Source organism: Youngimonas ophiurae (nom. illeg.) (assembly GCF_049803795.1).
Classification (GTDB): Bacteria; Pseudomonadota; Alphaproteobacteria; order Rhodobacterales; family Rhodobacteraceae; genus Thalassobius.
In genome coordinates, this window is record NZ_JBNAGJ010000001.1 from 331683 (window position 1) to 386049 (window position 54367).

Below are 54367 nucleotides of genomic sequence, written 5' to 3' on the forward strand. Positions count from 1 at the left end.
TTGAAACCGAGAACCACATCGCCCGTGTCACGCTGACGCGTGGTGATAAGATGAACGCTCTGGACACTGACATGATGGAGGCCATCGTCGCCGCTGGCGAAAGCCTGCGAGGCAGCTCGGATGTGCGCGCGGTGGTCTTGTCCGGCGAGGGGCCGGGGTTCTGCGCGGGGCTGGATACGTCAAACTTTACAAAATTTGCCGGGGCCGACCCGGTCGAACTGCTGATGCCGCGCACCCATGGCGATTGTAACCTGTTCCAACAGGTCAGCATGGTCTGGCGGCAGGTGCCCGTGCCGGTGATTGCCGCGCTGCATGGGGTGGCCTATGGGGGCGGTCTGCAACTGGCCTTGGGCGCCGATATCCGCATCGCGCATCCCGAAACGCGCCTGTCGGTGATGGAGATGAAATGGGGTATCGTGCCGGATATGGGCGGCATGGTTCTGCTGCCGCGCCTGCTGCGCTCGGATGTGATGCGCAAACTGATCTACACGGCGGATCAGATCGGTGCCAAAGAGGCCGCGCAAATGGGGCTGGTCACCGAATTGGCCGACGATCCGCTGGCCTCCGCGATGGCTCTGGCCGATCGGATGACGCGCCAGAGCCCGTCAGGGCTGCGCGCCGCCAAGCGCCTGATCGCCTTTGCCGAAAGCGGTGCGGATGACGTTGCTGTTCTGGCCGAAGAAAGCCGCGCCCAGGCCGATTTGATCGGCAAGCCCGATCAGGTCGAGGTCATCATGGCCAACATGCAAAACCGCGCGCCCAAATTCCGCTGAGCGAAACTGAACGACCTCCTCGCGTCATGTGATGCCGGGCCGGCCGCAGGCCGGCCCCCCCCGCCCGCCGCAGGCGAGGCTGATCTATGATCAGCCCAGCTCTTCCAGACGGGCCAGGGCCAGTTTCAGCTTCTCTTCCTCGGCCTCTTTCAGCGCCAGGTTGCCGCGGGTTTCAGCCACGACCTCCTCCGGGGCGCTTTCGACAAATTTGGGGTTTTTCAGACGTCCACGCAGGCCGCCCAGCTCCTTACCCAGTTTTGTCAACCCCTTGGTCAGGCGCGCTTTTTCCTCGTCCACGTCGATGATATCGGCCAGCGGCATCCCGAAAGTGCCGCCCTCGACGGGGATCGTTGCGGTGCCCTTGGGGAAATCGGCCGCCTCGGTCAGGCTGTCGATCCGGGCCAGGCGCTTGATCAGCACTTCGTTATTGGCCCAGGCGGCTTTGCCGGCCTCGTTCAGCCCGCTCACCAGCATCGGCACATACAGCCCCGCCGGCACATGCATCTGCGCGCGGGCCGAGCGGACTTCTTCGATCAGCGTGATCACCCAGTTCATTTCGCTGTCCGCGCCCGTGTCGATCAGATCGGCGCCGGTGTATTCGGGCCAATCGGCATGGACCAGCATTTTCGCGCGCTCGCCGGTATTGCCCCACAGCTCTTCGGTGATAAACGGCATGATCGGGTGCAGCAGGATCAGGCATTGATCCAGAACCCAGCCCATCACGGCGCCGGTTTCGGCTTTTTCCGCGTCCGAGCCATCCAGCAGCAGTGGTTTGGAAAATTCCACGTACCAGTCGCAGACCTTGCCCCAGACGAAGGCATACAGCGCGTTGGCCGCGTCATTGAAACGGTAGGCAGCCAGCGCCTCGTCCACCACTTCGCGGGTGCGGGCGACCTCGCCGATGATCCATTTGTTCACCGTGGCAGTGGCCGCTGGGATGTCCGAGGACGGCGCGCCATTGGCATAGACGCCATTCATTTCCGCAAAGCGCGTGGCGTTCCAGATCTTGGTGCCGAAGTTGCGATAGCCCTTGATCCGGTCCTCGGACAGTTTCAGCACGCCGCCAATTGCCGCCATCGAGGCATTGGTGAACCGCAGCGCATCCGCGCCGTATTCGTCGATGATCTCCAGCGGGTCGATGACGTTGCCGGTGGTTTTCGACATCTTCTTGCCCTTCTCGTCGCGCACCAGCTGGTGCAGGTAGACGGTATGGAAGGGAATTTCATCGACCACGGCCAGCTGCATCATCATCATCCGGGCGACCCAGAAGAACAGGATGTCAAAGCCGGTGATCAGAACGTCGGTGGGGAAGTATTTCTCCAGCTCGTCCGTCTGTTCGGGCCAGCCCAGCGTGCCGATGGGCCACAGACCCGAGGAGAACCAGGTGTCCAGCACATCGGGGTCGCGCACGCAAAAAGCTGTGAAACGACCTTGAGCGTCAAATAATCCGCTCGAGCCCCCCTGATGGTCCCCCATGTATGGACGCATCATAGTACCAGATTGATTCTGAATAGAAATATCCACGTAGTCAGGAAGGCGGCTTCGAAATTGCTCTAGGGCTTTTTCTTCCGTCGGTGCGCATTCCGATATTTGCACAAGTTCAAAGATGCAATCTTCAGGCTGTTCGACTTCTTGAGGCTCATCTGTAGCGTTTTCAAGTACAGTTCTAACCCACTCGGAATGACGCTTCGCCGCTTCCCAGTCGGAGGGTATCCACGTGTACCAAACCGGGATCTGATGCCCCCACCACAGCTGGCGCGAGATGCACCAGGGCTCGATGTTTTCCAGCCAGTGGTAATAGGTCTTCTCGCCCGATTCAGGGATGATCTTGGTCTTGCCGGTGCGCACGGCCTCCAGCGCGGGCTCCACGATTTTCGAGGTTTCCACGAACCACTGGTCGGTCAGCATCGGCTCGATCACCACTTTGGAGCGGTCGCCGAAGGGCTGCATGATCGGCTTGTTTTCCACATAGGGAACAACGACTTCGACCTCGTTGCCCTCGTCATCCTTGCGGGTCTCGGTCGTCATGACGGCCAGACCTTCGTCGGTGATCTGGCTGACCACCAGCTTGCGGGCCTCGAAGCGGTCCAGCCCGCGGAATTCCTCGGGCACCAGGTTCAGCGCGTCCACTTCCATTTCAGCGAAATCCGCGCCATCCGCGATTTGCTGCGCGCGGGTGGCGCAGGTGGCGTAATCGCTGCCGTCCGCGCGCATGTGGCCGCGCGTGTCCATCAGGCGGTACATCGGAATGCCGCCGCGCTTGGCCACCTGGTAGTCGTTGAAATCATGCGCGCCGGTGATTTTCACCGCGCCCGAGCCGAAATCGGGATCGGGGTATTCATCGGTGATGATCGGGATCAGGCGGCGGTGTTCCTTGGGGCCGACGGGGATTTCACACAGCTTGCCCACGATGGGCGCATAGCGTTCGTCCGAGGGGTGCACGGCCACGGCGCCATCGCCCAGCATGGTTTCCGGGCGCGTGGTGGCGATCGAGATATAATCGCGGGTTTCGCGCAGGGTGACGTTGCCGTCTTCGTCCTTCTCGATGTATTCATAGGTCTGCCCGTCCGCCAGCGGGTATTTGAAATGCCACATGTGGCCGGGGGTCTCGATGTTTTCGACCTCCAGATCGGAAATGGCGGTTTCGAAATGCGGATCCCAGTTGACCAGACGCTTGCCGCGATAGATCAGGCCCTTGTTGTACATCTCCACGAAGACCTTGATCACGGCATCGTGGAAATTGCCGTTCTGATCGGACTCGGGCGCACCGGGGGCGCCGGACATGGTAAAGGCGTTGCGCGACCAGTCGCAGCTGCTGCCCAGACGCTTGAGCTGATTGATGATCGTGTCGCCGTACTGGCCCTTCCATTCCCAGACCTTTTCCAGGAATTTTTCGCGGCCCAGTTCGCGGCGGCCGGCGTTGCCCTGGGCGGCCAGCATCTTTTCGACCTGCAACTGGGTGGCGATGCCCGCGTGGTCCTGACCGGGCTGCCAGAGCGTATCGAACCCGCGCATCCGGTGCCAGCGCACCAGAATGTCCTGTAGCGTGTTGTTAAAGGCGTGGCCCACGTGCAAAGCGCCCGTCACGTTGGGCGGCGGGATCATGATGCAGAAAGTTTCCGCGCGCTTTGCATTCGCGCCCGCAGTGAAGCAGCCAGCCTTTTCCCATGCCTCGTACAGGCGGTTTTCAGCTTCGGCCGCGTTGAAGGTCTTTTCCATCGCCATGATCCAGATCTCGCGTCATATCATCAGTTGCGCACCCGTCTAGCGAATTGCCGGGCGAAGGGAAAGCGGCTTGATCCGATTGAGCGCGCTGGTGCGCGCGCAGGATGTCTCGTCCTTGGCCTGCGGCCGCGTCCTCGGGTTTGGCGCGCTTGTCATCGGTTTGTCTGTGCGGGACCGGGGCGCTGTGAGTATTTGCATCAGAAAGAAACGCGCAGTTTGTGATTTTCGGATGCGCGGGGTGGGAAGATGACGGAATGCGGCTTCTTTCTGATAAAAATACTCAATTGCGGGGGCATGAGTTAGAGGCGACGGTCGAGTTTGGTGGTCAGGTGGATCAGGCTTTCAGAGCTGCGCACGCCCGAGGTTTCGCAGATGCGATCCAGAACGGTGTCCAGTTCCTCGGTGGTGTCGGCGCTGAGGGTGACGACCAGATCGAAGCGGCCCGAGGCAGTGTGCACGGTGTCCACCTGGGGCTGGGATCTGAGCCGGGCGAGGATTTTCGGGCTGGCGGCGGCCTCGATGCTGAGCAGGACGGTGGCGCGCAGGCTGGGGCGGTGGGCGGCACCCAGTTTCAGCGTGTAGCCGGCGATGGTGCCGTTGGTTTCCAGCTTGTCCAGGCGGGCCTGCACCGTGGTACGCGCCAGGCCCAGGCGGCGCGCCAAGGTGGCGACGGGCATTCGGGCGTTTTCAGCCAGAAGGGTCAGAAGGGCGCGGTCTGTTTCGTCGATTGGCATGGTTTTCCCTGCAATGTGACGGAATTTTTCGTCAGTATAGGCGGTGTGCCGCTTCGGATCGACTGAAAACTGGGTCAGGCTGGGGGAAACAGCATGTGGAGGCTACATTTATGCGCGCGGAACCCTATTGGTTGGATCCTTTGACTCATTTGCGGCGGCAAAGGCCGGATCATGCGGTGATGTATTTCAGTCCGATGGTGTTGCAGCGTCAGGCCGCGCGGTTTTTGCAGGGTTTTCCGGGGATGGTGACCTATGCGGTTAAGGCCAACGCCCGCCCCGAGGTGCTGGTCAATCTGGCCGCAGCGGGGATCGAGGGGTTCGATGTGGCCTCGCCCGCAGAAATGGAGGCGGCGCGGCAGGCCAACCCGCAGGCGGCTTTGCATTACAACAATCCGGTGCGCACCCCTGACGAGGTGGCGCAGGCGGTGCGGTTTGGGGTGTGCTCGGCCTCGGTGGACAGCCTGAGCGAGCTGGAGAAGCTGGCCCCGCTGGGGCCGATCGAAGTGTCGGTGCGGCTGGCGCTTCCGGTGGCGGGGGCTGTTTACGATTTCGGCGAAAAATTCGGCGTCGGGCCCGAGGCGGCGGTGGATCTGCTGCGCGAGGTGGCCGCGCGTGGGCACAGCCCGGCGATGACCTTCCATCCGGGGACGCAATGCTCGGACCCTGAGGCCTGGGTCAGCTATATCCGCGTGGCGGCAGATGTGGCCGCGCGCGCCGGGGTGGCGTTGAAGCGGCTGAACGTGGGGGGCGGGTTTGCCGCGCACCGATTGGGCGAGGCCCCGGATTTGGAACGTGTCTTTGACCGGATCGGGCAGGTGACGCGGGCGTCTTTTTCCACGATGCCGGAACTGGTATGCGAGCCCGGCCGCGCCATGGTGGCCGAGGCCTTTACGCTGGCCACGCGGATCAAGGCTCTGCGGCCCAACGGGGCGGTGTTTCTGAATGACGGGATTTACGGCGCATTGTCGGAAATGCGCGACATCAGCGCCAGTGACCGGGTGCATGTGTTCGACCCGCAGGGCCAGCCGCGCGGGGGCGCGATGATCAGACGCGTGGTGTTCGGCCCGACCTGTGACAGCCTGGACCGGCTGCCCGATCCGGTGGCCTTCCCGGCCGAGGTGCAAGAGGGCGATTATGTGCTGTTCTCGGGGATGGGGGCCTATTCGCTGTCTATCTCGACCCGGTTCAATGGCTATGGTGTGGGGGATCCCGTCACCGTTGCGTCATTATAGCGGGGGGCTCTGGACAGGGCGCATTGTCCCGCTAAGCTCGACCTTAGGGAAACAGAGGGGCGAGCGGATGGAGAAGTTCGGGAAAAGTCAGCCGGTCACACGGGTCGAGGATCTGCGGTTTCTGACCGGGCAGGGGCGCTATGTGGATGATGTAGCGCCCGAGGATGCGCTTTATGCCTATGTCTTTCGCTCGCCCGTGGCACATGGGGTGATCACAACGCTGGACGTGACCGAAGCCGCCCAGGCCGAGGGCGTGCATCTGGTGCTGACCGCCGAGGACTTGCAGGCCGCAGGCATCACACGCAGCCTGTTTGGCGTCACCGTGAAGAACCGGGACGGCTCAAAAGGGGCCAGCCCCTACCGGCCCATCCTGGCGCAGGGCAAGCTGCGCTATGTCGGCGAGCCGGTGGCGATGATCCTGGCCGACACCCTGGCGCAGGCCAAGGATGCCGCCGAACTGATCGAGCTGGACTATGACGAACTCCCTGCCAAGATGGATCGCGCGCCGGGCGGCCCGGCCGTGCATGACGATGTGCCCGACAATATCGCCTATGACTGGGCCCTGGGGGACGAGGCCGCCTGCCAGGCCGCCTTTGATCGCGCAGCGCATGTGGTGCGGATGCAGGTGGATGACAACCGGGTCATCGTGAACGCGCTGGAGCCGCGGGGCTGCTATGCCGAATGGGACGGGGCGCGGCTGCATATGTGCTATAACGGGCAGGGTGTCTGGGCCCCCAAGGCGCAGATGGCCAAGGTGCTGAATCTGGATCCTGAAAATGTGCGCGTGACGATGCCCGATGTGGGCGGCGGGTTTGGTATGAAGGCGCCGCCCTATCCGGAATATTATGCCGTGGCCCATGCCGCGATGACACTGGGCCGCCCCGTGCGCTGGATGTCCGACCGGACCGAGGCGATGCTGTCCGATCACCACGGGCGCGATCTGATCAGCACCGCCGCGCTGGCCTTTGACGCCGATTACCGCATCATCGGTTACCGCGTGGACACGGTGAACAATATCGGGGCCTATAACTCGAATTTCGGGCAGATCATTCAGACTCAGCTGTTTTCACGCGTGTTGATGGGGGTTTACGACGTGCAGGACACCTATATTCGCGCGCAGGGTATTTATACGAATACCGTCTACACCGATGCCTATCGCGGTGCCGGCCGCCCCGAGGCGAACTATCTGCTGGAGCGCATGATGGACCGCGCCGCGCGCGAGCTGGGGGTGGATACCTGGGATCTGCACCGCATCAACTTTATCGCGCCGCATCAGTTCCCCTACAAATCCGCCACGGGCGAAACCTATGATGTGGGCGCCTTTGCCCGCGTGCTGGATCATGCCAGCGAATTTGCCGATCAGCCGGGCTTTGCCGCCCGCAAACGCGAAAGTGAAGCGCGCGGAAAACTGCGTGGGCTGGGCCTGTGTTACTATATCGAAAGTATTTTGGGCGATCCTTCGGAAACGGCGAAGGTTGAATTCAATGAGGACGGCACCGTGACCATCTATGTCGGAACGCAATCGAACGGGCAGGGCCATGAAACGGTCTATGCCAAGTTCCTGTCCGACCAGACCGGCATTCCCTTTGATGCGATCAGGGTGGTGCAGGGCGATAGCGATCGGATCCGGACGGGCGGCGGCACCGGGGGGTCTCGGTCTGTGACGGTGCAGGCCAATGCCACGCTGGCGACGGTGGCCGCGATGGTGCAGGCGCTGACACCCTATGTGGCCGAAAAAATGGGCGTCGCGGCGGGGGATGTCCGCTTTGACGATGAAACCTTCCGCGCGCCCGGATCGAACCTGACCCCCACAATTTTGGAGGTGGCCCGGATGGCCCGCCAGGATGGGCGGGCCGATCTGCTGACGCATGAACAATCCGCCACCTTGCCCGCGCGCTCTTTCCCCAATGGCGCTCATGTGGCCGAGGTCGAGGTAGACCCGGACACCGGACAGGTCGCTCTGCTGCGCTACTCGGTCGTGGATGATTTTGGCAATCTGATCAATCCCTTGCTGGCCGAGGGGCAGGTTCATGGCGGCGTCGCTCAGGGTATCGGTCAGGCCTTGATGGAGCACACGGTCTATGACGAAGACGGCCAGCTTCTGACCGCGACCTTCATGGATTACGCCATGCCGCGCGCCGCCGATCTGCCGTTCATCCGGTTCGAAACGGAACCCGTGCCCTCGACCGCAAACCCGATGGGCATGAAGGGCTGTGGCGAGGCAGGCACCGTCGGCGCCATGGCCGCCGCCACCAATGCGGTGCAGGATGCGCTGTGGGATCGCGGCGTGCGGCAGGTGGATATGCCGCTGACTCCGATGCGCGTTTGGGAATACCTGCAAGATGCTGAAACGACTGGGTAAACGCATATTCGCCAGGCTCTGGCCGGGGCTGAGGGCCAGGCACTCGGCCCCTCAGCCCACCACGCGCGGGCCCCTGACCCATGTGATCATTCTGGACGGCACCATGTCCACGCTGGAACCGGGCCGCGAGACTAACGCCGGGCTGACCTATCGGTTGCTGTCGGAAATGGGCGCGCAGGTCTCTGTTTATTACGAGGCCGGCTTGCAGTTTCACGACTGGCGGCGCGGCTATGACGTGATGATCGGGCGCGGAATCAACCGGCAAATCCGCCGCGCCTATGGCTATCTGGCCAGCCGCTATCGCCCCGGAGACCGGATTTTCCTGATGGGCTATTCACGCGGGGCCTATGCGGTGCGCTCTTTGGCGGGGGTGATCGATCAGGTCGGCCTGCTGCGCCCCGAACACGCGACCGAGCGGCAGATAACCCTGGCTTACCGGCACTATCAGACCATCTCGGGCAGCCCCTCGGTGCGGGTGTTCACGCGCGAATATTGTCACGATAAGGTCGAAATCCAGATGATCGGGGTCTGGGATACGGTCAAATCTCTGGGCCTGCGCCTGCCGGTCCTGTGGAAATGGTCCGAGCCCCAGCACGCGTTCCACAGCCATGCGCTGGGGCCCTCGGTCAGACACGGGTTCCATGCCCTCGCGCTGGACGAAACCCGACAAGTATTCGAGCCGGTGATGTGGGATTGTCCCGACCCGGCAACCAAACAGGTCGAGCAAGTCTGGTTCCCCGGCGCCCATGGCGATATCGGCGGGCAGTTGGGCGGCTTCCATGCCGCCCGCCCGCTGTCGAACATTCCGCTGGTCTGGATGCTGGAACGCGCTGAAACCTGCGGCCTGCCTTTGCCCAAAGACTGGCACGCGCGCTTTCCCTGCGATCCCCAGGCCCCCTCGGTCGGAACATGGCGGGACTGGGGCAAAATGTTCCTGCTACGCCGCCGCCGCGTGGTCGGGCGCACCCCCTGCGAAAGACTGCACGAAACCGCCGTGCACCGCGAAACCGGCCTGGCCCTGTGGCGCCCCGTTTAGCCTCCCCGTTCAGAACAGCCGACAGACGGATCGGGCTTCTTTTTGACAGAAATACTCCGGGGGGAAGGCCGCAGGCCGGGGGGCAGCGCCCCCTACCGCAGCTTCATCACAATACAGGTGGTAGAGCCGGTGGCATAGAGCTTGCCATCGCTTACCCCGCGAATGTCCCCATGCGCGATGCCGGTTGACCGGCCAACATGCTGCACGATCCCCACCGCTTCGATTTCGGTGCCCAAAGGAATGGGGCGCAGGATATTTATCTTGTATTCCAACGTGGTATAAACGCTGCCCCTGGGGACTTTGGTCATCACCGCGCAGGCCATGCAACTGTCCAGAAGCGTCCCGTACCAGCCTCCGTGCACGGTGCCCATCGGGTTCGTAAACCCGAATTCGGGGGTGCCGGTGAACACGGCGCGGCCTTCGCTTACCTCGGACAGGTGATAGCCCAGCAAATGTGCGATGGGCGGGCCCGCGATGTCCCCGCGTGCCATTTTCTGCATGGCCTCCAGCCCCGACATGGACAGCATCTCATCCTGTGTCGGCAAATCCAGAGGTGATTGCGCCACCTTGCGAACGGTCATTCCGCGCCTCCCTTTATCATTCGTATGCGAATGGTGGCGCGGTCCGGCCCGACAGGCAAGAGCCCGTTACGCGACGTTTTCCAGGGTCGTTTTGGGGGTGACCCCCAGCGCGTGGCACACATCGCGCGTCAGTTCGGGCCGGTTCAGCGTATAGAAATGCAGGCTGTCCACGCCGCCGTCGATCAGCTCGCTGCACAGTTCGGTGGCCAGGGCGGTGGCCAGCAGATCCTCGCGCCCGTCGCGCGCGGCCTTGTCAAAGGCCTCGTCCATCCAGGCGGGCACGGTGGCACCGCAGCGGCGGGCAAAGTTGCGCGCCCCTTTCCAATTGGCGATCGGCATGATGCCGGGGATGATCGGCTTGTCGATCCCGGCCTTTTCACAGGCATCGCGGAACCGGAAAAACGTCTCGGCTTCAAAGAAGAACTGGGTCAGGGCCTCATCCGCGCCGGCGTCGAATTTGCGTTTCAGATAGTTCACATCGGCGGCGCTGCTTGCGGCCTCGGGGTGCTTTTCAGGGTAGGCGCCTACGCGGATGTTGAATTTGCCGGTTTCGGCCAGCGACTCGATCAGCGCGACCGAGCTGGCGAACCCATCGGCATGGGGCTGGAACGCGCCGGTGCCCTTGGGCGGATCGCCCCGCAGGGCCACGATGTCGGTCACGCCGGCCTCGGCGAATTGATCGGCAATCGCCAGAGTTTCGGCGCGCGTGGCGTTCACGCAGGTCAGATGCGCGGCCACGTTCAGGCCCGAGTGTTTGTGGATCGTGGCCACGGCATCGCGGGTCAGATCACGGGTGGTGCCGCCCGCACCGTAAGTCACGGACACGAAACGCGGGGCCATCGGCGCCAGAACCTGCACAGTATCCCACAGGCGGAACGACGCCTCCAAGTTCTGAGGCGGGAAGAATTCGAAAGAAATCGCAGGCACGGTCATCGGTCTATCCATATTTAGGTTGGTTCCTCTTGTCGCAGATTTCGCTTTGTGAGACAACTTCATAAAACTAAACACCAACATGAGGCGCGCTCACATATGCACATCGAATTCCGCCATTTGCGGACGATCAAGGCAATCCACGAGGCCGGGGGCATGGCGCGCGCTGCGGATGTGTTGAACATCACGCAATCGGCTTTGTCGCATCAGATCAAACACTTGGAGGATCAGACCGGGGTTGAGCTGTTCATCCGGCGCTCGAAACCGTTGAAACTGTCGGCGGCGGGGATGCGGCTGCTGCGCGCGGCGGATAAAATCCTGCCCGAGATCGCCGCGCTGGAGGAAGAATTCAAGGGAATCGTCACCGGCAAGGCCGGGCGGCTGCATATCGCCATCGAATGCCACGCCTGTTTCGAATGGCTGTTCCCGGTGCTGGAACAATTCCGCAAGGCCTGGCCCGACGTGGATGTGGACATCCGCCCGAACCTGGCCTTTGACGCGCTGCCCGCCCTGGCCAAGGAGGAGGTGGACCTGGTGATTTCCTCGGACCCCGAGGATATTCCGGGCGTCGAATTCCTGCCCCTGTTCGATTATTCGCCCGTTTTTGTGGCCTCGTCCCAGCATCCGCTGGCGCAGAAGGACTATATAGAGGCCGAGGATTTCCGCGGTGAGACGCTGTTTGCCTATCCGGTGGATCGCTCGCGGCTGGATGTGTTCAAAATGCTGCTGAAACCGGCCGGGGTCGAGCCCGCCAATATCCGCCGGGTTGAGCTGACGGCGATGATCCTGCTGCTGGTGGCCTCGAACCGGGGGGTGGCGGTGATGCCCGATTGGGTGGTGCGCGAGGTCAAGTATAACTCGGATTACGTCACCCGCCCGCTGACCAAGGGCGGGCTGACGCGCAGGCTCTATGCGGCGGTGCGACAGGACGATGCCACGCGGCCTTATTTCGCCCATTTCACCCGGCTGGCCCGGACCGAGGCGGTAAAGCTGCAACGCCAGTAAGATTTACCGAAAATCGGCCGGAATTTCGGGGGGCAGGGGGTGCATCCCCGTGCTTGACGGTTGGCAAAGCGGTTTTGCCGTCTTATCCCTTGGCAAACAGGGCCGTGGGCGCTATAGGCGCGGCTTGGACAATCAGGAGCCGACCGATGCAAGGCAGTGCAAATCTCAACATCATGATCAAGGCCGCGCGCAAGGCGGGCCGTTCGCTGGTCAAGGATTTCCGCGAAGTTGAGAATTTGCAGGTCTCGATGAAGGGCGCGGGGGATTTCGTTTCAAAGGCCGACATCGCCGCGGAAAACATCCTCAAAGAGGAGCTGCTGGGCGCGCGTCCCACCTATGGCTGGCTGGGCGAAGAGGGCGGCGAGATCGCGGGCCAGGATCCCACCCGCCGCTGGATCGTGGACCCGCTGGACGGCACCACCAATTTCCTGCACGGGCTGCCGCATTGGGCGATCTCGATCGCGCTGGAACATAAGGGCCAGATCGTTTCCGCCGTGATCTATGACGCGGCCAAGGATGAAATGTTCTATGCCGAAAAGGGCATGGGCGCCTGGCTGAACGATTCCAACCGTCTGCGTGTGTCGGGTCGCAACCGGATGATCGAGGCGATCTTTGCCACCGGCATTCCCTTTGCCGCCAAACGCACCCTTCCGGCCACCTTGCAGGATCTGGCGCGCATCATGCCCGAATGCGCGGGCGTGCGCCGGTTTGGCTCGGCCGCGCTGGATTTGGCCTATGTCGCCGCGGGGCGCTATGATGGCTATTGGGAACGCGAGCTGAACATCTGGGACATCGCCGCCGGCACGCTGATCGTAACCGAGGCAGGCGGCATGCTGGGCCCCATCCGCGAGGGCCATGACCCGCTGGAGCACGGCGACATCATCGTCGCCAATGGGGACATCTTTGACCGTTTCGCCAAGGTGATCCGCAGCCGCGACTGACGGCCCGGCGGGATCCGGCGCATCGCAACCTCGCGTTGCGTTCGGGGGCGAATAAATGGCTTGGCCTCAGGATCAGCGCGGACTATAGAAAGGCTTCGTGCGGGCGTGGCGGAATGGTAGACGCATCGGACTTATAGATTGAGTGCGCCGGTTGGAAACTCTGGTGTAGAACTGCTCAAATTCGGGGAAACCTGTGAAATGGCAATCCCGAGCCAAGCCCCGAAAGGGGAAGGTGTAGAGACTAGACGGGCAGCGCCTAAGGCTTCGGCTAGGGTGAAGGGATAGTCCAGACCACAAACGCCCATCCGGGCGGCGGTGAAAACCGTAGATGGTATGAAAATCCGTGGGGCATATGCCCGTGGGGGTTCAAGTCCCCCCGCCCGTACCAACGATCCTACCGGCCTTGTGTGAATTCAGCCTTATCTAAACCCAGCTTGGCCTAAATTCAGCCTGTCACGCGTCCGGGCCATCCAGAAACCGGCGCGCCAGGGCGTTCACGGCTGCGTGCAGGGCCACTGTCATCACCGCCAGCACCAGCAAGGCCGCAAACATCAGGTCGATTTTCGCGCGTCCGTTGGCCAGCAGCATCAGATAGCCCAGGCCTTTGCTGGCGCCCACCCATTCGCCGATGATCGCGCCGATGGGGGCATAGACCGCCGCCAGCCGCAACCCCGAGGCCAGCCCCGGCAGGGCCGCCGGAATCCGGATATGCCACAGCAGCCGCGCCGGGGTGCCGCCCATGACCTGCCCCAGACCCAGCCAGCCGGGATGAGGCCGCATCAACGCATCGAAAAACGATGAGGTAACCGGGAAATAGATGATGATCAGCGCCATCAGCACCTTGGACCACAGCCCATAGCCAAACCACAGTGTCAGCAACGGGGCCAGCGCGAACACCGGCACCGCCTGGCTGAACACCAGCATCGGGCGGATCAGGGCCCGCGCCACCGGTGAAACCGCCAGACCGATCGCCGTTATCCCGCCCAGGATGGCGCCCAGGGTCAGGCCCAGCAGAACCTCGGACAGGGTGATGGCTGCGTGCTGGGCGATCAGCGCGCGGCTGGTCCACAGGGTCTCGGCCACCAGGGCCGGGCCGGGCAGGATAAAACGAGGCATATCCCCCAGCCAGACCACCAGTTGCCAGATCAGCAACGCCAGCCCGGCCGAGGCCAGCCCAGCCTGCCAGGCCTTTAGCTGGGTGATTTTCATGTGGCCACCGCGAAGCCGGCCCAGGCGGCATCAAAGAACGCGCGCTCGGCCGCGACGGTCTGCGCAAACAGCCGTTGCACGTCGTCTTGCGCGGAGGGGGCTAGGTGCGGCCAGATCTGATCCAACTGTCCGCGCAAATAGGCAACCACCCCTTCGAAACCGGGGCCGGAATGCAGGGTGATCCACTCGCCCAGCCAAAACGGCAGATCCGCGGCGCGTTGTTCCATCGGGGCGGCCCAGTCCAGATACACCCATTCGGCAACCACCAGCACAGCCAGCATCAGCTCGTACCGGCCCGAGTGGCGGGCCATTGTCATAAGCTCTTGGAATGCAAGGGTTTGCGGGGCCGGCTCTGCCTGTGCAGGGTATCCCAGCGCGTCAAGGCTGCGCAGGAAATAGGTGTTTTCGTCGCTTGTCACCAGGCCCAGAAACTGCGCGGCGGGCACGCCATCGGCCAGGGTGGGCGCATGGGCAATAGCCGAGGCCAGCAGCCGCACAAACCCATCCACAAACAGGTAATCCTGTTGCAGATAGCCGGCCATTTTTTCCGGCGGCAAGGTGCCCGCGCCCAAAGCATCGGTAAATTCATGCGTGGTGGCGGCGGTCCAGTCGGCTTGGGATTGTTGCCTTAGTAGGTCGGTTGGTCGCATGAGCTGTCCTCTCGTAACAGGGTAAGAAGCGTGGCCTGAACGCGCAGCACATCGGGCGCGTCAAAGGGCCGGGGGACGGGGCCGGCGGGCGGAGCGACGGTGCTGAGCCCGCCAGCGGTCATCAGGGTGATGACATGACCCAGGCGCGCGGCCTCGGCCGGGTCGTGAGTGACCAGCAAGACGGTGCGTCCGTGCAGCAATTCGGCGGCCAAATCCTGCATCTGTGCGCGGGTGCGCGCGTCCAGCGCCGAGAAAGGCTCGTCCAGCAGCACGATGGGGCGGTCCTCGATCAAGGTGCGGGCCAGGGCGACGCGCTGGCGCTGCCCGCCCGACAGCTGTGCGGGCTTGGCCGTGGCCTTGTCTGCCAGCCCGACCCGCTCCAGCACCCGCAGGATGCGCGCGTGATCGGGCGCGTGCCCACGCAGGGACGCGCCCAGCCCGACATTCGCGGCCACATCGCGCCAGGGCAGCAGCAGATCGTCCTGCGCCATCAGCGCCACCCGCCCCGCCAGCGGGCCATCGCTGGCCGCGCAGGTTCCGCGAAACGTGACCCCGCTGGCCAGCCCGGCAAACAGGTTCAACACCGTGGATTTCCCCACGCCCGAGCCGCCCAGCAAGCAGGTCCATTGCCCGGCGGGCACGTGTAGATCGGCGTTCTGAAACACCGGGCTACTGCCGTAAAAGGCATCGCCGCGCAGGGTCAGATCGGGCGCAGATGTCACGGGCACAGATGTCACGGGCGCAGCCCCATATCCCAGAACCCGACCTCAAGCCGGGTGGCCATGGTGAAACGGTCGCACAGGGCCTGCCACCGGGGCGATTGCGCCGGGGTTTCCCCGATCCGAAGCGCCACAGCCCCGTCGATCAGCGCGCCCACATCGGCACAGACCGATTGGTACTCGGGGCCGCCATAGGTCTGGATCCACTCGGCATAGAGGTCCGAGCTGCGATCGGCCAGAAGCCGCGCGCCGATCTCGCCATAGCCCATCACGCAAGGGGCCAGCGCGGCCATCAGATCCAGGAAATCCCCGCTGTGGCCGGCGTCCAGAACATAGCGGGTATAGGCCAGGTTCTCGGTCCGCTCGGTGGCGGCAAACAGCTGGGTCTCGGAAATTCCGGCTTTGGCGCACAGCTGCACATGCAGGGACATTTCATCGTCGATCAGCGCATTCACCGTGCCCGCGCACAGGCGCATTTCCTCGATGGTTTCGGCCTTGGTGACAGCCAGTGCCCAGGCGCGGGAAAAGTGGATCAGGAACACGTAATCCTGCACCAGATAGTGCAAAAACGCTGCGCGGGGCAGGCTGCCATCGGCCAGCCCCTTTACGAACGCATGTTCGGTATAGGCGGGCCATTCCAGGCCCGCCGCCGCGCGCCAGAGCGCGAATGTTTTGCCATAGCTCATTGGGTGTTCAGCTCGATCGCCAGATCCGAGACAGGGCGGGTGCCCTCGATCAGCCCGGCCTTGGCCAGAAAGCTTTCAAAGCGGGCATAGCGGGCCGAATCCAGCGCCGCGGGACGCAGCGCAAAACGCGGCAGCGTGTCGGCCCAGGCCATTTCATTCAACTGGTCCTGCAATTCGGCCGAGGTGCCCGAGAAGATCTGCCAGCTTTCTTGCGGATGGTTGACGATATACTGCGTCGCCAGTTCCGTCGCGCGCAGGAAACGGGTCAGTTTGTCGGCGTCCATCTGATCGGTGTTGGCGACGTAGATCAGCTCGTCATAGGTGGGCACGCCTTCCTCTTCGACGTAGAAACACTTGCCCTCAACGCCTTCGATTTCCATCTGGTTCAGTTCGAAATTGCGGTAGGCGCCCAGCACGGCATCCACCTGGCCCGACATCAGCGAGGGCGACAGAGACCAGTTCACATTGACCAGTTCGATATCGTCCACGCTTAGCCCGTGTTTGCCCAGAATGGCGGTCAGCAGGGCCTCTTCGACACCGGCAACGGAATAGCCGATCTTACCGCCCTTCAGGTCTGCGATGTCCTTGATCGGGCCGTCCTTCAGCACCAGCAGGCAGTTCAGCGGTGTGGCCACCAGGGTGCCGACGCGGGTCAGCGGCAGGCCCTGGGCGACTTGCAGATGCAGCTGCGGCTGGTAGGAGATCGCCAGCTCGGCCTTGCCCGCCGCCACCAGTTTGGGCGGGTCCGAGGGATCGGCCGGCGCGATGATCTCCACCTCAAGCCCTTGGTCCGCAAAGAACCCTTTTTCCTGGGCAACGATGATCGGCCCGTGATCGGGATTGACGAACCAATCCAACAGCAGAGTCATTTTATCGGCCGCCATGGCCGGGGTGGCCGTCAGCAACGCGGCAGCAAGGGCAAGGTGTTTCATAGAGAGTCCTTTCGTGGGGTCTTTGGGGTGGGGTGGCTCTGCGCGCCCAGGGCGATCAGAACGATATCGGTGCGGCTGACGCGGCGCAGATGGTCGGCCGCCTGCCAGGCGCGCAGGCCGGAGCGGCAGGCCAGCACCACGCGGGGCGCGTCTGGCACGGGGGGGCGGGTTTCGAAATCGGCGACAGTCAGCCGGGTGGCGCCGGGCAGGGCGGGGCCGGGCTCTTCTGCTGCGCGCAGGTCGATCACGCTGTCGGTCTGCCGGATCTCACAAGGGGCGATGAAACGGTGGCCGTCCTGCGGGTCGGGCGCGCCATCGAAACGGAACCCCCCAAAGCGGAAATTCAGCGCGTCATAGCTGAGCAGCTGGCCCAGCGGGCTGGGGCAGATCCCGGCCACAACCGCCACGGCCATCTGCGCCTGTAGCGCGCCGATCACCCCGACCGAGGGGCCAAGAACGCCATCTTCGGCGCAGCTGCCCAGCCGGTTGGGCAGGTCGGGGAACACGGCGCGCAGACCGGGGGCACCGGCGCAAAAACCGCCCGCATACCCCTGAGTGCCGACCACCGAGGCACTGATCAACGGCAGGCCAAGGCGCAGGCACAGATCGCTGGCCACATAGCTGGCGGCGAAACTGTCGGCGCAATCCAGCACCAGGGTGATGTCCTCTAGCAATGCGGCCCCGTTGCCGGGGTCAAAGGCCGTTTGATGCGGGGTGATCCGGCAGTCCGGGTTCAGCGCCTGCATATGGGCGGAGGCGGCCTGGGCCTTGGATGTCCCGATGTCGGTGTGGCGGAACAGGGTCTGGCGATGCAGGTTGCTTAGCTCCACCCGGTCTGGATCGACCAGGCGGATCGCCCCCACGCCCGCGCCCACCAGATATTGCAGCACGGGCGCGGCCAGCCCTCCGGCACCGATCACCAGAACATGCGCCTGGGCCAGACGGGCCTGCCCTGCCGGGCCAAGGGCCGGCACGGCGATCTGACGGGCATAACGGGTCATGACAGCTCTTTCAGCCAGGCGCGCACGCGGTCCTCGGGGGCGGGATTTAGCGTGATGTCGGTCACGGCCGAGACACAATCGGCCCCCGCCCGCATCGCCCCCGCCGCGCGTTCCACGGACATTCCGCCGATGGCGATCAGCGGGATGTCCCCGATCAGGGCCTTCCATTCGGTCAGTTTCTCCAGACCCTGCTGGTGCCATTTCATTTTCTTCAGAATGGTTGGGTAAACGGGGCCAAGCGCGATGTAATCGGGGTTGATCGCTAGGGCGCGATCCAGTTCGGCGCGGTCATGTGTGGACAGGCCCAGTTTCAGCCCCGCGGCACGGATGGCGGGCAGATCAGCGGTATCCAGATCCTCTTGGCCCAGGTGAATCCAGTCGCAGCCCAGATCAATCGCCAGCTGCCAATGATCGTTCACCACCAGCGTGGCCCCGTGGGTCTGGCACAGCTGCTGCGCGCGCGCGATTTCGGCGCGCAGCACGTCCTGCGGCTGATCCTTGATCCGCAGCTGGACGAATTTCACCCCCAGCGGCAGCAGCCGTTCCAGCCAGTCGCTGCTATCGAAGATAGGATAGAACGGATGCGGGATCATGATAGAAAAGCCTTTCCAATCAGAGGGGTAGAGGGGGCAGCCATGTCGCGTGGCATCATCGGCTGGGCGCGATAGGCCTGCGCGCCCGCGGCGACCGCCCCGGCAAAGGCCTCGGCCATGGCGGCGGGGTCTCCGGCTTTGGCGACGGCGGTGTTCAGCAACACCGCATCATAGCCCAGCTCCATCGCCTGCGCGGCCTGGCTGGGCAGGCCCAGCCCCGCATCCACCACCAGCGGCACGTCTGGGAAATGCGCGCGCAGGCTGCGCAGACCGTAGAGGTTATTCAGCCCCAGCCCGGTGCCAATCGGCGCGCCCCAGGGCATCAGAACCTTGCAGCCCGCGTCCAGCAGACGGTCACACAGGACCAGATCCTCGGTGCAATAGGGGAACACCTGAAACCCGTCTTCGGACAGGATGCGTGCAGCCTCGATCAGGCCGAATGGGTCCGGCTGCAGTGTGTCCGCATTGCCGATGACCTCAAGCTTGATCCAGGGCGTGTCGAACAGCTCGCGGGCCATGTGGGCGGTGGTCACGGCCTCGCGGACAGAGTGGCAGCCGGCGGTGTTGGGCAGGACGGCCACGCCCAGATCCTGAATCAATTGCCAGAAGGCCTGCCCGGCCTTTTCCGCGCCGCCCTCGCGCCGGATGGACACGGTGGCAATGCCCGCGCCCGAGCGTTGAAAGGCCTGCGCCAGAATGGCGGGCGAGGGGTATTGCGCGGTGCCCAGCATCATCGCGGACTCGATCCGAGTGTCATAGAACGTGGGCATGTCAGCCTCCTTGCATGGGGGCCAGGATTTCCACCCGATCCCCCGGTTTCAGCGTATGAGACGGGCGCAGCGTGGCAGGCACGAAGACCTCATTCACGGCGGTGGCCAGCTTGGCGCCGCTGTGGCCCTGCTGATCCAGCAACTGCTCCAGCGTGGTTGCGTCCGTATCGGTGTCTTGCCCGTTAACGATGATCTTCATACCAATCCTCCGGTGTTGTTCCGTCCAGCAGCAGGGCGCCCACCATCTGCGCCAGCGCGGGGGCCAGCAGGTATCCGTGGCGGAACAGCCCGTTCACATGCAGCGCGTCCGGCAGGTGCCTGATGCGGGGCATGTTGTCGGCAAAGGCCGGGCGCGCGCCGGTGCCGATTTCCAGAATTTCGGCCTCGGCGAAGGCGGGGTTCAGCGCATAGGCGGCGCTGAGCAGTTCCAGCACCGACCGGACCGAGGCGCGCGCGCCGTCCTCGCGCTCGATCTGGGTGGCGCCCAGCATGAACACCCCGTCGCCACGCGGCACGATATACAGCGGATAGCGCGGGTGCAGCAGCCGCACCGGACGGGCGAGCACGATGTCGGGCGTATGCAGGATCACCATCTCGCCCTTGACGCCGCGCAGGTCGGGCAGGCTGTCTTTGGCGGCCAGCCCGCGGCAGTCGATGACCTGCCCCTGACGGGTGGTGTCGGCGGTGAAATGCACGTCCTCTGCTTGCAGAGCATCGCGCAGACCGGACAGGGTTTGGCGTGGATTAATGTGTGATTCCAATGTCATATGCAGCGCGTGGGGGAACCTGCCGGACAGGTGCGGTTCTAGATCGGTTAGCGCGTCCGCTGTCAGGGCGCGGTGGTTTTCGGTGCGCTGGGCAAAGCGGGTCAGCTCGGCGTGATCGCGGCTAAGCGCCACCACGACCGAGCCCATTTGCGTGACCTCGGCGCCGCGCGCGCGCCACCAGTCGGCGGCTTTGCGGCCATGGCGGATGACGGGGGGCTCGGCGCTTTCGCCCTCGCAATCGGGGGCCAGCATCCCGCCGGCCCACCACGAACAGCCCTGCGGACCGGGGCCAAGCGCGGGGTCGCAGACGGTGACGGACTGGCCGCGCCGGGACAGTTCCGAGGCGACGCACAGGCCCACAACGCCGCTGCCCAGAACGGTGAAATCGGGGCTCATGTCCAGACCTCGTGAAAGTGGTGAACCGGGCCGTGCCCGTGGCCGATGCTCAGGTCATCGGCGCGCAGAATGGCCCGATGCAGCCAGCCATGCGCGGCGCGCACGGCGGTTTCCACAGATTGCCCGCGCGCCAGCCCCGCCGCGATACCCGAGGACAGGGTGCAGCCGGTCCCATGGGTGTTGCGCGTATGGATACGGTCAGATTCCAGCCCCAGCGCGCCGCGTTCATTGATCAGCCAGTCGGTGCAGATATTGCCCAGCCCATGCCCGCCCTTCATCAGCACCGCCTGGGGCCCCAGCGCCAGCAGGTTTTGCCCCTGCTGCCTGAGCGCCTCGGCGGTCAGGGTTTCGGGCTGGTCCAGCAGCAGGGCGGCCTCGGGGATATTCGGGGTCAGGACGGTGGCGCGCGGCAGCAGCTCTGTGCGCAGGGGGGCGATTGCCTCGGGGGGCAGCAGCACCGCGCCGGATTTGGCCACCATCACCGGGTCCAGCACGATGGGGCCGTCGAAATCGGCCAGGGCCTGGGCCACGCATGTCACCAGCTGGGGCGATCCCAACATGCCGATCTTGATCGCGGCCACGTCCAGATCCTCCAGCACTGCCGCGATCTGCGCGCGCACCACATCCAGAGGGATCGGATGCACGGCGGTCACGTCCTGGGTGTTCTGCGCGGTGACGGCGGTGATCACGCTGGCGCCATAAACCCCCAGTGCCGAGAAAGTCTTCAGATCCGCCTGAATACCGGCGCCGCCTCCGCTGTCAGATCCGGCGATGGTCAATGCGATAGAGGCCAAGGGTTTCTTCCTTTGATCAATGGACGGATCGAGAGAAAGAAACGGGTCTTTGGGCGTGCAAAATCCCAAAGTCTGTTCCCTCCGCCGGTCCTAACCGGTTCAGGTTCAATGGGTTTGCGGATTGCATCTCAGCCCCTCGGGGCACCCCAACAGATGCGATGGGCATACAGCATGACGGCGCGCGCGTCACCGGAAAATTTCAGATGGCCGGATTTTCGGGGCTCAGAGCTCTTCGCCGCGGGGGGTCAGCAGGTGGCGTTCGGGCAGCCAGGGGTTCAGTGCCAGCGCGGCGCGCAGCACCTGCTGGCCCTCGTCCATGCGGCCCAGCCCCATCAACGCCAAAGCCTTGCCCGTCATCGCGCCCAGGTGCCGGGGCGAGAGGGCCAGAGTGCGCTCCAGATCGGTCAGAGAGGCGCTGTAATCCTGGCGGATGAAATTGACAAAGGCGCGCTGGTTATAGCCCTCGGCATAGTCGGGGCAGTAGGCGATCAGCCGGTCGAACGCCTGCCGGGCGCCCAGCAGGTCATAGCTTGCGCGTTTGGCCATGCCGGCGTTCAGGATCTCTTGGGCGATCTCATCGGGGGCGCTGGCCCACAGCGCCCACATCTGATCCGAAATCTGCCGGGCCTGGGATTCTGATCCGGCCGCCTGGACCCGATCCAGCAGGCGATTCAGCGCGGCGGAGTGATCGGGCGGCGCAGGGCAGGTTGCGGCCTGAAATTCATCCTGCAATTCACCCTGCGATACCGCCTGTGATCCGGCCAGTGTCAGCGCTATGATCCAAGGTTTCAGCATGGCCCAATGGTGACGCATCGCGCGGGCGGGTCAAGTCACGGTTACTTGACCTTACCGGCAAAAGGCCGGATCGTGCGCCCATGTTTCCGATCCGAGATCACAACCCGTCCGACCGCACGCCCTTTGTCACCTATGCGCTGATTGCGGTGAATGTGGCGGTGTTTCTAAGCTACGTGGAGCTGTTCGATGATCCGCGTGCGCTGAACGCGTTCTTTTTTGACTGGAGCCTGATCCCCGCCCGTGTCGCTCAGGGGGCGGGGTATGAGACCCTGTTCACCACCATGTTCATGCACGGAGGCTGGATGCATCTGGCCGGTAACATGCTGTTTTTATGGATCTTTGGCGACAATATGGAGGACGCCTTTGGCCATGTCGGGTTCTTGCTGTTCTATCTGGCCTCGGGGTTGGCGGCGGCCTTTGCGCATGTGGCGGCCGATCCGGGCTCGGTGATCCCGACGGTGGGGGCCTCGGGGGCGATTGCCGGGGTGATGGGGGGCTATCTGTTGCTGTTTCCTAAGGCGCGGATCGACATCTTGTTCATTTTCTTTGTGTTTTTCCGCATCTTTCCGGTGCCGGCCTGGGCGATGCTGGGGGTGTGGTTCGTGCTGCAACTGTTTTCGGGCAGTACCGTGGATGCCAGCGGCGGAGGCGTGGCCTATTGGGCTCATGCGGGTGGGTTTCTGGCCGGATTCGTGCTGGCTTTGCCCTATTGGATGCGTCAGGGCGGTGTGGGGTTTTGGGAACGCACCCATGGCCAGCCCCCCAATCCCGAGAGCAGCTATCCTTTGTCCCGTTCCTCAATCCCGACTGTGAAAAGGCGCCGTAAATGACCCATAAACTGACCTGCCATTGTGGCGCTGTCGAATTGTCCGTGCAGCTAAGCGACGGTTTCAACACCGCGCGGCGCTGCGATTGTTCCTTCTGTCGCCGGCGCGGAGCGATTGCCGTGTCCGCACCCCTGGACGGGATCGAGATCATACGCGGCGCGGATAAGCTGACCCTGTATCAATGGGGCACCAGGACGGCGAAACACTATTTTTGCTCGGTCTGCGGGATTTACACGCATCATCAGCGGCGCTCGAACCCGAATGAATACGGGGTGAATGCCGCCGCGATCGAAGGGGTGAACCCGCGCGATCTGGGCGAGATTCCCTGGGCGGACGGGGTGAATCATCCGAAGGATCGCACCTGACCTGCCGTGCCGCACCCCAAGTGTCGTTACGTCACTTTTCCGTTTGGTCTGACGATTTCGCCTGATGGGGCTTGATCGACTCGGGGTGCTATGATCGTTTGACGATCATAGCCGGGCGGGCGTTTGACGGAGGGGTCAGACGCAGGGGCCCGTTCCCACGAAGAGAGGGAGAGCCAGGCCGACGAACGCAGGAGGGGGCGTTCCGATTGCCGGATAAGAGGGATCTTCGAACGGAACGCGCGGCCCTGCGCCCGGTTTTTCACAGGCAGGGCGTGCAGTCCCTAACTTAGCGCCCTGCCTGGATTTTTCTGAATTTTCCGATGCAGATTTGCGGGGTCTACTCTGGCGCGCTGTCCATCCAGATGGTCACCGGCCCGTCATTGACCAGCGCCACAGACATGTCCGCGCCGAACACCCCTGTCTGAACGGGCACGCCCTGCGCGGCCAGTTGCGCGGCGAAATAATCATACAGCGCCTTGCCCTGATCGGGCGGCGCGGCGGCGGAAAATCCGGGCCGGTTCCCGCGTGAGGTATCGGCGGCCAGCGTGAACTGGCTGACCACCAGCGCGCTGCCCTCAATATCGCGAACCGAGCGGTTCATTTTGCCGTTTTCGTCCTTGAAAACCCGCAGCTTGGCGATTTTGGAGGCCAGATGATCGGCCTGGGATTCGGTATCGCCCTGCATGGCGCAGACCAGGATCAGCAGCCCGGCACCGCATTGGCCGACTGTCGTTCCCTCGACCGAAACCGAGGCTTGGGTGACACGTTGTAAAAGGGCGCGCATGGGGGCTCCGTGGGCTGAAGTTTGCGGGGGATGCCGATGTTACTCGCGCAGATCCAGAACCTGAGACAGGGGGGCGCGCTCGGTGCGAAACTGGTTGGCGGGATGGGCGGGATCTTCGTATCCGAATGAGATCGCGCAGAGGATCAGGCGCGTCTGCGGAATATCGAAATGCGCCCGCACGGTGGGGGCAAAAGCGGCGATGGCCGCCTGGGCGATGCTGGCCACGCCCGCCGCCTGCGCGGCTGCCGCAAAGGCCGCGACAAACCCGCCGCAATCCATTACGCCATAAGGGCCCAGATCGGAGTCCGAGGTGATGATGGCCACATGCGGCGCGCCGAACAGGCGGTAGTTTTCGCTCATTTGCCGGGCCGAGCCCACCCGATCCCCGCGCGTCACCCCCACGGCCTGATAAAGCTGCAATCCGCAGGTCCGGCGCCGCTCTTGGTACACGCCGGTGTATTGCTGCGGCCAGTCCAGATCGGGCTGGGCGGTCTGAGTCTCAGCCGCCTGTGTCATCGCGTTTCGGAAGGCATCGGTCTGAGCGCCGCTGGTGACAATGATCTGCCAGGGCTGCGCGTTGCACCAGGTGGGCACGCGTTGGGCGGTTTGCACGATCTGCTGGATGGTCGTGGATGGAACCGGGTCGGGGCGAAAGCCGCGGCACGAATGACGCGCGCGCATCACGCGGTCAAAGGTTTGAAAATCGTCGGTCATGTGCCCCTCCCCCAGGACATGTTATTGATTTTGTGCGATGAAATACCCTGCTGTCCCCGCGACGATCAGGCCCAGAACCACCGCAATAGCGATTTTCCAGGCCGACCAGGGCCGTTCGCCCTGCACCCGGCCCGTCTGGCCGTTCACCACGAAACGATAGGTTTTCCCGCGATATTTATAGGCCGCCAGCCAGACCGGCAGCAGCACATGTTTAAAGGTGACATCGCTGATCTGTGTCTGAATATCGTGGATGCGCTGCCGGTCTCCGCCGATGTCAAAGCGCACGTCGCGCGCGATCACGCGGTTCATTTTGGCGCGGGCCTGATCATAGCCCTCGTCCAGTTCCACCGCATAGCCCTCGGCGCGGAAGCCGGCCAGAAACTCGGGCTGATAGGGGGCCAGGCCGGACAGATCCCAGGGTTCCAGCGCATCGGTGAAGCGTTTGGGCAGGCTGCGCGAGGCCAGCACCAGCACATCATCGAAGAACCGCGCAACCCGGCCGGATTTGGGGCTCCAGCGGACTTTGGTGACGCGCTGCTGTGTGCGTTTGCCATTGCGGGTGACCGTGCGGGTTTCGTGGTAAACCGTGCCACGCTCGCCGCGATATTTGGATTTTGTATCGGCGTCGAAGGTCCAGTAGGGGACATAGATGCCCTCCATCCGGCGGCCTTTGCGTGCGTATTCCTGCAATCCATTGGGCGCAAACCACAGACGGCCCAGCCAGCCTGTCATCGCCGTGCGGGCCTGCTGTTCGGTCAGTGCAAAGGGCAGCACGCCGCGCGGTTTGATATGGCGGTGCGTGCCGGTATCCGTGACGACGGGCGTGGCGCAAAACGGGCATTCCAGCGCGTGATCGACCTGCGAAAATTCGACCTGCGCGCCGCAATTGGGGCATTTGGTGACGCGGGTTTCCTCGATTTCCTGGGCGGGCAGCAGGTTGTTCAGGGCCTGTTGGAAATCCAGCTCGCGGATGGCGCCGCCGCCCCAGGGGCTGGCCTCGGAGACCTCCTGAACATGGCCGCAATGATCGCACATCAGCTGGCCGGCGTCCGGGTCAAACCGCATGTCCGCGCCGCATTGATCGCAGGGAAAGCGGTGTTCCTGAGGCTCAGCCATTTTTCCGTCCGTGGGCATGTTCGAAACTAACCATTTGCGCGATTTCACCATTTTCGGAACGGGTAAAGCGGATCACATGGCAAAACAAGCGTGTGCTGCCATCGGGTCGCGTCAACACCCCCGAGGCCGTGCCCGCCTTGCCATGGCTGACCACTTGTTCAATGCGGATGGATTTGCAGGTGGGCTGGTTTTCGCGGGCCTGCTGGATTGCCGGACGGCCCAGAACAGCCCCGCCCGAGCGATCCCAGACCGCGCCCTCGGACAGGGCGGCATCGGGCAGATCGCCCTCACCCATCAGGGCAAGGGCGATGTTTTCGATCCGGCGATTCTGCGCCGAGTTTGCGCAGTCCGGGCTGCGGGTCACTTGCGTCATGTGTCAGCCCGCAGGCGGCGGGGGCGGCGGCAGAATGGTAAACAGCTGTGCCAGTTCCTGCACGTCCTCGGCATGTTTCCAACCGTCCTGACCGGCGGTCCAGACGTGGGTTTCGCGCGTCAGGCTACCGTCCGAGGCCATCCGGCCCAGGGTTGCGCGCGAAAACGGGCCTTGCGTCTGGCCGTCCTTGGCGATGTGCCAGACTTTTTCCACCGGCGGGGGCGGAGGCGCGACGGGGGCCGCAGCAGGCGCGGGGCGTGCGCCCCAGGGGCCTACGTTGGCGCCTGTATTGGCCATGTTTTGGGCCATCGCCATGCCCATTCCCATCCCAAGGCCCGCACCCATTCCAGAATTGGGGGTTTGCGCGGCGGCGGTCATGGCCTCGGCGGCGGAATATTGGGTGAATTTACCCAGATCCCCGGCCAGCCCCATCGAGGTCCGCTTATCCAAAGCCGCCTCGACTGCGGGGGGCAAGCTGATGTTTTCAATGTACAATTCAGGGATAGACAGGCCGTATTCAGCAATCGTACCCGAGATTTCAGCCGCGATCAGACGGCCCAGATCGGCGGTGTTCGCTGCCATGTCCAGCACCGGAATCCCCGAGGCGGAAATCGCGCGGGAAAACTCCTGCACGATGATGTTGCGCACCTGAAAACTGATCTCGTCCATGGTGAATTCGCCGTCCGTACCGACGATTTCGGTCAGGAAACGGGCCGGATCCGAGACGCGCACCGAATAGGTGCCATAGGCGCGGATACGGGTGGGGCCGAATTCCGGATCGCGCAGCATGATGGGGTTCTTCGTGCCCCATTTCAGATCGTTGAACCGGGTGGTGCTGACGAAGTAGATCTCGGATTTAAAGGGGGATTTAAACCCATGATCCCAATGGTTTAGCGTGGTCAGGATCGGCATGTTGTTGGTTTCCAACATGTACAATCCGGGGGTAAAGACATCGGCCAGCTGGCCTTCGTGGATGAACACGGCGGCCTGGCCCTCGCGGACGGTCAGCTTGGCACCGTATTTGATCTCGTGGTCTTCGCGCTCGAACCGCCAGACCATGGTGTCGCGCGTGTCATCCACCCAATGGATGACGTCAATGAATTCTCCGGTCAGGAAATCGAAAATACCCATGAGGGCCTCCGTATTAGTCAGCTGCTGCCGCCGGTCAGTTCAATCGCGATCTGGCGGATGATGGGGCGGGCTTCGTCCACCGTCATACCCGCGCGCAAACGCGGATCATAGAGCATCCGCAGCAGCATTTCGTCATGTGTTGTCAGCAGGGCGAACTCGTCATCGTCATTGAAGATCGAGGGCCGCGCGTTCGGGCTGTCATTGGCCAGGCCCAGCCCCTGGGCCAGTTCCTCGTGAATGCAGGACAGGCGCACCAGATCGGGGTGTTCGGCCCGGATGATAGCGATGGCCTTGGCATAGTCGTGATCGTTATCCACATCCGAAAACGCCAGCACCATACAGTGAATCGAGCGCGGGATATTCTGGATGATCTGCAAAGAGGCCGGGTTGATATTCGGCACGATCTGCCTGACCCGCGTCAGGGTCTGGGCGCGGTCGTCCTCAGAGGCGATCAGGACATGGAAATTGGCCCCCTGATCACGGACGGAAATGGCGTGCTCTGTCAGCCGGTTCAGGCGCTGCGCGTATTTGGTGATGGCGGCGCGGTCCTTGTTGCGGATCTCGGCCGGGGTGAATTGGCCGAACTCAACCGAGAACCGCACAGGCCCCGACCAGCGCCGCAGCACACCCGAGGTGCCCCGGGACACCCGCAATCCGGCACCGCGTTCGTATTCGTCAAAAAACGCGATCCGTTCGAAATTGCGCGCCAGAATATCGGCGCTGAAGGGCGTGTCCGGCCCGCCCCCATCCGTGCGCAGCAGCCCCTGGGCCACCAGATCGGCCTGTAGCCGGCCATAATAGGTGGCCAGCGCGCGGGACTGCGCCGAGGGCTGGCTGGGATGCAGCGTCGCCGGGCGTGCCTGCGGCGGGGTGGGGGGCGTAAGCTCAATGCAGCCCGTCAGGGCCAGCACGGCCCCGACGGATGCGATTTTGGTTAGGCCAGACAGTCGTTTCAAGGACTTACCCTGTGCTTAGGTCTGAGGAACGGCGGTGCCCGCAGTGTCACCCAGCCCGGTTTTCCGGGCTTTGGCGGCGGCCAGCGTGTCGCGCAGTTCGGTTTCCATTTTCTTCAGATCCTCTTCGGCGGCGGCGCGTTTGGCCTTGCCTTCGTCGGCGATCTGAAGGCTTTCGTTGATCGTGGCGATCAGGTTGGCGTTGGCGTCTTTGACGGCTTCGATGTCAAAGACGCCACGCTCCATTTCCTCGCGGATCATCTTGTTGCTGGACCGCAGGTTTTCGGCGTTGGCCTTCAGCAGTTCGTTCGTCAGGTCGTTGGCGTCGCGCACGGCGCTGGCCGCCTCGGCCGAGCGCTGGATGGTGACGGCCTGAGCCAGCTGGGTTTCCCACAGCGGCACGGTGTTCACCAGGGTCGAGTTGATTTTCGTCACCAGCGATTTGTCGTTTTCCTGCACCAGCCGGATCGAGGGCAGCGACTGCATGGTGACCTGGCGAGTCAGTTTCAGATCGTGCACACGGCGTTCCAGATCGTCGCGCGCGGCGCGCAGGTCGCGCAATTCCTGCGCCTTCATCACCTGCTCGCCCTCAGGGGCGGCCTGAACTTCGGCCTCTTTGGCGGGGATGTCGGTGGCGTCCAGCTCGGCCAGCTTGGCCTCACCCGCGGCGATATAGAGCGCCAGCTCGTCATAAAACGCCAGGGTTTTCTGGTACAGCAGGTCCAGCGATTTGATGTCTTTCAGCAGCGTGTGTTCGTGATGCAGCAGATCGTCGGTCACCTTGTCGATCTGGCCCTGCACGGTTTCGAACCGGGCGGTGAATTTGGCAAAGGGCGCGGCGCGGCCGATCAGTTTTTCCCACCAGCTGCGTTTGCGGCGCACGTCCAGCTCGCTGACGGAAAACCCACGGATCGTGGTGACGATCTGGCGCAGGCTGTCGCCGGCGGGGCCGACGTCCTTGTTGCGCACGTCCTGCAACATGGCTTGGCTGATTTCCTGCAATTCCGCCTGCGCGGCGGATCCGAAATGCACGATCGAGCCGGTGTCGGACATGTCCAGCTCGGCGATGCGGGTGCGGATTTCCTCCGAGGCGGCGGGATCGGCCTGTTCCAGCGGCACGATCTCTTCGGCTTTGGTGGGGTCGGGCAGGATGACGGCGTTAACTTCCTCGACCAGGGCCAGGGTGTCCTGCGCTTTTTGCTGAATCGTTGCGGACATGGGGTTCCCTTTCAGTATCCGTTATTTCGTTAGTGCGAGGTCAGGCCTTCGCGTTTCAGCCGGTCGCGCAGCACGTCGATCTCGATATTCAGATCGCTGCGGTCGTCCAGCAACAGTTTTTGCGTGCGGGCGGCGAAGTTTTGCTCAAGATCGTCCAAAAGCGCGGCATAGTCGGTGCGCGCCTGAGCATCGCCGGTGCGGCCATAGATGTCGGCGAATTTGATCGTCGCATCGCGCGCGCCCATCAGATAGACCGACAGGAATTTGCGCGCCGCCGTCAGATCGCGCGGGTCGTTTTCAACGGTGCGGAACAGATCGCGGGCGGTGGTCTGGAATTGCTCCAGCCGGGCCATCATCTGCCGGTCGCTGGCACGTTTCATCGCATCGGTCATGGCGGTCAGGTGGGCTTCGGCTTCGTCCACGGCGCGGGCCACGCGGTCTGTCTGGAAGGTGTCGATGCCCTCTAGGCCCTTGTTTTTCAACGGGTCTGGGCCAAAGGCCATCAGATGCAGCGCGGTGCCAACGATCAGGTAAATCACCGGCGCGATCAGATCGCCCGTCGCGGCGAACCCGGCCAGCCCCAGCCCCAGCCCGGTCAGCAAAGACCCGGTGATTTTACGCGGAAAGGCAGGGCGGCGGGCGACGGTGCGGGCCTCATAGGCCTCTTGCGCGATCAGCCCTTCGCGGGTCAGCCAGGCGGCCAGGATCAGCAGGCCAAGCGCGGCCAGATTCAGCGCCAAGGCCGTCGGCCCGTTGCCAAAGGCCGACCAGATCAGCGGCAGGGGGGCCAGAAACAGCAGGTTCACGCGACCGCCCGCGCGGGTGCGGCGCGCGGTCCGGAATTCTTTGGCCGTGCCCTGCGGGGCCGGGCTTTCGCCTTGCGGACTGTATTTCCCACCATAGCGTTGCGACATCATACGCCTCCTGCAATCGAGACGTAGAGAATGAGTATGACAAGCAGGACAAAGGCCAGCTTTTGCAGACCGGTTTCCGACATCCGTTCCCCAAGTGTTTGTGTACACTGGAAAGTTAGGGGATCGGCGGCTGTGATGCTAGGGGGAGAATTGCGCGCGGTGCGTCACTTCTGCCGGTTTGGCGGTTTTTGGCCCCGTTTGCCCTGATCCCGCCCGCGACGGGGGCCCAGTTTGGCCGAAGGGTCTGCGGCATTGGGTTTGCCGCGACGGGTGGGTTTCGCCTCGGGGGTGCCTTTGGGCTGAGGGCGGCCAGGCTGGCCGGGGCCGCCAAAGCCGCTGGATTTGCCGAACTTTCCAGGCTTTCCAGGGCGCGGTTTGCGCTGCAGGGCGCGTTTCCCGGCGGCTTTGCGGGCTTCTCCGGTTTCATCTACGGCGGGCAGGCCCAGTTGATCGCGCAGCACCTTGCGGCGGATTTCCTCGACCTCGCCCTGTTTCAACTGGCCAAGCTGGAAGGGGCCATAGGACACCCGGATCAGCCGGTTTACCGACAGGCCCACGGCCTCCATCGTGCGGCGGATTTCGCGGTTTTTGCCCTCGCGCAGGCCGACGGTCAGCCAGGCGTTGGCGCCCTGTTGACGGTCCAGGGTGATGTCCATCGGCTGGTATTTGACGCCTTCGTGGGTCAGCCCCTTGCGCAGCGGTTCCAGCAGGTCTTCGGAGACGCGGCCCTTGACCCGCACACGGTATTTGCGCAGCCAGCCGGTGCTGGGCAGTTCCAGTTTGCGCTTCAGCGCGCCATCGTTTGTCAGCAAAAGCAGCCCTTCGGAGTTCAAATCCAGCCGGCCCACGGACATCACGCGCGGCAGGGTCTTGGGCAAAGCGTCAAAGATCGTCTGGCGGCCCTGTTCGTCGCTGGTGGTGGTCACCAGGCCGGTGGGTTTGTGATAGAGCCACAGCCGCGCGGGTTCGGGCTCGGCCAGGGGCTGGCCATCCACGGCGATCTGGTCGCGCACGGTGACATTCAGCGCGGGGCTGTCGATTTTGCGGCCATTCACGGTGACGCGGCCCTCGGCGATCAGGCGCTCGGCCTCGCGGCGGCTGGCGCGGCCCGCGCGGGCGATGACCTTGGCGATCCGGTCGCCTTCTGGCGTCTTGGGGGGCGTTTTCTGGGTCATTGCGGGCTCCGTTGATAGGGCAAGCCTGTCGCCTATACCATTTCCCCCCATTGCGAAAGCTGTCAATGCGGGGCAAAGACGGGGAATGGTATTTCGCAGCTATATGGATCAGGCGCTGACCGAGGCGCGCGCCGCCGCCGCCCGCGGAGAGGTGCCGGTGGGGGCTGTTCTGGTGTCTCCGGACGGTGCGGTGGTGGCGCGGGCGGGCAATCGCACGCGCGAGCTGTCCGATCCGACGGCTCATGCCGAGGTTCTGGCGATCCGAGAGGCCTGCGCCGCGCTGGAATCAGAGCGCCTGCCGGGGTATGACCTGTATGTCACGCTGGAACCGTGCCCGATGTGCGCCACGGCCATTTCCGCCGCCCGGATCGCGCGGGTGTATTACGGCGCGGCCGATCCCAAAAGCGGCGGGGTGGCGCAGGGGCCGCGCATTTTCAGCCATCCGCAATGCCATCACGTCCCCGAGGTCTATGACGGGATCAGCGCCCCGGAATCCGAGGCGCTGCTGAAGGACTTCTTTGCCCAAAGGCGCTGAGCATCACAGCGCGATCGGCACCATCACCTGGGGCTCGATCACGTTCACGCCCTGCAGCTCTTCTTTCATCAGATCCGCCGATTGCTCCAGCAGGGGGAAGGTGCGGTAATGGCAGGGGATCACCGTTGCAAAGTTGAAAAACGTCTTGGCCGCATAAGAGGCGCGCCTCATGTCCATGGTGAAATGCCCGCCCGCGCTCAGGATGCCGATGTCGGGTTTGTGCAGGTCGTTGAAGATCTTCATATCGGCCATCACATCCGTGTCGCCGCTGACATAGATCGTGTGGCCTTCGCCCGCGATCATGAAGCCGGCCTCGGCGCCGCAATAGATCGGGCCATTTTCCCCACCCATTGAGGACGAATGCACCGCGTTCACCATGGTGATGCGCACGTCGCCCAGGCTGATTGTGCCGCCCTTGTTGAAGCCGACGGTCTGGATGTTCTCGGTGGTTTCCCAATGGCTCATCAGGTCATAGATGCCGATGACGGGGATGCTCAGCTCTTTGGCGATGGCCAGCGTGTCACCGGAATGATCGCCATGCCCGTGGGTCAGCACGATCGCGGTGGCCCCTTTCAGGGCGGTTTCGCGGCTGTCCTCGGGGAACATCGGGTTGCCGGTCAGCCACGGGTCCAGCAGCAGAATCTGGTCTTCGATTTCGATTCGGAATCCGGAATGACCCAGCCAGGTTATTTTCATTGTTGTTCCTCCTCTGCGGCGCGTTTGATCAAAGCCTAGCACGGGTCGCGCTCTGTACCAGCTAGGAATTGGGTTTTGCCACCTGTCAGCGCATTTTTCGCGGCTCAGGCGGGCTGGGCGCGGGGCGATGCTTGCGGACGGCGGGACCGCGCGTTAAACGCATCAAAGACTGAAAAACCGGAGACTTGCCGATGTCGATCGACACGCAGACCGCCGCAAAGGTGGCCAAGCTGGCCCGCATCAAGGTGGAAGACGACGCATTGCCCGCGCTGGCGAATGAATTCAACACCATCCTGGGCTTCATCGAGCAGCTCAATGAGGTGGATGTCGAGGGCGTGGAGCCGATGACCTCGGTCACGCCGATGCGTCTGAAACGCCGCCAGGACGTGGTGACGGACGGTGACATGCAAGACAAGATCCTGAAAAACGCCCCCGATGCGCGCGAGGGCTTTTTCGCGGTGCCGAAGGTGGTGGAATAATGTCCGATCTGAACAAACTGACCCTGGCCGAGGCCCGCGATAAACTGCGCGCCAAGGATGTGACCTCGGTCGAGCTGACCGAATCCTGCCTGTCCGCCATCGAGGCCGCGGGCGCCCTGAACGCCTTTGTGCATAAAACGCCCGAGATCGCGCTGGAGCAGGCCAAGGCCGCTGATGCGCGCCTGGCCGCCGGGGATGCGCCCGCCATGTGCGGCCTGCCCGTGGGCATCAAGGATCTGTTCTGCACCAAGGGTGTGCCCAGCCAGGCGGCCAGCGGCATTCTGGAAGGGTTCAAGCCCGAATACGAATCCACCGTGACCTCGAAACTGTTCGACGCAGGCTCGGTCATGCTGGGCAAGCTGAACATGGACGAGTTCGCCATGGGCAGCTCGAACGAAACCTCGGTTTATGGCAATGCGGTGAACCCGTGGCGCCGTGGCAATGACGACACGCCGCTGACGCCCGGTGGCTCGTCCGGTGGGTCCGCGTCCGCTGTGGCCGCTGATCTGTGTCTGGCCGCCACCGGCACCGATACCGGCGGGTCGATCCGCCAGCCCTGCGCCTTTACCGGCACCGTGGGGATCAAACCCACCTATGGGCGTTGCTCGCGCTGGGGGGTTGTGGCCTTTGCTTCGTCCCTGGATCAGGCCGGGCCGATGACGAAAACCGTGCGCGACGCTGCGATCATGCTTGAGGCGATGTCGGGCCATGACCCGAAGGATTCCACCAGCGCCGATCTGGCCGTCCCGAATTTCGAAGCCATGCTGACCGGCGACATCCGTGGCAAGAAGATCGGCATCCCCAAGGAATACCGCCTGGACGGCACCCCCGATGAGATCGTGAAACTGTGGGATGACGGCACCGCGATGCTGAAGGATGCAGGCGCCCAGATCGTCGAGATCAGCCTGCCGCACACCAAATACGCGCTGCCTGCGTACTATGTGATTGCCCCGGCCGAGGCCTCCAGCAACCTGGCGCGCTATGACGGGGTGCGCTATGGCCACCGCGCCACGCTGGCCGCCGGCGATGGCATCACCGAGATGTATGAAAAAACCCGCGCCGAGGGGTTCGGCCACGAGGTCCAGCGCCGCGTGATGGTGGGCACCTATGTGCTGTCGGCGGGCTTCTATGACGCTTATTACAACCGGGCCCGCCGCGTGCGCGCATTGATCAAGAAGGATTTTGATGATGTGTTTGCCGCCGGTGTGGATGCGATCCTGACGCCCGCGACGCCCTCGGCCGCTTTTGGCCTGGGCGAAATGAGCGAGGAAGATCCGGTGAAAATGTACCTCAATGACGTGTTCACCGTGACGGTGAATCTGGCCGGTCTGCCCGGCGTCAGCGTGCCCACCGGGCTGGACGCGCAGGGCCTGCCGCTGGGGCTGCAACTGATCGGGCGTCCTTGGGAAGAGGGCGATCTGCTGAATACTGCCTACGCGCTGGAGCAAGCCGCCGGATTTGTAGCCAAGCCCGGCCAGTGGTGGTAAACAGGCAGGTATAAAGAGAGCAGGCAGGACGGTCTCATGCGGTATTTTCTTGGTGGTTTGGCCCTGATCGGGCTGGCGGCGTGCGAGGCAAGCATTCCTGAAAGCGGCGTGGGATTTGGCGATTACGCCGATTACCGCCGTCAGCAGGCCGCGCGTGAGGCTGCTCTTGCCGGGAACCCGTTGCCGGCGCCTCTGGCTGTTTCCGAAGAGCAGCTGGAGCCCAGCCGCACCGGCGTGTCGGGCACCGTGCCTGCCGCGCCCGCGCCCGGCGAAAACAAGACCGGCGAAAACAAGACCCGCGAAAATGAGGCCGAGCGCATCGCCGCCGCCACAGCCGCCGCGCTGAATTCGGGCCAGACGCCTGTGCAGGCCAGCCCGCAGAACCCTGCGCCGGCGCAGCCCAATTCGCCGGGTATTTCCTCGGAAAATGATTTCGGTGCGGTCTCGGCCGAGCGCAGCATCGAATCCGATGCCGAACGTCTGGCGCAAAACCGCGCGCAATATCAGGTGGTTCAGCCCACAAACGTGCCCAGTCGGACGGGCGCGGGCGGGCCCAATATCGTGGCCTATGCGCTGGAAACCTCGCATCCGGTGGGCACGCAGATGTACAAGCGCTCGCCGCTGAGCACGGCGGCGCGGGCGACGCGGAACTGTGCGAAATATCCCTCGCCCGATCTGGCGCAGACGGAATTTCTTAAACGTGGCGGGCCCAAGCGTGACCGGCTGGGGCTGGACCCCGATGGCGATGGCTATGCCTGTGACTGGGATCCCAGCCCGTTCCGCAAAGCCTCGGGCGGGTGATCGGGTGCAGGGCCGGATTTCCCAGTGCCCGTCGCCCAATTGCGGCCCGCGCCGGGCGGGGGCGCGCCCCGATATGGTGGTGCTGCACTATACGGCCATGCCCACAGCCCAGGCCGCGCTGGACCGTCTGTGCGACCCCGCAACCGAAGTGTCCGCCCATTACCTGATCGCCGAGGACGGCCGCATCTGGCAGATGGTCCCCGAAGAGCAGCGCGCCTGGCACGCCGGGCGCGGACAATGGGGGGCGGTGACGGATGTGAACTCGGCCTCGATCGGGATCGAGCTGGCGAACCGGGGCGATCACCCCTTTGCCGAGGCGCAGATGGCCGCGCTGGAAACCCTGCTGGCCGGTATCATGGCGCGCTGGGACATCCCGCCCGAACGGGTGATCGGCCATTCGGACATGGCGCCGGATCGCAAACAGGATCCGGGGCGCCGGTTTGACTGGCAGAGGCTGGCGCGGCGGGGGCTCTCGGTCTGGCCCCAGGTGCAGCGCGCCGATTATATCGGCCAAGAGGGCTGGGATGCCGCGCGGATCGTGGAAATCGGCCAGTCCTTGCGCGCGTTTGGCTATGTGATGCCCGACAATGACATGGCGCCTTTGCATGTTTATGGCGCGTTCTGCGCGCGGTTCGGCTGTGCGGGGCCGGAAAATCGCGGCTATGCGATTGCCATTGCGCAGGATCTGGCGCGCCGCTTCCCCGTTGACCCTGCCGCACCGAACGCCTAAGTCATCCGGGCGCGGAGGGCTGGATGGCCGCGGCGGGCAACCGCCGAGGAAAGTCCGGACTCCACAAGGCAAGGGTGCCGGGTAACGCCCGGCGGGGGAAACCCCAGGGACAGCGCCACAGAAAACAGACCGCCCAGCACGCTGGGTAAGGGTGAAACGGTGGGGTAAGAGCCCACCGCGGGACTGGCAACAGGACCGGCACGGCAAGCCCCACCCGGAGCAATGCCGAATAGGGGCCTCGCGCGGGGTTTGATCGGGCTTGCCCGATATCACCGCAGGGTGGGCTTTGACCCAGAGGCTCGGGTTGGCAGCTAGAGACGCGTTGGCAACAGCGCGTTTAGAAGAATGGTCATCCAGGGGGCGTCTGCCCCCGGACAGAATCCGGCTTATAGGCCCTCCGCGCATGTTTTCCCGCCCTGTCTGAGTGCAATCCCCGGAAAAGGCTTGGTTTTTTGCCTGCGACCTCGCACAATGCGCGCATGGACTGTTGCACCGGAGGATCCCCTACATGAGTTTTGTCAGAACCCTGGCCACCCTGGCCGTTGGCTTTGCCGCTGCGCGCGGCGTGGACAAATTCCGCCAGATGGGCGGGCTGGAGGGGATCCAGGACGCGATGAAAAAGGCCGGCGGCGGGGAAAACCCGATGGCTGAGATGGCCGAGAAGATGGGCCTGGGCGGCGGGGCTGCGGCGATGGAAAGCATGATGGGCATGTTCAGCCAGCAGACCAAAGGCGCTCAGGACGCGGCCGAGGCGGGGCTGGGCGGCCTGATGGCTGCAATGACCGGCGCCGCGACGGCGGGCGCGGGCGGCATGTCCGCGTTGTTTGAAACGATGACGCAGGGCACGCCCATTGCCGCCATGGCCGAGGAAAACGCCCGCCTGATGATCCGCGCGATGATCCAGGCCGCCAAATCCGACGGCCAGATCGACGCCGCCGAGCAAGAGGCGATTCTGTCCCATCTGGAGGGGGCCTCGGATGAGGAAATCGCCTTTGTGCAGGCCGAACTGGCCGCCCCCGTGGACGTGACCGGCCTGGCGCAGGACACCGGGGACGCGGCCAAGGCGCAGGTCTATTCGGCGGCCTTGATGCCGATCACGGTGAACACGGACGCCGAGAAACAATACCTGAACGGGCTGGCCACGGCGCTGGGGCTGGAGGCCGAGAAGGTCTCGGAAATTCATGCGGCCATGGGCAAGCCGGTGCTTTGAGGCAGGGCCGCGCAGGTTATCCCAGAACTGGGGCGGAATTGCTGTTGACTCGGGTGGGATAACCCTTAAAAGGCAGGCTTCAAGGATTCCACGGGCGGCCCGACTGACCCGTTAGACCAAGACTGGAGTTTTAACATGGCGAAGCCGACGACGATCAAAATCCGTCTGAACTCGACCGCAGGCACGGGCCACTTCTACGTGACCAAGAAGAACGCTCGTACCATGACCGAGAAGATGGTTGTGCGTAAATACGACCCCGTTGCGCGCAAGCACGTTGAGTATAAGGAAGGCAAGATCAAGTAATTGATCCCCCTTTCGACGACGTTGAGGGCCACGCGATTGCGTGGCCTTTTGCGTCTGTGCCCCCTTGCAAATGCGTTGCAGGAGTAACCCATGCCCAAAGAAGGCCATTTTATCAACCGCTCTGGCTGGCTGCGCGCGGCCATTCTGGGGGCCAATGACGGGATCGTGTCCACCGCCAGCTTGCTGGTGGGGGTGGCCGCGGCGGGGATGGATCGCACGGGCCTGCTGCTGACCGGGCTGGCGGGGCTGACGGCGGGCGCGTTTTCCATGGCGGCGGGGGAGTATGTCTCGGTTTCGGCGCAATCCGACATCGAGGCCGCCGATCTGGAGCGCGAGCGCCGCGCCCTGGACGAAGACCCGATCTATGAGCTGGGCGAGCTGGCCGACGGGCTGATCAATCGCGGTGTGGATCCTAAAATCGCCCGCGAGGTGGCCTTGCAGATGACCGCGCATGATGCGCTGGACGCCCACGCGCGCGAGGAACTGGGGCTGACGGAACTGGCCAGCTCGAATCCGCTGGAGGCGGCGGGCGCCTCGGCGCTGGCCTTTGCGGTGGGGGCAGGGCTGCCCCTGGCCGGAGCGTTGGCCGCGCCCATGGTACAGGTGCCCGTAGCGGTGGCCGTGGTGACTTTGCTGGCGCTGGCGTTGCTGGGCGCGACCGGAGCGCGGATGGGGGGCGCCCCCGTGCGCCCGGCGGTATTGCGGGTGCTGTTCTGGGGCGGGCTGGCCATGAGCGTCACCTTTGGCCTGGGCCACCTGTTCAACGCTGTGGTCTGATCCGCATCTGCCGCAAAACAAAAGGCCGGTCCCGAGGGGCCGGCCTTTCTTTGTGTTCGGAACCGAGACGTTTATTCGCGGTTGCCCAGCAGTTGCAGCAGGAACATGAACATGTTGATGAAGTCCAGGTACAGGTTCAGCGCGCCCATGATGGCGGCCTTGCCCAGCCACTCGCTATCGCCGCTGTGGGCGTGTTGCAGGTAGGTGTTCTTGATGTTCTGCGTGTCATAGGCGGTCAGCCCCGCGAAGATCAGCACACCCAGGATCGAGATCGCGAACATGATCGCGGGCGAGCCCAGGAAAATGTTGATGATCGAGGCAACGATCAGGCCGATCACCCCCATGATCAGGAAGGTGCCCATGCCGGACAGGTCTTTCTTGGTGGTGTAGCCGACCAGCGACAGACCGGCAAAGGCGATCGAAGTCACCAGGAACACCTGCGCGATCGAGAAGCCGGTGAAGGCCACAAAGATCCAGCTGAGCGACAGGCCCATCACGGCAGCAAAGACAAAGAAGAACACCTGAGCGCCCGCCGCCGACAGGCGGTTGATCGCGGCACCAAAAGCAAAGACCATGATCAGCGGGGCGAACATGACGATCCAGCCCAGAATGTTGGGTTGCAGGGTGATCGGATCACGGAAAATCCCCAGTAGGGCGGGCGCAGTGCCCACAGCCCATGCCACGGCAAAGGTGATCAGCATACCTACGGACATGGTGCCGTAGACCTTGTTCATGTGGGCGCGCAGCCCGGCGTCGATCTGGGCGGCGCGGGTCCCGGCCGCCGCTCGCATCGTGTTGAATTCAGCCATTAAAGCCTCCGGTGGTGAACTTTCATGCCCCGTTGGGAGGGGCTTGGCAGAAATATCGTGCAGGATCGGGGCTTTTTCAAGGCTTGGGGCCCGAAATAGGGGTGGAAAAAGGGGCGAAAACGCCCCTTAGCCGCGCCAGAAGTCCGGCGAGTCCCATACAGGGCGGCTGGCCTCTTGCCGGGCCTCTTCGCGGGTCAGGCCGATATCGCGCAGGGCTGCGTCATCCAGCCGGGCCAGTTGCGCGCGCTGCCGGCGCAGGGCCAGCAGACCCATCAGGCGTGCCAGAACAGACCCGCGCGAAGCACGAGCGGCGTGGGACAGGGGGAGCGGGGCGGAGCAGCGGGGGCTATGCGCGGTCATCTTACACTCTTTCTCGTTTGTGATGGTTAATGTTTGTTTCATCAGTCTTGGTGATGTATATGAGGGAAAATGCTTCATATGGAAAATGAATGTTTTTGACTTGATATATCAAGATTGGTGATGGGATGCGAAATCTGGATGTGACGACCCTGCGGTCTTTTGTGGCGGTGGCCGATCTGGGCGGGGTGACGCGGGCGGCGGGGGTGCTGAACCTGACGCAATCGGCTGTGTCGATGCAGCTGAAACGGCTTGAGGAAATGCTGGGCGTGCCGCTGCTGGATCGCTCGAACCGATCCATCGGGCTGACCGCAGGGGGCGAGCAATTGCTGAGCTACGCCCGCCGCATGGTCGAGCTGAACGATGAGATCATCTCGCGTCTGACGGATCAGGTGTTCGAGGGCGAAATCGTCCTGGGCGTGCCGCATGACATCGTGTATCCGGCGGTTCCGCAGGTGTTGCAGCGGTTCAACGCGCAGTTCCCACGGATGAAGGTGAACCTGCTGACCTCGTTCACGCGCGAGCTGAAGGCGCAATTCGCGCGCGGGGAATGCGATGTCATCCTGACCACCGAAACCGGGCTGGGCGAGGGCGGCGAGACCCTGACCACCAAGCTGCTCAGATGGATCGGCGCCCCCGAGGGCTCGGCGTGGAAACAGCGCCCGCTGCGGCTGGCCTTTGGCCGGTTCTGCATTTTCCGGGCGGGGGCGATCTCGGCGCTGGATGCGGTGGGCGAGGATTGGGAAATCGCGGTTGAAACCGAATCCGACCGCACGATCGAGGCTACGGTGGCGGCGGATCTGGCGATTCACACGATGATCGAGGGCACCGAGCCGCCGCATCTGGAACAGATCGACCACGGCGGCGCGCTGCCGGACCTGACGGTTCAGCAGATCAACATGTATGTCTCGGACAAGAGCAACAAAGAGGTGATCACGCCGCTGACCGATCAGCTGCGCCAGGCGTTCCGGATGATGTAGCGCCTAAGGGGTGATCACGACCTTGCCGGTGGATTTGCGGCTGCGCAACAGCTCCAGCCCTTCGGCGGCGCGGTCCAGCGGCAGGACGTGGCTGACATGCGGTTTCAGGCGGCCTTGGGCGTACCACTCCAGCAGGGTTTTCAGGCTATCGGTCAGCGCCTTTGGGTTGAATTTCAGATAGCCTCCCCAGTAAACCCCCAGAACGCTTAGGTTTTTCACCAGCAGATGGTTCGCGGGGATTTGCGGAACCTCGCCGCTGGCAAAGCCGATGGGCAAGAGGCGGGCCTCGGGGTTGCAGGCGCGAAAGGCCGCTTGCCACTGCGCGCCGCCCACCGCGTCATAGACCACATCCGCCCCGCCCAGCGATTTAACCACGGCGCGGATGTCTTGGGTTTTGGCGTCGATCAGATGATCGGCCCCGGCCTGCTTGGCGACCTTCAGCTTGTCGGCCCCGCGCGCGCAGGCGATCACGGTGGCGCCCATCAGCTTGCCGATTTCCACGGCGGTCAGGCCCACGCCCCCGGCGGCCCCGGTCACCAGCAGGGTTTCGCCCGGCTGCATCTGCGCCCGGTGATCCAGCGCCAGATGGCTGGTGCCGTACGCGATCTGAAAGGCGGCGGCGTCTTCGAAGCTCATGACATCGGGGATTTCCACGCAGCGGTTCACATCGAACACGCCATAGTCCGCCAGACCGCCCTGACCGCCAAACACGGCAACCCGCGCGCCAATCGCCGGCCCCTCGGTGTCCGGACCCAGAGCATCGACAACCCCCGCGACCTCCATTCCCAGGGTAAAGGGCGCGGGCGGGGTGTCTTGATATTTGCCCTGCATCATCAGCAGATCGGCAAAGTTCAAACCGCACGCCGCGATTCGCAGGCGAATCTGCCCCGGTCCGGGCTGGGGCTGCTCAAGTTCGGCAAGATTTGGCTGATCGCCGATTTGGGTTAGATGAAATGCGCGCATGGGGTCCTCCGGTTTGGGCTGTTATGCGAAGCCCCTTTATTTGTGTCAAACACAGCCTGCCTTAGGATGCCGCATTGCCGCATGTATTTGTCCGAGTACCCTTTTAAATTGTCGGTTTGAATCGGAATTTCTCCTTTTTGATGAGCGAAATGCTTGATCCATATTCAAAAATCGCTAGCTTTCGGGGGACTCAGGGCCAGCCGTACCGTTGCGGGCAGGGGAACGCGTTCCCGTGCGGCCTGTAGTATTGATTGAATAAGTGAAAGGTGTGGGCGATGACTCATCCGGTTGATGTACATGTAGGTCAGAAACTCCGGCAACGGCGCTGGATGATAGGGATGACCCAACAACAACTGGCCGAGCAGGTGGGGATCAAGTTTCAGCAAATCCAGAAATATGAAACCGGAGCGAATCGGATCAGTGCCTCGCGCCTGTGGGATATTGCCTCGGTTCTGGATGTGCCCGTCAGCTTCTTTTTCGAAGGGCTGGGCGAGGAAGAAGGACAAGAGGTTGCCCCCGCACCTGCCGAACTGATGAAAAACCGCGAGGCGCTGGATCTGGTCCGCTCGTTCTATGCGATCCCCGAAGAGCAGCGCCGCCGTCTGTTCGAATTGGCCAAGGTTCTGTCCGACGCCGCTTGAGCGGGCGGCCCCTCTGGTGTAGGCGCAAGGATGACCTTAGCGCCGGAGGGGACCATGGCACAGGCAGACGCGCCAGATCGGGACAGCTTGATTGCAACAGCGCACGCGCTGGCCGATGCCGCGCGCGATGCCGTGCGGCCCTATTTCCGCCAGCCGGGCCTGGCTGCGGACAATAAGGATGCGGGCGGGTTTGATCCGGTCACGGCCGGGGATCGCGCCGCTGAACAGGCCATGCGCGCGGTTCTTGCGCAGCAACGCCCAGCGGACGGCATCATCGGCGAAGAGTTCGGCAAAACCGAGGGAACGTCGGGCATTTCCTGGGTGCTGGACCCGATTGACGGCACACGCGGATTTCTGTCGGGCACGCCCACCTGGGGGGTGCTGATCGCCGCTACGGATGACACTGCGGCGGACACGGGCCCGATTTTCGGCGTGATCGACCAGCCCTATATTGGCGAGCGTTTCTGGGGCGGATTGGAACAGGCCGAGATGGATGGCCCCTATGGCCGACGTGCGCTGAAAACGCTGGGCGCGCGGCCGTTGGATCAGGCGATCATCTTCACCACCTTCCCCGAGGTCGGCTCGGACGCCGAGGCCGCCGGGTTTCAACAGCTTGCCGGGCGGTGCCAGCTGACGCGCTATGGGATGGATTGTTACGCCTATGCGCTGCTGGCAGCGGGGCATATTGATCTGGTGGTCGAAGCAGGGCTAAGCAATTACGACATCCAGGCTCCGATTGCGGTGATCCAGGCTGCCGGCGGGATTGTCACCGATTGGCAGGGGGGACCGGCCCATCACGGCGGGCGCGTTCTGGCCGCTGCCGGGGCCGAGCAACATGCCGCTGCGCTTGATATCCTATCCCGTGTTCCTCTTGATTGAACACAGGTTTTAGGGGATAAGAAGGGCCTGCGCGAGTCCTTTGTCCCTTTCTGTCGCGCTCTGTCACACTCTGACCGAAAGGGGCCTGAAGGAGTGTGACAATGACGAATCCATCCCCCCAGGAGACCCTGATCCGCAACGCGGACCATGTTCTGACGATGAATGATGCGCGTCAGGAACTGTCCGGCGCGGATGTGCTGATCCGGAATGGGCAGATCGCGATGATCGGCTTCGGGCTTGGCACTGCGGGGCAGATCATCGAGGCCAGCGGCTGCGTCGTGACCCCCGGTTTGGTGAACACGCATCATCACCTGTACCAGACCCTGACCCGCGCGGTGCCCGGCGCGCAGGATGCGCTGCTGTTTGGCTGGTTGCAGAGACTCTATCCGATCTGGGCGCGTTTCGGCCCCGAGGAAATGTTCGTTTCGGCTCAGGTTGGGCTGGCCGAGCTGGCGCTGTCGGGCTGTACGCTTAGCTCGGATCATCTGTATCTGTACCCCAATGGCAGCGCGCTGGAGGACACGATTTTCGCCGCCGAAGAGCTGGGCCTGCGCTTTCACCCCACCCGCGGCGCCATGAGCATCGGCGAAAGCGACGGCGGCCTGCCGCCCGACAGCCTGGTCGAACGCGAGGCCGATATTCTGAACGATTGCATCCGCGTGGTGGATGCGTTTCACGACCCGTCCGAGGGCTCGATGTGCCGGGTCGCGATCGCGCCTTGCTCGCCGTTTTCGGTCAGCAGAGGGCTGATGCGCGATGCGGCCCTGCTGGCGCGGGACAAGGGGGTGATGCTGCACACGCATCTGGCCGAAAACGATCAGGATATTGCATATTCGCTGGAAAAATTCGGCTGTCGCCCCGGCCAATATGCCGAAGATCTGGGCTGGACGGGCGCAGATGTCTGGCACGCGCATTGTGTGAAACTGGATGGGCAAGAGATTGATTTGTTTGCCAAAACCGGCACGGGCGTTGCGCATTGCCCCTGTTCGAACTGTCGCCTTGGCAGCGGGATTGCGCCGGTGCGGGCGATGCGGGATGCCGGCGTGCCGGTGGGTCTGGGCGTGGATGGGGCGGCCAGCAACGATAGCTCGAATCTGGTGGCCGAGGCGCGCCAGTCCCTGCTGCTCCAGCGCGTTGCGCGCGGGGCCAACGCCATGAGCGCCCGCGAAGCGCTGGAGATCGCCACACGCGGCGGGGCCGAGGTGCTGAACCGCCCCGATTGCGGCCAGATCGCGCCGGGCAAACGGGCCGATATTGCGATCTGGGATGTCAGCGGGATTGAGACCGCGGGCAGCTGGGATCCGGCCGCTCTTTTGCTGGCGGGGCCCACGCGCGTTAAGCATTTGTTCGTAGAAGGCCGTCAGATTGTGGGGGATGGCCGGATTCTCACGATAGATACGCGGGCTCTTGCCGTGCGGCAGGCCGGGCTGTTACGCAGGCTTATGGCATAGCAGGCGTCCACAGGGCGCTGGGAGGGATGAATGAAAAAACTTGCCACAGCAATCGCATTGCTCGCTTTGGCCGGGCTGATGGGATGTGTCACCGCCGAATCCGAATCCCGGCCCGAAGTGTCCCGCACTGTCCAGACAGGGCAGGGCTTTGACGCCCAATTGGCCAGCCTGCGGCGCCGATCCGGGCTGAAACCCCTGCAAACCGATCCGTCTTTGCAAAAGGCCGCGCAGGCCCATGCGGCGGATATGGCGCGGCGCGGATATTTCGCGCATGTCAGCCCCTCGGGTGTGAATTTCGACAAACGCTATCTGAGGGCGGGCTATTGCGTTGCGTCTTTTTCTGAAAACCTGGCCGAGGGGCCGCAGGATGCGACAGGGGCGCTGAAAATGTGGGTTGCCTCGGCCCCGCACCTGAAAAACATCCTGAATAAGAAATACGTCAAATACGGTCTGGGTCAGTCGGGCAAATACTGGGCAATGGCGCTGGCCGGACCCTGCGTGCGCAACTGACCGTTTACATAGACGGCCGCAATGGCGCGGTCGTCGCCCATCATGATCGTGGGGAAAATGGCTTCCCAGATGTCCTCGGCGCGGGCGGCGCGCTGCGCAATCGCGGGGGTCGAGCACAGGTTGAGCACCACCAGATCCGCCTCGAATCCCGAGGTCAGATTGCCGATCCGGTCCTCCATCCGCATCGCCTGGGCAGAGCCGGCGGTGGCCAGCCACAACAGATGTGCCGGGTGCAGCGGGTGGTGGCGTAATTGGCCAATCTCATAGGCCGCCGCCATGGTGCGCAACATCGAGAATGAAGAGCCGCCGCCCGTGTCCGTGGCCAGCCCGACGCGGTGTCCGGCGGCCTTCATCGCGGCCATGTCGAACAGGCCCGAGCCGATGAACGTGTTCGAGGTCGGGCAATGAATCAGCGCGGCATCCACCTCGGCCAGGCGGGATTTTTCCCTTTCTTCCAAATGGATAGCATGGCCATACAGGCCGCCCGGCCCCAGCAGGCCAAAGGCCTCGTAGGTGTCCAGATAGTCGCGGGCCTGCGGATAGAGCGATTTGACCCAGGCGATTTCATCCACTTGCTCGGACAGATGAGTCTGCATCAGGCAGTCGGGGCGCTCGGCCCAGAGCGCGCCCAAAGCCCGCAGCTGATCCGGCGTAGATGTCGGCGAAAATCGCGGCGTGATCGCATAGGACAGACGCCCGCGACCATGCCATTTTTGCAGCAGCGCCTTGCTGTCGTCATAGGCTGACTGGGCCGTGTCGCGCAGATTTTCCGGGGCCGTGTCGCGATCCATGCAGGTTTTCCCGGCCACAACGCGCATATCGCGGGCCTGCGCGGCGGCAAAGAGCGCCTCGACGCTGGCGGGATGAATCGTGCAGTAGCTGGCCAGGCTGGTGGTGCCGTTCATCAGCGCCAAATCCAGATATCTTCCTGCAATTTCAGCAGCATAATCAGGGTCGGCAAAGCGCGTTTCCTCGGGGAATGTATAGTGGTTCAGCCAGTCGATCAGGCGTTTGCCCCAACTGGCGATGATCGCCGTCTGCGGATAATGCACATGCGCATCGACAAAGCCGGCCATGATCAGCCCCTGACCGTGATCCTCTACCTTGGCCTGCGGGTTGCGGGCGCGCAGCTCTGCGGCCGGTCCGGTTTCAACAATGCGGCCCGCGCGGATCAGAATCGCGCCATCGGGATCGAACCGCGCGGCCTGGGGCCCCTGGGCAAATGGATCCGCGTCAAACCCAAGCGTTTGCCCCAGCAAGAGCATATCAGTCATGGCGGTGTCCTTTGTTGCCTCGTTCTTGACCAGACTATTGCGCCGCAATTGCACAGTAAATCATTCCGGCATTGTTTCCGGCCCTGACCTTCCGTTATGACAAGGTAGCGATTTTTCAGCGGCAGAACCGGGGGCGGCATGAGCGACGATCAACCTACCGAAAACCCGATGCCCGAACTGCAAGAGGACGCCAGATACGGCCTGGATAAGAAGGTGGTCGCGGCGATTCTCTATGCTGTCGATGTGGGCGATGCGACCCGCCTGCAAGAGCTGTTCGAACCGCTGCACGCCGCCGATATTGCCGACCTTCTGGAGCAGCTGAACACTTATGACCGGCGGCGGTTGGTGCAGCTGTACGATCAGGAATTCGACGGCGAAATCCTGTCCGAGCTTGAGGATAACCTGCGCGAAGAGGTGATCTCGGTTCTCAGGCCCGACGTGCTGGCCGAGGCCGTGCGGGACATGGACTCGGACGATGTTGTGGATCTGGTCGAGGATCTGGACGCGCCGCAGCAAGTGGCCATTCTGGACGCGCTAGAGGATGCCGACCGCGTAGCCGTCGAGCAGGCGCTGTCCTACCCGGAATTTTCCGCCGGGCGCCTGATGCAGCGCGAAGTCGTGACCGCGCCCGAGCATTGGACCGTTGGCGACGCCATTGATTTTCTGCGTAATGCCAAAGAGTTACCCGACCAATTCTATCATGTGACCGTGGTTGACCCACGGATGCACCCGGTGGGGAATGTGACGCTGGGCAAGCTCATGTCCTCGCGTCGGGATGTGCCGCTGACCTCAATCTTCGAAGAGGTTTTTCAGGTCATTCCCGTCTTGCAGGACGAGGGCGACGTGGCCTATGCGTTCAACCAGTACCACCTGATCTCCGCCCCTGTGGTGGATGAAAATAACCGGCTGGTGGGCATTATCACGATTGACGATGCGATGGCCGTGCTGGACGACGAACACGAAGAGGACATCCTGCGCCTGGCCGGGGTCAGCGACGAATCCAGCCTGTCCGACAGCATTTTCGAGGCCGCCAAGGGCCGCGCGACCTGGCTGTTCGTGAACCTGCTGACGGCGATTCTGGCCTCTTTGGTGATTGATATGTTTGCCGACACGATTGACCAGATGGTGGCGCTGGCGGTGCTGATGCCGATTGTCGCCTCGATGGGGGGGAATGCGGGGACGCAGACGATGACGGTGACGGTGCGGGCGCTGGCCACGCGCGATCTGACCGCGCAGAACGCGATGCGGGTGATCTGGCGCGAGGTCTCGGTTGGGGCGTTGAACGGGGCGTTGTTCGGTCTGATCATGGCGCTGGTTACGGCCGCCTGGTTTGGCGTGCCGATGCTGGCGGCCGTGATCGGATCGGCCATGCTGATGACCCAGATCGCGGCGGCAATCGGCGGCATCGTGATCCCCATGGCGCTGGACCGGGCAGGGGTGGATCCGGCGCTGGCCTCGGGGCCGTTCGTGACCACGGTGACGGATGTCGTGGGGTTCTTTGCCTTTTTGGGGCTGGCCGCCTCGGTGCTGCTATGAGCGATCTGATCGCCCGCAAAGCGGCTGCGCGCCAGGCCGCCTTTGCCCGCCGCAAAGAGGCCCATGGCGCCGGTCTGGTTGGGCGCGCGGGGCATTTATCGCAGGTTTTGGCAGGGTATCGCGGGGTGCCGCTGGCCGGCTATATGCCTATCCGCACGGAAATCAGCCCGCTGCCCGCGATGGAGGAAGCCGCCGCCCACGGCCCTGTTGGGGTACCTGTGATCACAGGCGCGGGGCAGCCGCTGAAATTCTCGGAATGGGCGCCGGGCTGTGCGATGCGTGACGGTCCTTTCGGGGCGCAAATCCCTGAGATTGATCGGTTTTTCGAACCGGAAATTCTGATCGTTCCCTTGGTGGCCTTCGACCGGCGCGGCGGGCGTCTGGGCTATGGCGGCGGGTTTTACGACCGGACGCTTGAGCAGCTACGGGCCAAGCGGGCGACGCTGGCCATCGGATTTGCCTATGCCGCGCAAGAGGCCGACAGCCTGCCGCTGGAACCCACGGATCAGGCTTTGGACATGATCGTGACCGAGCAGGGCGTTCTGACGTTCTAGGCCTGAAAACCCTCCGATTGGCATCTTGCCCCTTGCCTGCGGCGGGGCAGGGGCCTAGGCAGGGGGGCATGAAGATACTGTTTCTTGGCGATGTGATGGGGCGGGCCGGACGGCGCGCCATTGTGGAAAACCTGCCGCGGCTGCGCGACGAATGGAAGCTGGATTTCGTCGTGGTCAATGGTGAAAACGCCAGCAATGGCGCGGGGCTGAGCGGTGACCATGCTAAACTGCTGCTGGATGCGGGGGCCGATTGCCTGACGCTGGGCGATCACGCGTTCGATCAGAAGGACATGCTGCAATTCATCGAAAAAGAGCCCCGGATCCTGCGGCCCTTGAACTATGCCAAGGGCGCACCGGGCGTGGGGCACCGAGTGTTTCAGGACGGGCGCGGGCGCAAGATTATGGTGGCTCAGGTGCTGGGCAACGTGTTCATGAAACGCGCCTTTGACGATCCTTTCGCCACGATTGATACGGTGCTGCGCAAGCATCCGCTGGGGGGCTCGGTTCAGGCGGCGCTGGTGGATGTCCATTGCGAGGCAACCAGTGAAAAGATGGGTATGGGCCATTTCTGCGATGGGCGCGCCAGCCTGATCGTGGGCACGCATACCCATGTGCCGACAGGGGATGCGCAGATTCTGCCCAAGGGCAGCGGGTTCCTGTCCGATGCGGGCATGTGCGGCGATTATGACAGCGTGATCGGCATGGAAAAGGCCGAGCCACTGCGCCGTTTCGTCACCGGCATGGTCAAATCGCGCTTCACCCCCGCCAATAACGAGGCCACCCTGTCCGGTGTCTATGTTGAAACCGACGATCGCACCGGATTGGCCAAGGAAATCCGCATGATCCGCCAGGGCGGGCGTTTGCAGCAGTCGGGTCTGTGATCGCGCAGTTGGGGCGCAGTTGGGGCCTTGTCGCCCCGGTGCGCTTGGGCCAAACTGCGTAGACATATCCTGACAAAGGAACCCCGATGGATCTATTGCATTTGTCTCAGAACACGCAGGCGATTTTGTCTCTGCTGGTTGTGCTGGGCATGTTCATCCTGTTCGTCAAAGAGATTTTCCCAACCGAGGTGGTGGCCATTACCGGCACGGGGCTGATGTTGGTTCTGGGGCTTTTGCCCTATCAGGATGCGCTGACGGTGCTGTCGAATCCGGCGCCCTGGACGATTGCGATGATGTTCATCGTGATGGGGGCGCTGGTGCGGACGGGGGCTTTGGATGCGTTCACGGTGCTGGCGGATCGGCAGGCGCGCTCGAATCCGAAACTGGCGATCGCGATGCTGCTGGCCTTTGTCATTCTGGCCTCGGCGATCATGAACAATACGCCCGTGGTGGTGGTGATGATCCCGGTCTTTGTGCAACTGGCCGGCACGATGGGCGTGAACGCCAGCCGGCTGCTGATTCCGCTGTCTTATGCGGCGATCATCGGCGGGACTCTGACGCTGGTGGGGACGTCGACGAACCTGCTGGTGGATGGTGTGGCCCGTGGCCAAGGGCTTGAAGCCTTTAGTATTTTCGAGGTCACCCCCCTGGCTGCCATCCTGGTTGTCTGGGGCATGATCTATCTGGCGGTGTTCGGAAAACTGCTGTTGCCGGACCGGATCAGCATGGCCAGTATGCTGTCCAATCGCAGCAAGATGAAGTTCTTTACCGAGGCCGTCGTGCCCCCGGATTCGAACCTGATCGGGCGCGAGGTTCTGGGCGTGCAGCTGTTCAAACGCGAGGGCGTGCGCCTGATTGACGTCATTCGCGGCGATCAGTCCTTGCGCCACAGTCTGGAGGGCGTCGCGCTTCAGGTTGGTGACCGTGTGGTGCTGCGTACGCAGATGACGGAATTGCTGAGCCTGCAACGCAACAAAAGCCTGAAACGTGTGGATCAGGTCTCGGCTGTGGAAACCCAGACGGTTGAGGTGCTGATCACGCCGGGCTGTAAGATGGTGGGGCGGTCGCTGGGCTCGATGCGGTTGCGGCGGCGGTACGGGGTTTATCCGCTGGCAGTGCATCGGCGGAACCAGAATATTGGCTCGAAATTGCAGGAACTGGTGGTGCGCGTGGGCGATACCCTGCTGCTGGAGGGCGCGCCCGACGATATTCAGCGCCTGGCGGCGGATATGGATATGGTGGATGTCAGCCACCCCTCGGCCAAGGCATTCCGGCGTGGCCATGCCCCGGTGGCCGTGGCTGCGCTGCTGGGTGTGGTGGTGCTGGCGGGGCTGGGCGTGGCGCCGATCCTGCTGCTGTCTACGCTGGCGGTGGCCGTGGTTCTGATCACGCGCTGCATCGATTCAGACGAGGCCTTTTCCTATGTTGACGGCCGTCTGCTGGCGCTGATTTTCGCGATGCTGGCCATCGGCGCGTCGCTGCAACATACCGGCGCGGTCGAGCTGGTGGTGAACGCGTTGCAGCCCGTGCTGTCCAAATTGCCGCCGGTTCTGATCATCTGGGCGATTTACCTGCTGACCTCGACCTTGACGGAAATGGTGTCCAATAATGCGGTGGCCGTGGTGATCACGCCTATCGCGATCGGGCTGGCTCAGGCGATGGGGCTGGACCCGCGCGCGCTGGTGGTGGCGGTGATGATCGCGGCCTCGTGCAGCTTTGCCACGCCGATTGGGTATCAGACGAACATGCTGGTCTACGGGCCGGGCGGCTACAAGTTCACCGATTTCCTGCGCGTGGGCATTCCGCTGAATCTGACCATGGGGATGCTGGCCTCGGCCTTGATCCCGTTTTTCTTTCCTCTCTAAGGGGTTAGAGAGGCCAGAACAGCAAAATCAGCGGGATGGAAACGCCCACGACCAGGATTTCCAGCGGCAGGCCCATGCGCCAGTAATCGCCGAAACGATAGCCTCCGGGGCCCAGAACCAGCGTGTTGTTCTTATGCCCGATGGGCGTCAGAAACGCGGCCGAGGCAGCAATGGCGACGGCCATCAAGAACGGATCGGGATTGACGCCCAATTGCTGCGCCATCTGGATGCCGATAGGGGCCGCGACAATCGCCGTGGCGGTATTGTTCAGCACGTCCGACAGGGTCATCGTCACCACCATCAGCACGGTCAGAATGGCCCAGGCGGGCAGGCCCTGGGTCAGCGAGACCAGCGCGCCTGCGATCAGATCGGTCCCGCCTGAGGTTTCCAGCGCCGCGCCCAGCGGAATCATCGAGCCCAGCAGCACCACAACCGGCCATTCCACATGGTCGTACAGCTCGGCCAGGGGCAGGATTTTCGCCAGCACATAGGCCACAACCACCAGTCCCAGCGCCACCGGCAGGTAAATCAGCCCCAGGCTGGCCGCCAGAACGGCGGCGGCAAACAGGCCGATTGCCAGCCAGGTTTTGGAATCGTCCGTCACCGTCAATCCGCGATTGGCCAGCGGTAGCACCCCCAGCCAGTCCATCACATCCGCGCCAGCCCCGCGCGGGACAAGCAGCAGCAGAATATCGCCGGCCAGCACCTCGGTTTTGCGCACCTGTTCGCGGATTTGCCGCCCCTGGCGCGAGATCCCCATCAGGACCGAGCGCTGCCGCCACGCCAGCCCCACCGCCTGCGCCGTGCGCCCGGTCAGACGGGATTCTTGGGGGACGACGACCTCGATAATGTCCAGACCCTCGCCCTCGGCCTTTAGCAAGGTCTCGCGTTTTTCGTCGGAAAATGCCAGCGACAGCGCGGTGCGAAACTCATCCAGAGCGTCCGGCGCGGCCTCCAGCACCAGCGCGTCGCCGGCCTGCAACACCGTATAGCGCGCACGCCCATAGCGCCGTTTCCCGTCGCGGATCAGCCCGATGATGGCCACGTCGGCCTTTTCCGCGTCCTCATAAAGCTGCTCAACCCGTTTGCCGATCAGTTTGGACCCGTCAGGCACCGTCAGCTCGGCAATATATTCCCCAAGATCAGCTACTTGCGTTGTGGCGTCCTCGCGTTTGGGGATCAGGCGCCAGCCGATCAGGGCCACGAAAACCAGCCCCGCCAGCGCCGTCAGACCGCCCACGGGGGCGAAATCGAACATGGCAAAGGGCGCGCCCAGCGATTCCTCGCGGATGGCGGCGATGATGATGTTGGGCGGCGTGCCGATCAGCGTGGCCATGCCGCCCAGAATGGTGGCAAAGCTTAGCGGCATCAGGCTCAGCCCAGGGCTGCGCCCGGCCTTATGCGCGGTCTGAATATCCACGGGCATGAGCAGCGCCAGCGCCGCCACGTTGTTCATAAAAGCCGACAGAATGCCGCCCACGCCGCCCATCAGCGCGATATGCCCGCCCAGGGATCGGCTGCTGTCCACCAGCGTCCGGGTGATCAGAAACACCGCGCCCGAACGCACCAATCCGGCCGACACGATCAGCACCAGCGCCACCACCAGCGTGGCCGAGTGGCCGAAACCGGAAAACGCGTCCTTGACGGGGACGACGCCCAGAACGACTCCGATCAAGAGAGCAGTGAAGGCTACCAGATCGTAGCGGTAGCGCCCCCAGAGCAGCATGGCGAAAACGCCTCCGAACAGGGAAAACAGGATGATTTGGTCTGTGGTCATGGGCGGGCCCTCCTGCTTGCCACACAATCCCATGGCCGCACGGAACGCAACCACCTTGCGGCCCGCCCCCCGCCTGACTTATAGAGACCCGACGCAACGTATTCAGATGATGGAGGCACCGATGGCCGGCCACTCTAAATGGGCAAACATTCAGCACCGCAAGGGCCGGCAGGATGCCGCCCGCTCGAAACTGTTTTCCAAACTGTCCAAGGAAATCACCGTCGCCGCGAAAATGGGCGACCCCGATCCCGATAAAAACCCGCGCCTGCGCCTGGCCGTAAAAGAGGCCAAATCGCAATCCGTGCCCAAGGATGTGATCGAACGCGCGATCAAGAAATCCACCGCGGGCGACGGCGACGATTACGAAGAAATCCGCTACGAGGGCTACGGCCCCAACGGTGTTGCCGTGATCGTCGAGGCGATGACGGATAACCGGAACCGGACGGCCTCGACCGTGCGCTCGACCTTCACCAAGAACGGCGGCAACCTGGGCGAGACCGGCTCGGTCGGGTTCATGTTCGACCGCAAGGGCGAGGTGACCTACCCCGCCGAGGTGGGCGACGCGGACACGGTGATGATGGCCGCAATCGAGGCCGGCGCCGAGGATGTCGAAAGCAGCGAAGACGGCCATATCATCTGGTGCGCCGACACCGATTTGAACGAGGTGTCCAACGCGCTGGAGGCCGAACTGGGCGAGTCGGATTCGACCAAGCTGGTGTGGAAACCCCAGACCACCACCGAGCTGGGCCTGGAAGACATGCAAAAGCTGATGAAGCTGATCGACGCCCTGGAAGACGATGATGACGTGCAGCGCGTCACCACCAATTTCGAGGCCTCGGACGAGGTGATGGATCAGCTCTGATCCCTGATAGCGCCGCTGGCATTTGGAATCGGTCCCCTGGGGCCGATTTCTTTTTGTCCCCAGCGCGTTATGCGGCACAGCGCCTGCGTGATCTTGGGGCCTGTTCCCCAGGTCGTGCGTTTTTATCCACAGGCGTCTGGCCCAGGTCCGAAAATCGGGCTATCAGAAAACAGCCCTTTTGGCCGGGAATTTACACGTAAACCGCCCCCTCCTTGTCGAAATCTGATGTTGCGTATCTTTATCCACAGTGTCCTAATTTTCTGTGAATACTCTTGGGGATAAAGCGCAGGCCCCTGCCATTGGGGTTTT

Annotated in this window: 57 protein-coding genes, 1 other RNA gene and 1 riboswitch (1 of these 59 running past the window's edge); of the genes, 27 read left to right on the plus strand and 31 right to left on the minus strand. The window is 63.3% G+C overall.

Going from position 1 to position 54367, the window contains the following annotated elements; all coding sequences use genetic code 11:
* Positions 1 to 773, plus strand: the 3' portion of a protein-coding gene (locus ACP15O_RS01760; protein WP_425094310.1) for a crotonase/enoyl-CoA hydratase family protein. It extends 16 nt beyond the left edge of the window; only the last 773 of its 789 coding nucleotides appear in the window; the start codon falls outside the window, past its left edge; the stop codon is at positions 771 to 773.
* Positions 774 to 863: 90 nt separating this feature from the next.
* On the opposite strand, the gene ACP15O_RS01765 is transcribed toward ACP15O_RS01760, so the two are convergent.
* Together ACP15O_RS01765 and ACP15O_RS01770 are read right to left on the minus strand one after the other, a co-directional pair.
* Positions 864 to 3998 carry a valine--tRNA ligase gene (locus tag ACP15O_RS01765; RefSeq protein WP_425094311.1) on the minus strand — a complete coding sequence of 1045 codons (3135 nt, stop codon included), beginning with the start codon at positions 3996 to 3998 and terminating at the stop codon, positions 864 to 866.
* Positions 3999 to 4297: 299 nt separating this feature from the next.
* Positions 4298 to 4732, minus strand: a complete 435-nt coding sequence (locus tag ACP15O_RS01770) for an Lrp/AsnC family transcriptional regulator (protein WP_425094312.1) — start codon at positions 4730 to 4732, stop codon at positions 4298 to 4300.
* Positions 4733 to 4911: 179 nt separating this feature from the next.
* Between ACP15O_RS01770 and ACP15O_RS01775 the strand changes: the two genes are divergently transcribed.
* The 3 genes from ACP15O_RS01775 to ACP15O_RS01785 all read left to right on the plus strand — a co-directional run bounded on the left by ACP15O_RS01775 (position 4912) and on the right by ACP15O_RS01785 (position 9362).
* Positions 4912 to 5964, plus strand: a complete 1053-nt coding sequence (locus tag ACP15O_RS01775) for an alanine racemase (RefSeq protein ID WP_425094313.1) — start codon at positions 4912 to 4914, stop codon at positions 5962 to 5964.
* A 67-nt stretch (positions 5965 to 6031) separates the two neighbouring features.
* A complete protein-coding gene (locus ACP15O_RS01780; protein WP_425094314.1) occupies positions 6032 to 8326 on the plus strand; it encodes a xanthine dehydrogenase family protein molybdopterin-binding subunit in 2295 nt (764 codons plus the stop codon).
* Positions 8307 to 9362, plus strand: a complete 1056-nt coding sequence (locus ACP15O_RS01785; protein WP_425094315.1) for a DUF2235 domain-containing protein — start codon at positions 8307 to 8309, stop codon at positions 9360 to 9362. Before ACP15O_RS01780 ends, ACP15O_RS01785 begins: the two co-directional genes overlap by 20 nt.
* Before the next feature lie 92 nt (positions 9363 to 9454).
* Here the strand turns inward: ACP15O_RS01785 and ACP15O_RS01790 are convergent, their stop codons facing one another.
* Complete coding sequence (locus ACP15O_RS01790; RefSeq protein ID WP_425094316.1) at positions 9455 to 9943, minus strand: PaaI family thioesterase; 489 nt, start codon at positions 9941 to 9943, stop codon at positions 9455 to 9457.
* A 66-nt stretch (positions 9944 to 10009) separates the two neighbouring features.
* Positions 10010 to 10876 carry a methylenetetrahydrofolate reductase [NAD(P)H] gene (gene metF, locus ACP15O_RS01795; protein WP_425094838.1) on the minus strand — a complete coding sequence of 289 codons (867 nt, stop codon included), beginning with the start codon at positions 10874 to 10876 and terminating at the stop codon, positions 10010 to 10012.
* 96 nt (positions 10877 to 10972) lie between these two features.
* On the opposite strand from metF, the gene ACP15O_RS01800 reads away from it, so the two are divergent.
* Together ACP15O_RS01800 and ACP15O_RS01805 are read left to right on the plus strand one after the other, a co-directional pair.
* Positions 10973 to 11878 carry a LysR family transcriptional regulator gene (locus ACP15O_RS01800; protein WP_425094317.1) on the plus strand — a complete coding sequence of 302 codons (906 nt, stop codon included), beginning with the start codon at positions 10973 to 10975 and terminating at the stop codon, positions 11876 to 11878.
* A gap of 146 nt (positions 11879 to 12024) precedes the next feature.
* A complete protein-coding gene (locus tag ACP15O_RS01805) occupies positions 12025 to 12819 on the plus strand; it encodes an inositol monophosphatase family protein (protein ID WP_425094318.1) in 795 nt (264 codons plus the stop codon).
* A gap of 453 nt (positions 12820 to 13272) precedes the next feature.
* On the opposite strand, the gene ACP15O_RS01810 is transcribed toward ACP15O_RS01805, so the two are convergent.
* The 12 genes from ACP15O_RS01810 to ACP15O_RS01865 all read right to left on the minus strand — a co-directional run bounded on the left by ACP15O_RS01810 (position 13273) and on the right by ACP15O_RS01865 (position 22131).
* Positions 13273 to 14028 carry an ABC transporter permease gene (locus ACP15O_RS01810; protein WP_425094319.1) on the minus strand — a complete coding sequence of 252 codons (756 nt, stop codon included), beginning with the start codon at positions 14026 to 14028 and terminating at the stop codon, positions 13273 to 13275.
* Complete coding sequence (locus ACP15O_RS01815) at positions 14025 to 14678, minus strand: TenA family protein (RefSeq protein WP_425094320.1); 654 nt, start codon at positions 14676 to 14678, stop codon at positions 14025 to 14027. Before ACP15O_RS01815 ends, ACP15O_RS01810 begins: the two co-directional genes overlap by 4 nt.
* Complete coding sequence (locus ACP15O_RS01820; protein WP_425094839.1) at positions 14657 to 15400, minus strand: ABC transporter ATP-binding protein; 744 nt, start codon at positions 15398 to 15400, stop codon at positions 14657 to 14659. Before ACP15O_RS01820 ends, ACP15O_RS01815 begins: the two co-directional genes overlap by 22 nt.
* 11 nt (positions 15401 to 15411) lie before the next feature.
* Positions 15412 to 16083: a thiaminase II gene (gene tenA / locus ACP15O_RS01825; RefSeq protein WP_425094321.1), complete on the minus strand. Its 672-nt coding sequence runs from the start codon at positions 16081 to 16083 to the stop codon at positions 15412 to 15414.
* Positions 16080 to 17015 carry an ABC transporter substrate-binding protein gene (locus ACP15O_RS01830; RefSeq protein ID WP_425094322.1) on the minus strand — a complete coding sequence of 312 codons (936 nt, stop codon included), beginning with the start codon at positions 17013 to 17015 and terminating at the stop codon, positions 16080 to 16082. The genes tenA and ACP15O_RS01830 overlap by 4 nt, the downstream gene beginning before the upstream one ends.
* Positions 17012 to 18016 (minus strand): ThiF family adenylyltransferase, encoded by a 1005-nt coding sequence (locus ACP15O_RS01835; RefSeq protein WP_425094323.1) that lies wholly within the window; start codon positions 18014 to 18016, stop codon positions 17012 to 17014. Before ACP15O_RS01835 ends, ACP15O_RS01830 begins: the two co-directional genes overlap by 4 nt.
* A complete protein-coding gene (locus ACP15O_RS01840) occupies positions 18013 to 18609 on the minus strand; it encodes a thiamine phosphate synthase (RefSeq protein ID WP_425094324.1) in 597 nt (198 codons plus the stop codon). Before ACP15O_RS01840 ends, ACP15O_RS01835 begins: the two co-directional genes overlap by 4 nt.
* A complete protein-coding gene (locus ACP15O_RS01845; RefSeq protein WP_425094325.1) occupies positions 18606 to 19379 on the minus strand; it encodes a thiazole synthase in 774 nt (257 codons plus the stop codon). The genes ACP15O_RS01840 and ACP15O_RS01845 overlap by 4 nt, the downstream gene beginning before the upstream one ends.
* A 1-nt stretch (position 19380) precedes the next feature.
* Positions 19381 to 19578: a sulfur carrier protein ThiS gene (thiS, locus tag ACP15O_RS01850; protein WP_425094326.1), complete on the minus strand. Its 198-nt coding sequence runs from the start codon at positions 19576 to 19578 to the stop codon at positions 19381 to 19383.
* A complete protein-coding gene (locus tag ACP15O_RS01855; protein ID WP_425094327.1) occupies positions 19562 to 20542 on the minus strand; it encodes an FAD-dependent oxidoreductase in 981 nt (326 codons plus the stop codon). Before ACP15O_RS01855 ends, thiS begins: the two co-directional genes overlap by 17 nt.
* Positions 20539 to 21336, minus strand: coding sequence for a bifunctional hydroxymethylpyrimidine kinase/phosphomethylpyrimidine kinase (gene thiD, locus ACP15O_RS01860; protein WP_425094328.1), 798 nt, complete (start codon positions 21334 to 21336; stop codon positions 20539 to 20541). The genes ACP15O_RS01855 and thiD overlap by 4 nt, the downstream gene beginning before the upstream one ends.
* A gap of 59 nt (positions 21337 to 21395) precedes the next feature.
* A riboswitch (TPP riboswitch) is annotated at positions 21396 to 21495 on the minus strand.
* 63 nt (positions 21496 to 21558) lie between these two features.
* Complete coding sequence (locus tag ACP15O_RS01865) at positions 21559 to 22131, minus strand: tetratricopeptide repeat protein (protein ID WP_425094329.1); 573 nt, start codon at positions 22129 to 22131, stop codon at positions 21559 to 21561.
* Between the two features lie 80 nt (positions 22132 to 22211).
* Between ACP15O_RS01865 and ACP15O_RS01870 the strand changes: the two genes are divergently transcribed.
* Positions 22212 to 22961, plus strand: a complete 750-nt coding sequence (locus ACP15O_RS01870; RefSeq protein WP_425094330.1) for a rhomboid family intramembrane serine protease — start codon at positions 22212 to 22214, stop codon at positions 22959 to 22961.
* Complete coding sequence (locus tag ACP15O_RS01875; RefSeq protein WP_425094331.1) at positions 22958 to 23323, plus strand: GFA family protein; 366 nt, start codon at positions 22958 to 22960, stop codon at positions 23321 to 23323. The genes ACP15O_RS01870 and ACP15O_RS01875 overlap by 4 nt, the downstream gene beginning before the upstream one ends.
* A gap of 337 nt (positions 23324 to 23660) precedes the next feature.
* On the opposite strand, the gene dtd is transcribed toward ACP15O_RS01875, so the two are convergent.
* The 9 genes from dtd to ACP15O_RS01920 all read right to left on the minus strand — a co-directional run bounded on the left by dtd (position 23661) and on the right by ACP15O_RS01920 (position 31701).
* The gene (gene dtd, locus ACP15O_RS01880; protein ID WP_425094332.1) at positions 23661 to 24107 is read right to left on the minus strand and encodes a D-aminoacyl-tRNA deacylase; all 447 of its coding nucleotides are present in this window, start codon (positions 24105 to 24107) and stop codon (positions 23661 to 23663) included.
* Positions 24108 to 24146: 39 nt separating this feature from the next.
* Positions 24147 to 24821, minus strand: a complete 675-nt coding sequence (locus tag ACP15O_RS01885) for a nitroreductase family protein (RefSeq protein WP_425094333.1) — start codon at positions 24819 to 24821, stop codon at positions 24147 to 24149.
* A 21-nt stretch (positions 24822 to 24842) separates the two neighbouring features.
* The gene (locus ACP15O_RS01890; RefSeq protein WP_425094334.1) at positions 24843 to 25937 is read right to left on the minus strand and encodes a TFIIB-type zinc finger domain-containing protein; all 1095 of its coding nucleotides are present in this window, start codon (positions 25935 to 25937) and stop codon (positions 24843 to 24845) included.
* Positions 25930 to 26310 carry a hypothetical protein gene (locus ACP15O_RS01895; RefSeq protein WP_425094335.1) on the minus strand — a complete coding sequence of 127 codons (381 nt, stop codon included), beginning with the start codon at positions 26308 to 26310 and terminating at the stop codon, positions 25930 to 25932. The genes ACP15O_RS01890 and ACP15O_RS01895 overlap by 8 nt, the downstream gene beginning before the upstream one ends.
* Before the next feature lie 3 nt (positions 26311 to 26313).
* Positions 26314 to 27441 (minus strand): SPFH domain-containing protein, encoded by a 1128-nt coding sequence (locus tag ACP15O_RS01900; protein WP_425094336.1) that lies wholly within the window; start codon positions 27439 to 27441, stop codon positions 26314 to 26316.
* 17 nt (positions 27442 to 27458) lie between these two features.
* Entirely contained in the window at positions 27459 to 28397 is a 939-nt protein-coding gene (locus ACP15O_RS01905; protein WP_425094337.1) for a DUF2927 domain-containing protein, read from the minus strand.
* A 15-nt stretch (positions 28398 to 28412) separates the two neighbouring features.
* Complete coding sequence (locus ACP15O_RS01910) at positions 28413 to 29612, minus strand: toxic anion resistance protein (RefSeq protein ID WP_425094338.1); 1200 nt, start codon at positions 29610 to 29612, stop codon at positions 28413 to 28415.
* Positions 29613 to 29641: 29 nt separating this feature from the next.
* On the minus strand, positions 29642 to 30526 hold the full coding sequence (locus tag ACP15O_RS01915; RefSeq protein WP_425094340.1) for a 5-bromo-4-chloroindolyl phosphate hydrolysis family protein: 885 nt from the start codon (positions 30524 to 30526) through the stop codon (positions 29642 to 29644).
* A gap of 164 nt (positions 30527 to 30690) precedes the next feature.
* Positions 30691 to 31701, minus strand: coding sequence for a pseudouridine synthase (locus ACP15O_RS01920; RefSeq protein ID WP_425094341.1), 1011 nt, complete (start codon positions 31699 to 31701; stop codon positions 30691 to 30693).
* An 85-nt stretch (positions 31702 to 31786) separates the two neighbouring features.
* On the opposite strand from ACP15O_RS01920, the gene ACP15O_RS01925 reads away from it, so the two are divergent.
* Positions 31787 to 32236: a nucleoside deaminase gene (locus ACP15O_RS01925; protein ID WP_425094342.1), complete on the plus strand. Its 450-nt coding sequence runs from the start codon at positions 31787 to 31789 to the stop codon at positions 32234 to 32236.
* A 3-nt stretch (positions 32237 to 32239) separates the two neighbouring features.
* Here the strand turns inward: ACP15O_RS01925 and ACP15O_RS01930 are convergent, their stop codons facing one another.
* Positions 32240 to 32932: a metal-dependent hydrolase gene (locus ACP15O_RS01930; protein ID WP_425094343.1), complete on the minus strand. Its 693-nt coding sequence runs from the start codon at positions 32930 to 32932 to the stop codon at positions 32240 to 32242.
* A gap of 191 nt (positions 32933 to 33123) precedes the next feature.
* On the opposite strand from ACP15O_RS01930, the gene gatC reads away from it, so the two are divergent.
* From gatC to ACP15O_RS01970, 8 genes are all read left to right on the plus strand, one after another.
* Positions 33124 to 33411, plus strand: coding sequence for an Asp-tRNA(Asn)/Glu-tRNA(Gln) amidotransferase subunit GatC (gene gatC / locus ACP15O_RS01935; protein WP_425094344.1), 288 nt, complete (start codon positions 33124 to 33126; stop codon positions 33409 to 33411).
* Positions 33411 to 34898 (plus strand): Asp-tRNA(Asn)/Glu-tRNA(Gln) amidotransferase subunit GatA, encoded by a 1488-nt coding sequence (gene gatA, locus ACP15O_RS01940; protein WP_425094345.1) that lies wholly within the window; start codon positions 33411 to 33413, stop codon positions 34896 to 34898. Before gatC ends, gatA begins: the two co-directional genes overlap by 1 nt.
* 36 nt (positions 34899 to 34934) lie before the next feature.
* Positions 34935 to 35699, plus strand: coding sequence for a hypothetical protein (locus ACP15O_RS01945; protein WP_425094346.1), 765 nt, complete (start codon positions 34935 to 34937; stop codon positions 35697 to 35699).
* Between the two features lie 73 nt (positions 35700 to 35772).
* Entirely contained in the window at positions 35773 to 36429 is a 657-nt protein-coding gene (locus tag ACP15O_RS01950) for an N-acetylmuramoyl-L-alanine amidase (protein ID WP_425094840.1), read from the plus strand.
* An 11-nt stretch (positions 36430 to 36440) separates the two neighbouring features.
* An RNA gene (gene rnpB / locus ACP15O_RS01955) (RNase P RNA component class A) lies at positions 36441 to 36834 on the plus strand.
* Between the two features lie 103 nt (positions 36835 to 36937).
* Positions 36938 to 37639 (plus strand): DUF533 domain-containing protein, encoded by a 702-nt coding sequence (locus ACP15O_RS01960; protein ID WP_425094347.1) that lies wholly within the window; start codon positions 36938 to 36940, stop codon positions 37637 to 37639.
* 135 nt (positions 37640 to 37774) lie between these two features.
* A complete protein-coding gene (rpmG, locus tag ACP15O_RS01965) occupies positions 37775 to 37942 on the plus strand; it encodes a 50S ribosomal protein L33 (RefSeq protein ID WP_039682682.1) in 168 nt (55 codons plus the stop codon).
* Positions 37943 to 38032: 90 nt separating this feature from the next.
* Positions 38033 to 38719, plus strand: a complete 687-nt coding sequence (locus tag ACP15O_RS01970; RefSeq protein WP_425094348.1) for a VIT1/CCC1 transporter family protein — start codon at positions 38033 to 38035, stop codon at positions 38717 to 38719.
* Between the two features lie 71 nt (positions 38720 to 38790).
* Here the strand turns inward: ACP15O_RS01970 and ACP15O_RS01975 are convergent, their stop codons facing one another.
* Positions 38791 to 39528: a Bax inhibitor-1/YccA family protein gene (locus ACP15O_RS01975; RefSeq protein ID WP_425094349.1), complete on the minus strand. Its 738-nt coding sequence runs from the start codon at positions 39526 to 39528 to the stop codon at positions 38791 to 38793.
* Between the two features lie 126 nt (positions 39529 to 39654).
* On the minus strand, positions 39655 to 39888 hold the full coding sequence (locus ACP15O_RS01980; protein WP_425094350.1) for a DUF1127 domain-containing protein: 234 nt from the start codon (positions 39886 to 39888) through the stop codon (positions 39655 to 39657).
* A gap of 125 nt (positions 39889 to 40013) precedes the next feature.
* Here ACP15O_RS01980 and ACP15O_RS01985 point away from each other — a divergent pair, with 125 nt between their 5' ends.
* Positions 40014 to 40865: a LysR family transcriptional regulator gene (locus ACP15O_RS01985; protein WP_425094351.1), complete on the plus strand. Its 852-nt coding sequence runs from the start codon at positions 40014 to 40016 to the stop codon at positions 40863 to 40865.
* 3 nt (positions 40866 to 40868) lie between these two features.
* Here the strand turns inward: ACP15O_RS01985 and ACP15O_RS01990 are convergent, their stop codons facing one another.
* Positions 40869 to 41828, minus strand: coding sequence for an NADPH:quinone oxidoreductase family protein (locus ACP15O_RS01990; RefSeq protein ID WP_425094352.1), 960 nt, complete (start codon positions 41826 to 41828; stop codon positions 40869 to 40871).
* A 275-nt stretch (positions 41829 to 42103) separates the two neighbouring features.
* Here ACP15O_RS01990 and ACP15O_RS01995 point away from each other — a divergent pair, with 275 nt between their 5' ends.
* The 4 genes from ACP15O_RS01995 (at position 42104) to ACP15O_RS02010 (ending at position 45309) form a co-directional block, all read left to right on the plus strand.
* Entirely contained in the window at positions 42104 to 42469 is a 366-nt protein-coding gene (locus ACP15O_RS01995; RefSeq protein WP_425094353.1) for a helix-turn-helix domain-containing protein, read from the plus strand.
* A 54-nt stretch (positions 42470 to 42523) separates the two neighbouring features.
* Entirely contained in the window at positions 42524 to 43348 is an 825-nt protein-coding gene (locus tag ACP15O_RS02000; RefSeq protein WP_425094354.1) for an inositol monophosphatase family protein, read from the plus strand.
* 101 nt (positions 43349 to 43449) lie between these two features.
* Positions 43450 to 44799: an 8-oxoguanine deaminase gene (locus ACP15O_RS02005; protein ID WP_425094355.1), complete on the plus strand. Its 1350-nt coding sequence runs from the start codon at positions 43450 to 43452 to the stop codon at positions 44797 to 44799.
* Between the two features lie 30 nt (positions 44800 to 44829).
* Positions 44830 to 45309, plus strand: coding sequence for a CAP domain-containing protein (locus ACP15O_RS02010; protein ID WP_425094356.1), 480 nt, complete (start codon positions 44830 to 44832; stop codon positions 45307 to 45309).
* Here the strand turns inward: ACP15O_RS02010 and guaD are convergent.
* Complete coding sequence (gene guaD / locus ACP15O_RS02015; RefSeq protein WP_425094357.1) at positions 45255 to 46583, minus strand: guanine deaminase; 1329 nt, start codon at positions 46581 to 46583, stop codon at positions 45255 to 45257. The genes ACP15O_RS02010 and guaD overlap by 55 nt on opposite strands.
* A 138-nt stretch (positions 46584 to 46721) precedes the next feature.
* On the opposite strand from guaD, the gene mgtE reads away from it, so the two are divergent.
* The 4 genes from mgtE to ACP15O_RS02035 all read left to right on the plus strand — a co-directional run bounded on the left by mgtE (position 46722) and on the right by ACP15O_RS02035 (position 51419).
* The gene (gene mgtE, locus ACP15O_RS02020) at positions 46722 to 48119 is read left to right on the plus strand and encodes a magnesium transporter (protein WP_425094358.1); all 1398 of its coding nucleotides are present in this window, start codon (positions 46722 to 46724) and stop codon (positions 48117 to 48119) included.
* Complete coding sequence (locus ACP15O_RS02025; RefSeq protein ID WP_425094359.1) at positions 48116 to 48673, plus strand: 5-formyltetrahydrofolate cyclo-ligase; 558 nt, start codon at positions 48116 to 48118, stop codon at positions 48671 to 48673. The genes mgtE and ACP15O_RS02025 overlap by 4 nt, the downstream gene beginning before the upstream one ends.
* Positions 48674 to 48741: 68 nt before the next feature.
* Positions 48742 to 49554 carry a TIGR00282 family metallophosphoesterase gene (locus tag ACP15O_RS02030; RefSeq protein WP_425094360.1) on the plus strand — a complete coding sequence of 271 codons (813 nt, stop codon included), beginning with the start codon at positions 48742 to 48744 and terminating at the stop codon, positions 49552 to 49554.
* 86 nt (positions 49555 to 49640) lie between these two features.
* Positions 49641 to 51419, plus strand: coding sequence for an SLC13 family permease (locus ACP15O_RS02035; protein WP_425094361.1), 1779 nt, complete (start codon positions 49641 to 49643; stop codon positions 51417 to 51419).
* Between the two features lie 4 nt (positions 51420 to 51423).
* Here the strand turns inward: ACP15O_RS02035 and ACP15O_RS02040 are convergent, their stop codons facing one another.
* Entirely contained in the window at positions 51424 to 53196 is a 1773-nt protein-coding gene (locus tag ACP15O_RS02040) for an SLC13 family permease (RefSeq protein ID WP_425094362.1), read from the minus strand.
* Positions 53197 to 53317: 121 nt separating this feature from the next.
* Here ACP15O_RS02040 and ACP15O_RS02045 point away from each other — a divergent pair, with 121 nt between their 5' ends.
* Positions 53318 to 54058: a YebC/PmpR family DNA-binding transcriptional regulator gene (locus ACP15O_RS02045; RefSeq protein ID WP_425094363.1), complete on the plus strand. Its 741-nt coding sequence runs from the start codon at positions 53318 to 53320 to the stop codon at positions 54056 to 54058.
* Positions 54059 to 54367: the final 309 nt, after the last annotated feature.

Excerpts from the sequence above, each read along its gene's own strand:
- ACP15O_RS01765 (WP_425094311.1), bottom strand. The coding sequence starts at position 3,998 with ATGGCGATGGAAAAGACCTTCAACGCGGCCGAAGCTGAAAACCGCCTG.
- ACP15O_RS01770 (WP_425094312.1), bottom strand. The coding sequence starts at position 4,732 with ATGCCAATCGACGAAACAGACCGCGCCCTTCTGACCCTTCTGGCTGAA.
- ACP15O_RS01775 (WP_425094313.1), top strand. The coding sequence starts at position 4,912 with ATGTATTTCAGTCCGATGGTGTTGCAGCGTCAGGCCGCGCGGTTTTTG.
- ACP15O_RS01780 (WP_425094314.1), top strand. The coding sequence starts at position 6,032 with ATGGAGAAGTTCGGGAAAAGTCAGCCGGTCACACGGGTCGAGGATCTG.
- ACP15O_RS01785 (WP_425094315.1), top strand. The coding sequence starts at position 8,307 with ATGCTGAAACGACTGGGTAAACGCATATTCGCCAGGCTCTGGCCGGGG.
- ACP15O_RS01790 (WP_425094316.1), bottom strand. The coding sequence starts at position 9,943 with ATGACCGTTCGCAAGGTGGCGCAATCACCTCTGGATTTGCCGACACAG.
- metF (WP_425094838.1), bottom strand. The coding sequence starts at position 10,876 with ATGACCGTGCCTGCGATTTCTTTCGAATTCTTCCCGCCTCAGAACTTG.
- ACP15O_RS01800 (WP_425094317.1), top strand. The coding sequence starts at position 10,973 with ATGCACATCGAATTCCGCCATTTGCGGACGATCAAGGCAATCCACGAG.
- ACP15O_RS01805 (WP_425094318.1), top strand. The coding sequence starts at position 12,025 with ATGCAAGGCAGTGCAAATCTCAACATCATGATCAAGGCCGCGCGCAAG.
- ACP15O_RS01810 (WP_425094319.1), bottom strand. The coding sequence starts at position 14,028 with ATGAAAATCACCCAGCTAAAGGCCTGGCAGGCTGGGCTGGCCTCGGCC.
- ACP15O_RS01815 (WP_425094320.1), bottom strand. The coding sequence starts at position 14,678 with ATGCGACCAACCGACCTACTAAGGCAACAATCCCAAGCCGACTGGACC.
- tenA (WP_425094321.1), bottom strand. The coding sequence starts at position 16,083 with ATGAGCTATGGCAAAACATTCGCGCTCTGGCGCGCGGCGGCGGGCCTG.
- ACP15O_RS01830 (WP_425094322.1), bottom strand. The coding sequence starts at position 17,015 with ATGAAACACCTTGCCCTTGCTGCCGCGTTGCTGACGGCCACCCCGGCC.
- ACP15O_RS01835 (WP_425094323.1), bottom strand. The coding sequence starts at position 18,016 with ATGACCCGTTATGCCCGTCAGATCGCCGTGCCGGCCCTTGGCCCGGCA.
- ACP15O_RS01840 (WP_425094324.1), bottom strand. The coding sequence starts at position 18,609 with ATGATCCCGCATCCGTTCTATCCTATCTTCGATAGCAGCGACTGGCTG.
- ACP15O_RS01845 (WP_425094325.1), bottom strand. The coding sequence starts at position 19,379 with ATGCCCACGTTCTATGACACTCGGATCGAGTCCGCGATGATGCTGGGC.
- thiS (WP_425094326.1), bottom strand. The coding sequence starts at position 19,578 with ATGAAGATCATCGTTAACGGGCAAGACACCGATACGGACGCAACCACG.
- ACP15O_RS01855 (WP_425094327.1), bottom strand. The coding sequence starts at position 20,542 with ATGAGCCCCGATTTCACCGTTCTGGGCAGCGGCGTTGTGGGCCTGTGC.
- ACP15O_RS01865 (WP_425094329.1), bottom strand. The coding sequence starts at position 22,131 with ATGCTGAAACCTTGGATCATAGCGCTGACACTGGCCGGATCACAGGCG.
- ACP15O_RS01870 (WP_425094330.1), top strand. The coding sequence starts at position 22,212 with ATGTTTCCGATCCGAGATCACAACCCGTCCGACCGCACGCCCTTTGTC.
- ACP15O_RS01875 (WP_425094331.1), top strand. The coding sequence starts at position 22,958 with ATGACCCATAAACTGACCTGCCATTGTGGCGCTGTCGAATTGTCCGTG.
- dtd (WP_425094332.1), bottom strand. The coding sequence starts at position 24,107 with ATGCGCGCCCTTTTACAACGTGTCACCCAAGCCTCGGTTTCGGTCGAG.
- ACP15O_RS01885 (WP_425094333.1), bottom strand. The coding sequence starts at position 24,821 with ATGACCGACGATTTTCAAACCTTTGACCGCGTGATGCGCGCGCGTCAT.
- ACP15O_RS01890 (WP_425094334.1), bottom strand. The coding sequence starts at position 25,937 with ATGGCTGAGCCTCAGGAACACCGCTTTCCCTGCGATCAATGCGGCGCG.
- ACP15O_RS01895 (WP_425094335.1), bottom strand. The coding sequence starts at position 26,310 with ATGACGCAAGTGACCCGCAGCCCGGACTGCGCAAACTCGGCGCAGAAT.
- ACP15O_RS01900 (WP_425094336.1), bottom strand. The coding sequence starts at position 27,441 with ATGGGTATTTTCGATTTCCTGACCGGAGAATTCATTGACGTCATCCAT.
- ACP15O_RS01910 (WP_425094338.1), bottom strand. The coding sequence starts at position 29,612 with ATGTCCGCAACGATTCAGCAAAAAGCGCAGGACACCCTGGCCCTGGTC.
- ACP15O_RS01915 (WP_425094340.1), bottom strand. The coding sequence starts at position 30,526 with ATGTCGCAACGCTATGGTGGGAAATACAGTCCGCAAGGCGAAAGCCCG.
- ACP15O_RS01920 (WP_425094341.1), bottom strand. The coding sequence starts at position 31,701 with ATGACCCAGAAAACGCCCCCCAAGACGCCAGAAGGCGACCGGATCGCC.
- ACP15O_RS01925 (WP_425094342.1), top strand. The coding sequence starts at position 31,787 with ATGGTATTTCGCAGCTATATGGATCAGGCGCTGACCGAGGCGCGCGCC.
- ACP15O_RS01930 (WP_425094343.1), bottom strand. The coding sequence starts at position 32,932 with ATGAAAATAACCTGGCTGGGTCATTCCGGATTCCGAATCGAAATCGAA.
- gatC (WP_425094344.1), top strand. The coding sequence starts at position 33,124 with ATGTCGATCGACACGCAGACCGCCGCAAAGGTGGCCAAGCTGGCCCGC.
- gatA (WP_425094345.1), top strand. The coding sequence starts at position 33,411 with ATGTCCGATCTGAACAAACTGACCCTGGCCGAGGCCCGCGATAAACTG.
- ACP15O_RS01945 (WP_425094346.1), top strand. The coding sequence starts at position 34,935 with ATGCGGTATTTTCTTGGTGGTTTGGCCCTGATCGGGCTGGCGGCGTGC.
- ACP15O_RS01950 (WP_425094840.1), top strand. The coding sequence starts at position 35,773 with ATGGTGGTGCTGCACTATACGGCCATGCCCACAGCCCAGGCCGCGCTG.
- ACP15O_RS01960 (WP_425094347.1), top strand. The coding sequence starts at position 36,938 with ATGAGTTTTGTCAGAACCCTGGCCACCCTGGCCGTTGGCTTTGCCGCT.
- rpmG (WP_039682682.1), top strand. The coding sequence starts at position 37,775 with ATGGCGAAGCCGACGACGATCAAAATCCGTCTGAACTCGACCGCAGGC.
- ACP15O_RS01970 (WP_425094348.1), top strand. The coding sequence starts at position 38,033 with ATGCCCAAAGAAGGCCATTTTATCAACCGCTCTGGCTGGCTGCGCGCG.
- ACP15O_RS01975 (WP_425094349.1), bottom strand. The coding sequence starts at position 39,528 with ATGGCTGAATTCAACACGATGCGAGCGGCGGCCGGGACCCGCGCCGCC.
- ACP15O_RS01980 (WP_425094350.1), bottom strand. The coding sequence starts at position 39,888 with ATGACCGCGCATAGCCCCCGCTGCTCCGCCCCGCTCCCCCTGTCCCAC.
- ACP15O_RS01985 (WP_425094351.1), top strand. The coding sequence starts at position 40,014 with ATGCGAAATCTGGATGTGACGACCCTGCGGTCTTTTGTGGCGGTGGCC.
- ACP15O_RS01990 (WP_425094352.1), bottom strand. The coding sequence starts at position 41,828 with ATGCGCGCATTTCATCTAACCCAAATCGGCGATCAGCCAAATCTTGCC.
- ACP15O_RS01995 (WP_425094353.1), top strand. The coding sequence starts at position 42,104 with ATGACTCATCCGGTTGATGTACATGTAGGTCAGAAACTCCGGCAACGG.
- ACP15O_RS02000 (WP_425094354.1), top strand. The coding sequence starts at position 42,524 with ATGGCACAGGCAGACGCGCCAGATCGGGACAGCTTGATTGCAACAGCG.
- ACP15O_RS02005 (WP_425094355.1), top strand. The coding sequence starts at position 43,450 with ATGACGAATCCATCCCCCCAGGAGACCCTGATCCGCAACGCGGACCAT.
- ACP15O_RS02010 (WP_425094356.1), top strand. The coding sequence starts at position 44,830 with ATGAAAAAACTTGCCACAGCAATCGCATTGCTCGCTTTGGCCGGGCTG.
- guaD (WP_425094357.1), bottom strand. The coding sequence starts at position 46,583 with ATGACTGATATGCTCTTGCTGGGGCAAACGCTTGGGTTTGACGCGGAT.
- mgtE (WP_425094358.1), top strand. The coding sequence starts at position 46,722 with ATGAGCGACGATCAACCTACCGAAAACCCGATGCCCGAACTGCAAGAG.
- ACP15O_RS02025 (WP_425094359.1), top strand. The coding sequence starts at position 48,116 with ATGAGCGATCTGATCGCCCGCAAAGCGGCTGCGCGCCAGGCCGCCTTT.
- ACP15O_RS02030 (WP_425094360.1), top strand. The coding sequence starts at position 48,742 with ATGAAGATACTGTTTCTTGGCGATGTGATGGGGCGGGCCGGACGGCGC.
- ACP15O_RS02035 (WP_425094361.1), top strand. The coding sequence starts at position 49,641 with ATGGATCTATTGCATTTGTCTCAGAACACGCAGGCGATTTTGTCTCTG.
- ACP15O_RS02040 (WP_425094362.1), bottom strand. The coding sequence starts at position 53,196 with ATGACCACAGACCAAATCATCCTGTTTTCCCTGTTCGGAGGCGTTTTC.
- ACP15O_RS02045 (WP_425094363.1), top strand. The coding sequence starts at position 53,318 with ATGGCCGGCCACTCTAAATGGGCAAACATTCAGCACCGCAAGGGCCGG.